This window comes from Microbacterium sp. GbtcB4 (genome assembly GCF_019091465.1).
Taxonomy (GTDB): Bacteria; Actinomycetota; Actinomycetes; order Actinomycetales; family Microbacteriaceae; genus Microbacterium; species Microbacterium paraoxydans.
Genome location: NZ_JAGXJJ010000001.1, coordinates 595,164 through 650,478 on the forward strand (window position 1 = coordinate 595,164; position 55,315 = coordinate 650,478).

The window sequence follows — 55,315 nt, forward strand, 5'->3', positions numbered from 1 at the left end:
ACAGGCCTCGGTCGGCTGGGGAGAGCGCGGAGCGGTGACCGGGATGAACGCGTTCGCGCGGTCAGCGGGAAGCGCCGTGGGTGTGGCGGTGTTCGGGGCGATCTCGAACGCGGTCATCGCGCAGGGTGCGGGACCCGACGACCCCGCGACGATCGTCCACGCGTCGGTGTGGGTTTTCGTCGCGGTCGCCGTGACCGCGGTTCTCACCCTCCTGGCGGCGTCGTTCATGCCGAAGGACAGGGTCGAGGAGCACTCCGGGGAGTCGGGCTCCTAGCTCCTCAGCGGGCGAGGCGCTCCGCGATGCCGGTGTAGGTCGCGGGGGTCAGCGCGAGGAGGCGCTGCTTGGCCGCGTCGCCGATCTCCAGGCCCTCCACGAACTCGGCGAGGTCGGCGGCACCGACACGGTGACCGCGCGTGAGCTCCTTGAGGAGCGCGTACGGGTCCTGGATGCTCGACCGGCCGGCGACGACCTCGGCGCGGATCACCGTCTGGATCGCCTCGGCCAGCACCTCCCAGTTCACATCGAGGTCGGCGAGCAGCACGTCCCGCGAGAGCGAGATCGCGTTCAGGCCGCGGCGCAGGTTGTCGAGAGCGAGCAGCGAGTGCCCGAACGCGACGCCGATGTTGCGCTGTGTGGTGGAGTCCGTGAGGTCGCGCTGCAGGCGGCTGGTGACGAGTGTCTGGCCGAGCGACGCCAGCAGGGCGCCCGAGATCTCGAGGTTGGCCTCGGCGTTCTCGAAGCGGATCGGGTTGATCTTGTGCGGCATCGTCGAGGAGCCGGTGGCCCCGGCGACCGGGATCTGCGCGAAGTAGCCGAGCGAGATGTAGGTCCAGATGTCGGTGGCCAGGTTGTGCAGGATGCCGCCGGCGTGACGCACGCGGTCGTAGAGCTCGACCTGCCAGTCGTGCGACTCGATCTGCGTCGTCAGCGGGTTGAACCCGAGACCCAGACCCTCGATGTACTCGCGGGCGATGGTCGGCCAGTCCGCATCGGGGTCGGCTGCGAGGTGGGCGGACCAGGTGCCGGTCGCCCCGGAGAACTTCGCGAGGTACTCGGAGCCGGCGATCTGGCTGCGCACGCGCTCCAGGCGCCAGGCGAAGACCGCGAGCTCCTTGCCCATGGTCGAGGGTGTCGCGGGCTGGCCGTGCGTGCGGGACAGCATGGCGGCGTCGGCGTGCTCGACCGCGAGTTCGCGCAGCTTCGCGATCACGGTGTCGAGGGCCGGGAGCCAGACCTCCTCGACTGCGCGCTTGACCGTGAGGGCGTAGGACGCGGAGTTGATGTCCTCGCTCGTGCAGGCGAAGTGCGTCAGCTCGGCGATGTGGTCGAGGCCGAGCGTGGAGAGCCGGTCGCGCACGAGGTACTCGATGGCCTTCACGTCGTGCTGCGTGACGGCCTCCTTCTCGGCGAGCCAGTCGATCTCGGCCTGCCCGAAGTCGCGGTACAGCGCGCGCAGGCGCTCCTTGTCGTCGTCCGACAGCGGGGTCGTCTCGAACAGCGAACGGTCGGTGAGGGCGATCAGCCACTCCACCTCCACCTCGACCCTGGCGCGGTTGAGTCCGGCCTCGGAGAGGAAGTCCGCGAGCCCGGTGACGGCGGCGCGGTAGCGGCCGTCGAGGGGGCTGAGGGGCTGGGGCGGGAGCGAAGGCTGGAAAGTCAGGGGAATCCTCCTGATCAGGCCCCGAAGGCTCGGGGCGTGCGGGGCAGGCGCAGGGCGGGTTCGAGCTGGCGGAACAAGCCGCGAGTCGCCGTCTCGATCATACCGAGCACCGAATCGAACATCTCCGGGCCCGCGTAGTACGGGTCGGGGACGTCATGCGTCGAGGCGTCGGGGTCGAAAGCGAGGAGGAGGGTCACCTTGCCGTCCTCATCCTCGTCCCTGGCCCATTCGCGGAGGATGCGCTCATGCGTGCGGTCCAGGGCCACGACGAGGTCGTTCTCAGCGAAGGAAGCGGCGGTGAACTGGCGGGCGCGGTGCAGCGAGCCGTCGTATCCGCGGCGGGCGAGGGCGTCGATGGTGCGGTGGTCGGCGCGCTCTCCGAGGTGCCAGTCCCCGGTGCCCGCGCTGCGCGAGACGATCTGGGCGCCGAGACCCTGCCGCTCCGCGAGGTCCCGGAACACGACCTCCGCCATGGGGGAGCGGCAGATGTTGCCGGTGCAGACGAAGATCACGCGGAAGGGATCTCGGGCTGTCACGGATCCATTCTGCCGGTCGATGCCGTTCCTGCACAGCGGGCATCGGATCGTGGTGCGGCTCGACCCTCCTGCACGGCCCTGGGGGAGAACCGGCTCTCCACTGGTCGCGGCCGTCCGAGGGGCCCTGGCCGCAACGGACACGGCCTGGGCGGGAGGCTGGGTCCATGTCGTCCTTCGCCCTCACCGCCCTCTCTCCCGGTGTCGATCCTGCGCTGCGGGCTCGGGTGCTGTCCGAGTTGGACGCCGCCCTCGCGGGGCTCGACGATCTGGCTTCCACGCTGACGGCTCTGCGTGACGCGTGCGCCTGGGAGTCCGATGGCGTCGAGGCGCTGCGCTGGGCCCTCTGGCGGCTGTCGGACGACACGGCGACGGTGCGCCGGATGCTGCAGGCGTGCCGCGGGGAGGTCGCGGGTGCATGAGCGGGCTCAACATCGACCACGGCGGCTCGATCGCGGTGGACACGGCGCAGCTCCGCGAGCTCGCGGCGCGGGTGCGGGGTGTCGTGCCGGTGTGTGCGGAGGTGCAGGACGCGGTGGGGTGTGTCGAGGCGCTGCTCGGCTCCGCAGCATGGACAGCGCTGGCGTCGGCGGCGTGGTCCCTGCGGTCCGCAGTGACGGCGCTGGAGGCGCTCGCGGCGCGTGTCCAGGAGACGGCCGCCGATCTCGACCTCATGGCCGAGGTGTACGAGGTCGTCGAGCTGCGGGCGCAGGCGGAGGCGCTGGCGCGGACGGATACGGCTGCGGCCGCTGCGGTGGAGGGGCGCCTGCGGCTGATCCTCGCCGCCGACGAGCGTCTGGCCGCGCTGGCCGACGCGCAGGAACGGATAGCGGACGACCGACGCTTCCGCGGCTTGGGCGATCAGTTCGACGCCGGAGGGCTGCTCCCGCCGATGTTCCTGGGCGGCGCCGTCGTCGGCGTGACGTCGGAGCTGGGGCGCGTGCGGCCCGGGATGGTGCTCGGTGCGACGGCGGATCCGGTGCGGGTATCGGTCACCTCGCGCTCCCGTCCGGCCGGGGCGCCGAGCGGGTTGGCGAGCGCCTTCCGCCGTATGCCGTCTGCCGGCGGCGCGCAGCTGGCGATCGAGAAGTACACGGTTCCGGGCGAATCTCCGCGCTACGTCGTCTACGTCTCGGGCAGCCGTTCGATGTCGCTGCGCGAGGGCGGGGGTCCCGAGGCCTGGGACATGAAGTCGAACATCGAGCTCTACACCGGGGGCCGGTCCGCGTCGTATCAGGCGACCCTCGACGCGCTGGCCGCGACGGGTGCGAGACCCGGGGATCGGGTGGACGTCGTCGCGCACTCGCAGGGCGGCATGATCGCAGCGCACCTGTCGATGGAGAGCGCGTTCACGGTGACGACCCAGATCACCGCCGGGAGCCCGGTCGAGCCGATGCTCCCCGCCGACCAGACGCTCGTGCAGCTCCGGCACACCGACGACGCGGTGTCCGCGCTCGCCGCAGGAGGGGCGAGGGAGGGCACGGGGTCCGCCGACAGCTTCACCGCCAGTCGGGTGGGAGATCCGGATGCCGGTCGCCAGGACCTCGCGCTCGAGACGCATTCGCTGGAGAACTACATCGAGACCGCGGCGATGGTGGACGCCTCCGCCGACCCGCGAGCGGTGGCTCTCGACGCCTACTGGGCCGACCTCGACCGCGCCGTCACCGTCGAACGCACCGAGTACCGCGCGGAGCGTGTGCTCCCCGATCCGTGAGCCGCACGCGCCGTCCGCAGACGGGTCAGTCGCGGCGGGAGCGCTTGTTCTGCGGGCGCAGGATGAAGCCGAAGATGCCGTTGATGATCGAGATGATCAGGGCGGCGAGAACGCCCCACCAGAACGATTCGACCGTCAGACCCCACCCGAAGCTGCTGGTGATCCAGGCGGTCAGCCAGAGCAGGAAGCCGTTGATGAGGAAGCCGATGAGGCCGAACGTGAGGATGTACAGCGGGAAGGCGACGATCTTCACGACCGTGCCGATGATGGTGTTCACCAGGGCGAAGAGGGCTCCGACCGCGAGCAGCGTCAGGACGAGCTGGAGCGTCTCGCCCGGCGGGAAGGCGCGCACCGTGACCTGGAGCACGGGGATGAGCGTGACGACCCAGATGGCGAACGCGTTGACGACGACCCGGATGATGAAGCGCATGATGCGTTCAGTCTCCCACGAGGGGCCCGCGGTGTCAGCCGCGGTCGTCCACCGGACGGATGTGGGCGGCGAGAACCTGGGCGATCTCCCCGAGATCCATCCGGCTCTGCGCGACATCGATGACGAACTCGAAGGCTTCGTCGTTCGTGAAGGTGATGTCGTAGCCGTTCAGCCGGATGAAGATGAAGGTGAGATAGAGCGCTGTGCGCTTGTTCCCGTCGAACAGTGCGTGATTCTGGGCGACGGAGCTCATCAGGGCCGCCGCCTTCTCCGCGAACGTCGGATACGCATCGACGCCGAACATGCCGGCGGCGGGTCGCGCCAGAGCGGAGAAGAGCAGCCCCTCGTCGCGCACATGCAGGCCGAGCTTCGCGATCAGCGCGAGGGCCTGCTCGGGCTCGATGTACTCGGTTGCCATCGATCAGGCGTCTTCGAGGCGCGTGATGGCGTCGCCGTAGCGTTCGGTCACCTCGTCCGCGAGCGCCAGAACTCGATCGGTCTTGGACTCGCTGTCCGCGAACCGGGTGGCCGCCTCGATGATCACGGCGTGCTTGGAGACGTGCCGGGCTCGTGCGATGTCTTCGAGCCGTGCATCGAGTTCCTCAGGGAGTCGCACCGTCATAGCCATACCAGAATGGTATCACCGGGCCCTCGGCCTCGAAAGGGTGGCGGGCCGCACGTCCTAGACTCGACGCGTGACCGAGCCGACCCTGCCCCGCATCCGTCCCGCCATCGCCTCCCTCGCGCCGTACCGCCAGGGCAAGCAGGCCGGTCCCGAGGCCTTCAAGCTCTCCAGCAACGAGAATCCGTTCGACCCGCTGCCCTCGGTCCTCGACGCGCTGCAGCACACGACGCCGATGAACCGGTATCCCGATGCCACCGCCGGCCGCCTGCGTGCGCGGCTCGGGGCCCGCTACGGGGTCGAGCCCGAGCAGGTCCATGTCGCCTCCGGCAGTGTCGCGATCCTGCATCAGCTCGTCCTCGCCACTGCCTCGGTCGGCGACGAGGTCGTCTACGCCTGGCGGTCATTCGAGGCGTACCCGAGCCTGCCGCTGGTCGCGGGCGCGACAGGGGTGCAGGTGCCGCTGACGGCCGACTCCCGCCACGACCTCGACGCGATGGCCGACGCCGTGACCGACCGCACGCGCGCGATCATCGTCTGCACCCCGAACAACCCGACCGGACCCGTCGTCACCTCTGCCGAGTTCGCGGCGTTCGTGGACCGTGTGCCGTCCGACGTGCTCATCATCCTCGACGAGGCCTACGCCGAGTTCGTCATCGCCCCCGATGCCGTCGACGGCCTGGCCGAGCGCGTGTTCGAGACGCACCCGAACGTGGTCGTCCTCCGCACGTTCTCCAAGGCCTATGGTCTGGCGGGCCTCCGGGTCGGCTACGCGATCGGCCACGAGAAGGTGCTCGACGCGGCACGGACGACCGGCATCCCGCTGTCGGTCACGTCCGCGGCCGAGAACGCCGCCATCGCGAGCCTCGACGCCGAAGCCGAACTCCTGGAGCGCGTCGCCGTGATCGTCGAACGTCGCGCCCGTCTCGTCGAGGGGCTCCGAGCGCAGGGCTGGGAGGTGCCGGACGCCCAGGGCAACTTCGTCTGGCTGCCGACCGGCGCGCGCACCGACGAGGTCGCGGCGGCGTTCGTCGACGCCGACCTGATCGTGCGTCCGTTCTCCGGCGACGGCATCCGGATCTCCGTCGGCGAGGAGGCGGCCGTCGCCCGCGTGCTCGAGGTCGCGGCGACCCTCCGCTGAGCGCGGCACCGCCCTGCGAACCGCGGAATCTCGGGGTTCCGGGGAGATACGAGGGCGTCCTAGGTATGCGTGACCCGGCATGCCGACGCGGGTAGCGTGGGGACCGTGAGCACCTCTGAGACCCCCCTCGTGCGCGTTCTGGACGAGACCGGAAAGGTCGCCCCGACGCCCGCCGCGGAGCAGTACCTGCCGCTCATCGAGGCCATCCCCGACGCCGAGCTCGCGCAGCTCTACCGCGACATGGTGGGCATCCGCGCGATCGACACCCAGGCCACCAACCTGCAGCGCCAGGGCCAGCTCGCCCTGTGGCCGCCGAGCCGCGGACAGGAGGCGGCGCAGGTCGGCTCCGGTCGGGCCGCCCGCGCGCAGGACACGATCTTCCCCTCGTACCGCGAGCACGCGGTCACCCGGATCCGCGGCGTGGACCCGGTGGACATCATCAAGCTCATGCGCGGCGTCTCCCACGGCGGCTGGGACCCGACCGACCCGAAGAACGGCAACACCCGGCTCTACACGCTCGTCCTCGGCTCGCAGGTGCTGCACGCCGCCGGCTATGCGATGGGCCTCACGTTCGACGGGCGCACCGGCACCGGCGACCCTGAGCGCGACGAGGCGGTCGTCGTCTACTACGGCGACGGCGCCTCCAGCCAGGGCGACGTGCACGAGGCCATGGTGTTCGCGGCGAGCTACCAGGCCCCGACACTGTTCTTCCTGCAGAACAACCACTGGGCGATCTCGGTCCCCGTCACCACGCAGTCGCGCGTGCCGCTCGTGCAGCGCAGCGCCGGGTACGGCATCCCGAGCGTCCGCGTGGACGGCAACGACGTGCTCGCCAGCTACGCGGTGTCCCGGGTGGCCCTCGACGAGGCGCGCGCCGGCGGCGGACCCCGCGCCATCGAGGCCGTGACCTACCGGCTCGGCGCGCACACGACCAGCGACGATCCCACGAAGTACCGCGGCGACGACGAGGAGCTCGCGTGGGCCGGGCGGGACCCGATCGTCCGGATGCGCGCGTTCCTGGAGAACCGCGGCGCCGAGGAGAGCTTCTTCGCCGAGGTCGACGCCGAGGCCGCCGATGCCGCGGAAGACCTCCGCGCCCGCACCGTGCAGCTCGGCCCGCCCCGCGCCGACCTCATGTTCGACCACGTGTACAGCGAGCCGCATCCGCTGATCGAGGAGCAGAAAGCCTGGCGCGCCCGCTACGAGGCGTCGTTCGAAGGAGAAGGCCAGTGACCCGGGAGACCATGCCGCTGGGCAAGGCGCTGAACGCCGGTATGCGCAAGGCGATGGAGGACGACCCGAAGGTCATCCTCATGGGCGAGGACATCGGCAAGCTCGGCGGCGTGTTCCGCATCACCGAGCACCTGCAGCGCGACTTCGGCGAGCAGCGCGTGCTGGACACCCCGCTCGCGGAGTCGGCCCTGGTCGGCACCGCGATCGGCCTCGCGATGGCCGGATTCCGTCCCGTCGTCGAGATCCAGTTCGACGGCTTCGTCTTCCCCGCGTTCGACCAGATCACCACCCAGCTCGCCAAGCTCACCAACCGGCACGAGGGGTCGCTGCGGCTGCCCGTCGTGATCCGCATTCCGTACGGCGGGCACATCGGGGCGGTCGAGCACCACCAGGAGAGCCCGGAGGCCTACTTCACGCACACCCCCGGTCTGCGCGTGGTGTCGCCGTCCACCGCGAACGACGCCTACTGGATGATCCAGGAGGCCATCGCCTCGGACGACCCGGTGATCTTCCTGGAGCCGAAGAGCCGGTACTGGCCGAAGGGCGAGGTCGAGCTCGACGCCTCCGCCGTCCGGCTGCACTCCTCGCGGGTGGTGCGGACCGGAACCGACGTCACGCTCGTCGGACACGGAGCCATGGTGACGACGCTGCTCCAGGCCGCCGCGCTCGCCGAGGCCGAGGGCACGAGCTGCGAGGTCGTCGACGTGCGCTCGCTGTCGCCGGTGGACTACGAGCCGATCCTCGGGTCGGTGCGCAAGACCGGACGCATGGTCTACGCGCAGGAGGCTCCGGGATTCACGAGCCTCGGCAGCGAGATCGCCGCGACCGTCATGGAGCGCGCGTTCTACGCCCTCGAGGCTCCGGTGCTGCGGGTCTCGGGGTACGACACCCCGTTCCCGCCCGCGAAGCTCGAGGGCGCCTACCTGCCGGATGCCGACCGCATCCTCGAAGCCGTCGACCGCTCCCTGGCCTACTGACACCGACGTTCCATGTTCACAACTCAGGACAACCGCCCCCTTCACCCGTCCAGCGCGGGCGCAGGGGCGCGCACCGGTTCGAGTCTCCTGAGTTGTGAACGCGGCCCACGAAAGGACCCGTCATGAGCACGCAGAACTTCCCCCTTCCGGACGTCGGCGAAGGGCTGACCGAGGCCGAGATCGTCGCGTGGAAGGTGGCCCCGGGCGACCGGGTGGCCATCAACGACGTCATCTGCGAGATCGAGACCGCGAAGTCCCTGGTCGAGCTGCCCTCCCCGCACGCGGGTGTGGTCGGCGAGCTGCTCGTCGACGAGGGGGCGACGGTCGAGGTCGGTACCCCGATCATCACCTTCGTGACCGACCCTGCGGCCGGCTCGGGGACCGGTTCGGTCGCCCCCGGCACCGTCGCCACGGCCGAGGCGCCCGCGCCCGAGGAGGGCGGCGGGTCGGTGCTCGTCGGCTACGGCTCCGGCAGCGGCGCGACCTCGCGACGCAAGCGCCCGGCCGAGCGCCCCGTCCGGTCGTCGGTCGGCGTGATCGCGAAGCCGCCGATCCGCAAGCTCGCCCGCGACCTCGGCGTCGACCTCACGAGCGTGACACCCACGGGTGCCGACGGCGAGGTCACCCGGGACGACGTCATGAAGCACGCCTCCCAGGCCAGCGTCTTCCGCAACATCGAGACCCCGGAGTGGGGGAGCGTGCGGGAGGAGACGGTGCCCGCGCCGCAGGCCCCGTCCGGCCTGGCGCGTGGCCTCGCGCCCGTGCGCCCGTCGGCGGCCGGCGACGACCGCACCGAGTCCATCCCCGTGAAGGGCGTGCGCAAGGCGACGTCGTCGGCGATGGTGCAGAGCGCGTACTCCGCCCCGCATGTGACGGTGTGGAAGGAGATTGACGCCACCCGCACGATGGAGCTCGTCAAGCGCCTCAAGGCCTCGCCCGACTACGCCGACATCAAGGTCTCGCCGCTGCTCATCATGGCCCGCGCGGTGATCTGGGCGGTCCGCCGGACGCCGATGGTCAACGCGGCCTGGATCGACACCGAAGCCGGGGCCGAGATCGCCGTGCGCCACTACGTGAACCTCGGCATCGCCGCCGCCACGCCCCGCGGTCTGCTCGTGCCGAACATCAAGGACGCGCAGGACCTCAGCATGAAGGACCTCGCCCGCGCCCTGAACCGGCTCACGCTCACGGCACGCGAGGGCAAGACCCCGCCGGCCGACCAGCAGAACGGCACCATCACCATCACGAACATCGGCGTGTTCGGGATGGACGCGGGCACGCCGATCATCAACCCGGGGGAGGCGGGCATCGTCGCCATGGGCACGATCAGCCAGAAGCCCTGGGTCGTCGACGGCGAGGTGCGCCCGCGCTGGGTGACCACGGTCGCCGGCTCGTTCGACCACCGCGTGATCGACGGCGACGGCATGAGCCGCTTCATCGCCGACGTCGCCTCCATCCTCGAGGAGCCCGCGCTCCTGGTGGACTGAGTATGAGACGTCACTGAAGGTGCGATTTCTCCAATCGAAGTTGAACCAACTCGGCGAAGTCGATCCAGAAGGACGTAGCTGATCCCGGTGTTTACAGGGATCCAAGATCGGAAGGCTGTGGGATGGCACGTAAGGAAGCCCGAGCGACACCTGCCATGCTCTCTCCGAAGTGGCCTGACCAACCATCTGCAGATCCATCGGGTGAGGCGGCTCGCCGTTTCGCATTGAATTTGCGGACCGCTATGGGGGAAAGGTCGGTCCGTGCGGTCGCCCGTGACTCTGGACTCGATGAAGGCACGATCAGGAAGATTCTGCTGGGTGAGTCCTGGCCGGACCTCCGCACGATCTGGAGGTTGGAGTCCGCGCTCGAAGTTCACCTCTACACCTGGGGCTAGCTAATTCTGTGAGGAGTGCACGCTCCTCCGCGCTTCAGGGTAGCCACAGCGGGCGACGTCTCGGGCTCGGTGTAGATCTGGTGTGCAACTGAAGTCGTCGTTCACGCCGAGCGTCCTTGCAGTCACGATGTTGACGTCAGCGGGGATAATTCGTTTCTTGAAGGTCGCCGTATCCGGCCGACGAGTCTGGGGTCGAAGAGAGTGTCGAACGCGTCGAAACTCCTGCACGATGCTCGCCTCTAGTTGCAGCAAGTGCCGAACCAACAGGAGAGCAATGTCACGCAGGGCGGTTATCTGCCCAGCCTCCCTCTCCGGCGGGAGCGCTGACCATTGCTTCAGCAAGCGCTGAAGTACCAGTGCGTCGCTCCCGCTCTGCCAGGGTGCGCTCCTGCTCTGCCAGGATGAATGTATGGTCACCCTGGACGACGTCGCTCGCGGGCTGGCAGCAGATATCGACCCCGATGATGCCGAGCCGGAGTACCTGGCTTTGTACTCAGCCGAGGTGCCACCATTGGATGGCATCTTCGCGGTCCTGCACGAGAGGCTCAACGGCCACTTCCGGTTCATGAACACGAAGATGACCATGGGGCGTCACTTCAATGCGGGCGACAGTCGCGACCTCATGGACCTGATACAGCTGATCAGCGACATGAGGAAATCGCTCAAGCGTGCTGGTGTGACTTTCGAGGTGCGCGAGGACTACAGAAAGCTCATTGAAGAGTGCAAGTCGTTTCTGGTGTACTCGGGAGGAAGCCCGGTACCGGACGCAGTCGAACGCATAGAGATCGAGCGCTACGAGCCGGTGATGTTCACGTCGGCGCCAGCACCGCAACGTAAGAGCGATGCCCCGCCAGTTCTGACGCTCGTCGGGGAAGGCTCCTACGCGCTGGTCCACAAGTACGACGATGCGCTGTACAACGAAACGTTCGCGGTGAAGCGAGCAAAGGCGAACATCTCTGAGCGTGATCTCGCCCGATTCCGCGCGGAGTTCGACCTGCTACGTACGATTCGTTTCCCGTACATCGTCGAGGCCTATAACTACGACTCGAACCGCAACTCCTTCACCATGGAGTACTGCGATGAGGCCCTGGGAGAGTACATACGCAAGGGAAACTCGACGATTACCTGGTCAACACGCAAGCGCGTGACCCTCCAGTTCTTGTATGGGCTCAACTACCTCCACCTACGCGGCACGCTCCATAGGGACATCAGCCGCAACAACATCCTCATCAAGAAGTACGACATGGGGGCCGTGCTCGTGAAGCTCTCGGACTTCGGCCTGTACAAGCATCGGGACTCTGACTTCACGCGGACGGAGACGGAGATGAAGGGGTCGATCCTTGACCCGCTTCTCGAATCCTTTAAAGGTTTCAAGCCCACGAATGACATCTACGCTGCCGGGGTCATCATCTCGTTCATCTTCACTGGCAAGACCCGATTGGGTGTCGCCAGAGGCGCGGTCGGCGACATCGTGAACCGCGCGACCAGTCTCGACGAATCCGCGCGGTTCGGCTCCATCGCCGACATGATCTCAGCCGTCGAGGCCCTGGAAGCGCCTGCCGCTGCGTCCGCGGAAGCCAGGGTTTAGCGTCGCCCGCCAGCAGTGCGGTGGGCATTCGGGAGGCGATCTCTGCCAGCTCGGCCAACACTATGACATCGACTCGCGCGTCCGCTTCCCCTTCGTGAAGCGGTTGGAGCAACGCACCGATGCTCGTGTGTTCAGGCCGCCAGGGCGAGTGCTCGCACCGGCTGAGAGTCCGTCACCCGGAACGACCGCGACGCCCCTAACTTGCCATCCTGTCGACTCGGTGACGCCTCCATGGTTCGCCTGTCGTTCCGCTGATCCGCGGATCGCTCTCGGTGTTGTGGGCCTGCGATGAGGGGAGCCCGGTCGGCGACCCTTTGGGCTCGAACGCTATCCCGAGGCAGCTTCTTGGATCGCCGCCGCGAGTTCGTCGTAGCGTACGACCGCGGTGGCGAGCTGCTGTGCTCGCACCCAAGTGAGGGTTGACTGACCAGTTGCCTCAAGCGCAGCGCGCGAGACTACGGCGAACTGCCACTTCGTGATGTCGAGTTGATTGAACTGCTCTCGCCCGGCAAGGTTTACGGCGAGAACGTAGACGTCGGCGTTGTAGGTCGACTCGGCGGCGTATGTGTTCGTCACAGGGTCCAGGAGTTTTCCGCGAAGACCTGAGAACGCGAGCGCGGAGGGTTGGCGCTGCGGCCACCGCTGCAGAAGAGCGCTGGACTTTACCTCGATGCGGACGTCGCCCCAGAGCACATCGAACGCGTCCCATTCGATGCGCACCGGCCTTTCGACCCCGGCGGCACGCCAGACGAGGTACTCGGCCAGCCACCCACGAACGTTGTTCGTCGTGACGTCTGGCAGTGCGAACCGCCAGAAGTCGGAGATCGATGCGTCGACTCCAAGTAGCCGCTCTTCACCAGTCAGTGGATCAAGAGGAGGCGGCTCGACCATCGTCATGCCGTGAGCTTATCGGTCGTCGTTTCACTGGTGAATCGATGCTCGGTGGTTGCTGGCGATCAGTATGATCGCGAAGAAGAAACTGATCAGCCCTGGGGGAGCTCTGCGATGTGGGGACGTAAGGCGAAGAGAACATCGGTCGGGTTCGGGGACCCAAACCTCGGGTTTGTGCTCACCCTCAGCAGCGAGGGAACCCTCAGTTCGAGGATGGACGCGGCGTTCGAAGAACCCGGCGCACTCAGTCTCGAGGACGGGTCGCGCGGCGTCCAACTCGGCGATGGTTCTGCGACTGGGCACCACATCAATATGAGTTTGATCACTCGGGACACCGTCGTGATCATGCTCGGCGCCAAGCGCGGCGAGCTCGGTGGTGTGATTCTCGCATATGCCACGCCGTCATCTCCCTACTGGGAACAGGTGGTTCAGGTGATGAACGAAGCCGGGACGCCGTCGGTGGTGGGGATCCCCGGCATCGCTCGCATCAACTCGGACGGCGCTGTAGACATCTACGTCATCACCGGGCTGGGCGAGGAAACCCGTGGTCAGGCACGGACCATGGATCTGACAGGAACCACGTCAACCCAGATCGGTGAGGTGCTCGACCGCGCGAACATCGCCTGGAATTACGACGAGGACGGCGACATCAAGGTCCGCTTCCGCTCCTCTCAGGAACCATGGACTGACCTCGTGTTCTTTGAGTTCGATACCAGTAAGGCTGACTGGTCCGTACGCGGATACTTCCTGGGAGCTCAGCCTACGCCGCTAGGTGACGGCACTGAGCGGTGGGATGCCCCACGCGACAGCGTGACGCCGACTGCTCTCGCGCAGAAGGTGGTCGATGTGTATCTCATTCCTAAGCCGGAGGGTGTGGGCATACAGATTCACGCGGCGGTTGCGCCTCTTAGGCAGCCGCATCCCATGCACATCACCCTGGTGCCTGGCAGCCAGCGGGTCCGCTCGATTGAACGGTCCTACCCTCGGTACGTAGGCATGCACAGTGAAGAGGGCTTTTGGTTCTCCGGCGGCGCGACAGGATCGAGCGTAGCTGAGGCGCACTTCATCGAGATGCTCCTCGAAGCTTCCGCCATTGGTCTGAAGATGTTCGAACACCAATTCTCGGGCTGGTTCGTTTCGACTGACGTCTAGCCGTGAAGCGTATCGTTCGCGACCGTCTTGATGATTGTCGTCATCATCGTGAACGGAGTAGCAGGTTCCCCTGGAGTAGCTCAGCGCCGGCCACCCGTCGAACGGCACGGCTGCCCCAGGGGGAACCCGCGAAGGCTCATCCGCTCATGCTGGTCGCAGGAAAATTCAGGCGCAGCGATAGCAAAGTGAGGAAGACACTGGGCGCTGATCGGCGCAGTGAGTAGTTGAGCCAACAACTCAAGCCCATGCGGACAATATAGTCAGCCGTCCAGGTCACTCAGGAAGGATTGCGTCAGCGCGCCCATGCCAGGCACAACGAGGCCGAGCTGAAGCCAGTCGCTGTCCCTCGCGTGCGTCCGAGAGGACATTGTGGACGCCGCAGCCGAGCGGTGTAGTTCATCAGATGGACGCATCGACGGTGACAGTCTGCGCGCCGCTTACGTTGAGAGATGCGCACTGTTGCTCCACGCGCGGCCCTCGATACGGTGACGTCGAAGTTAGGACGTTCGCCGCCTCCTCTTCCGCGCGCAGTCCGGGCACCCCCCGCCTACTGAGCGGTCCGCCCCCTGAGCGGGCCAGCGGTGGCCGCAGTCATTGCATTTCCAGGCGATGTGCTTGTTCGTGCCTGCGACGACATCATGCGGGGTGAGGTCGCCGTTCGCATCCCAGTCCCACTCGGCGACGAGGTGAGGGTGCGTGGTCGCCATGTCGTTCCATCCGGGCCACACGGCGGAGTTCGCGCAGTAGCGGCAGCCCGTTCCTTTGCCTCCTCGCATCTGGCCGGTCGCGGGCCAGTCGTGACCGTTCTCACACAACCAGTGGATGGTCTTCGTCGTGGTCGCGAGGACGTTGTCTGGGCTCAGTGAGCCGTTCATGGTCGGGTGGAACTGCTGTGCCAGGTCGGGCCGGGTGGTGCGCATGCAGTTCTGTTCGTCGACGACGCGGCCGGTGCAGATGTTGCATTCGTTCCCCCGGCTCTGGACGTGGACCCGGGACGAGTAGTGGTGGTTCTTCTCCTTACATAGCCACCAGACCTCCTTACCGGAGCCGGAGAGCACATCGAACGGGGTGAGCGAACCGTTCCTCGTGGGGTGCCAGCGCGAGGCCGTGTCCGGATGGGTCACGGCCAAACAGTTCTTCGGGTGGACCTTGCTGCGCCCGCAATATGTGCACCCGTGTCCGAGCACGACATGGTTGGCGATTCTCATCTCGTATGCGTCGTGCTCAGGGCAGGTCCACCACGCGAAATCACTGGACCCCGCGACGACCTGCTCCGGGGTGCGCTCCCCGTTGCGCTCCGGGTGCCACTCCGCAGCGGCTGCGGGGTGTGTGAAGGAGAGAGCGTTGATACTCGGGTCGACCAGACGATTGGCGCAGTAGCCGCATCCCACTCCTTTCTTCCTCTTGCTGAGACTCGTCTCATAGGTGTGGTTCAACTCACAGAGCCAGAACACCTCGTCGGGGGAACCCGCGATGACGTCATGCGGGCGAAGGTCGCCGTTCTTGGTCGGGTGCCACTCCGACGCGAGGTGGGGGTGAGTGTCGGCGAGCGAGTTGAATCCACGCAGCAGCGTTCTGTTGGCGCAGACACCACAGCCGACGGTCGTCTTCGTGGCCTTCAACGTCCGCAGTCGCTGCTCGAAGACATGTCCGCGAGCACAGGCGTAGAGGTACTTCTTGCCTCCCAGAGCGATACGCTCGAAACGGGTGCCGACGGACGTCGATGACACATACTGCGTGAGGTGCAGGTGATGCCATCGCGGGTACGCGGACGTGCGCAGCTGCTCCAGCTCTCCACGCTCGTCCTGGTTCTCGCGCTTTCGGGTGCAGACGAAGGAGTGCGGGTCGGACTGGTCCTGGTGTCCCGTAGCCCGCACGAGGAGCCAGAGGTCGTCGATGAGCGGGATGCACGCCTCATCTCCGACGATTCCCACCACGACAGCCGAGAGGGCCGCGTAGCGGTCGGCGGCATCGACGTCCCGAGACATGTATGTGTCCAGTGCGCCCGGACGGAAGATGGTGGAGGCCAGGGCCACTGCGACGACGAAGCGCTCGGGCGGAGGCACAAGTCTGTCCTCGGCCGTTGCCCACATTTCAATGGAGGCCTCAATCTCGGCGAGGCGGTGGGCATCCAGCAGCTTCTTCCGGCGAAGTCGGCGATACCGGCGGTCGGCCCGCAGCGCGTCCACGGCGACCTGCCGTTGAGACTCAGGGGCGACGCCGGGTCCGACCCACATCATGTGACGACGACAGACGCGTGGACCATCGTGGGCTCTCTGCTCGACACGCTCACCCAGAGTGCAGCGCACGCATCCGAAGCGGGCGTCGAGACCGGTCACGCACTTCTCACACGTGGAACCGTCGGCGTGGGTTGGTGTCGATGGGTGGGCGAAGTGTCCGGGACGCAGCCCGCCGACGCGCTCGGCGAGTGCCGGGAGCAGGTCAACACGAGATATCCCGGTCTTGCGCATGGTCGATTTCAGCCAGGCCCGCCAGGTGACATCAGTGACGAGGTTTGCGGTTCGCAGGCGTCGCAGATAGCTGTCCACGGTCTCGAACGAGCCCGGACGGACGTGGAAGGGCCACGTGCGGTCAGGCAGCATGGCTGGCCCCCTCCGCAACAGCATTGGCCTCGGAGAGTAGTCGCTCGCTGGTCAGGTCGAGAGGGACGGAGTCGAGCAGCTTCTTCGTGATGATTTCGGCGTCGGGGTCGCCGTCTTCAATGAGGTCGAGTGCTGCGGTCGTCAGCAGCCGCGAAAGTGCTGCGATGGAGCCACGCGTTCGTGTCCACAAGTAGACGGCGTGCTCGAGCAGCGACTGCGGGGGGTGCGCCAGCAACCCCAGCTGCTTCTCGAACGCCATGATGACCCCACCCCACACCTGCCGTCCGTCGCTGGTGGAGATATCAAGCTTGCCGAGGTGTACCGAGGGACAACGCCCTGCGAACTGCGCCCCGAGCTCATCGTTCGTGAACTGCGACGAGGCGAGATTGAACCCGACATACAACGGGACCGCCTTGACCGCGTTCATGAGGTTCTTGATGGCCTGTGCGCTCTCGAAGCGGCCCGCGATGCTCGACTGTGCGAGATTCTGAATCTCGTCGAACACGACGAGGGATGTGTGCGACTTGGCGAACAGGTCAGTGACGAGTCGCGTGCGTTCTTCCAGTGTCATCCGGGGAATGACCGGCTCACCGAAGAAGTTGAGGATGCGGCCCATCAGCATCTTCCCCGTGCACTTCGGTGGAATCTCGAGGTATACCACCGGGACGTGCCCGTCCTCCTTCCATCGAGGGTGACGGTCGATGTGGCCCGCATGTGCTTGGCCCATGACCCAGAGTGCGGCGGTGGTCTTGCCGGTGGTCGGGTCGCCGTCCAAGATGATGCCGGTCCTGCCCACGGGCCGGTGGGCGACGCGGGCGGCTCGTCGGTATGCCAGTTTCAGCTGCTGGAGGGCGGGAGTGATGATGACGATGGAGTCGGCGATTCGGCGACTACGCTCCATGTCGAATGCCCGCCGCTGAGCGCGAGGCCAGCTCTTGTAGTCGTCGAGGGTGACGGGTGTGACGGCAGCCTCTGCCCTGGTGCCGAGGAGTTCTTGCAGTTGCTCGCGCTGGTCGAAGTGCCCAATGGGAGTGGTAAACATAGTCTTGTCTTTCTGTGAGGCTTCAGCCGATGTCGAAGTTCGCAAAGTTCACGAAGTCGTTGTGGCTGTCGGTGTCAGGTGTGAGGATGTCGCCGAGGGTTTCATTGGCCCTCTTCTCCTTGTCCTTCTTCTTCTTCTCGAGTGCGGCCTGTTTCACGCTGTCGACAGATTCGGTCACCGCGCGGTCGCGGAAGCGGACCATCATGACATCGGCCTCCGCGTCACTGAGGGTGAGGGTCTCGAGTGTCTGGCGGTGCGCTTCGAGGGCGATGGCGTCGGCCAGGGGTCGGGACCTGCCTCGCTCTTTGACCCAGTAGCAGGTGACCCACCCGGTGTCGTCGGAGGAGCGAAGCCAGATGCGGTGCTCGTCGCTCGGGTCATACTGGATGGTGACCTTGGGGGTGGTGTTGTCGGTCCGCCTGCGGTTGCGCAAGGGCGCGAGATGGGGGCTGTCGTACATGCGCCCGTTCATCTCGATGCCGTCGGACTGGACGGTGCGCTCGTCTGAGGGGAGCAGGGCGATGAAGTCTTCTTCCTTGTACGCGAGGACGAAGTGACCAGTCAGTTCCACGCAGGCGGCGTACATCGAGTTAGGGGAGTGGTTCCAGTTCGCCCGGTAGTCGTCTTCGAGACCGTCGTGGCGCCGGTTCTGCCAGACAATGGCGACCCACTTGTCGAGGAGTTCGGCGAGTTCCGACAGAGTCAGTAGCGGTCCATCGAGGGCGTTCTTGCCGAGGTTTAGAACATTGCCACCGCTATACCCGGGAACGTACTGACAGAACTTGGTCTTTACGGTGTGGAAGAACCGCTCGACGATGGCCTTCGCCGTCGGGTCGTGAACGGGTGCCTGCGTCAACGAGATGCCGTACCTTTCGCACCCGGCGCCGAAAACCTCTCCGCGGAAGTCGGGGCCGTTGTCGATAAGGATGCGGCTCGGGAAAATGTAGGGCCGGTAGGCGTCGAAGGTCGCAGCTTGTTCCTTCGTCAGGTGCCTAGCCCAGGGCATCTGGGGGAGACCGAGCGCCTCGTAGTCCTTTGCCCAGGACCGGAGCTTGCGCGGGACGAGGGCGTTGGCGAGAAGCACGGCGTGGTCGATGCCTCTCGGCGCTGCTTCCGTGAGATTGAGTCCGACGACGCTGCGCGTGCGCTTGTCGACGAGGGCGGTGAGGTGAGGGCGCGCGATGTCCCCGCTGGGCATGCGGACGAATATGTCGAGCGTTGTGGCATCCATCTGGCATTCGTCTCCTGGGCCGAAGACGTGACGCGGTCGGTGCATGTGCTGGGGTGACAGCGACCTTGTCTCCCGCTTCTTGGCCGGGAGGGCGGGGTTATGGTCGCCGGACATCTGCTTGACGAGCCGTTCGACGGTTGAGGGCGACGGTGTCCTCGGGCGCGTGGATGGGTCCGGGAATCGGTCCATCAGCATCACCGCGAGTTCGGCGCGGATAGCGGAGTAGGTGACGGTGGACTTGCCTTCATAGCGAACGATGGGTTCGGCCAACGCGGTCTGCACGGCCTCGGGAACGCGAGCGAAGGCCTTCTCCGTGCGGCCTTCGCGTCGGTCGAGCAGGCCGGCGACCCCCTTCTTCTCGAAGTTGCTAAGGCGCCGCTTCAGTGTGCCCAGGGGCACGTCGTAGCCCGCCTTCGCCAAGTCGTTGACCGTGTAATTGAGGCGCTTCGTCTTCGACACCGTGGCGGCGTACTCCGGACGTGGGTCGCCGCCATCGACCGGGGTGCCGTCGATGAGTTGCTGCAGGAAGGGGATGAGCGCGCGCTTGGTCTCGTCAAGCCCGTCGAGCACCTGGTCGATGGGCATTAGGTCGACGGAGTCAGCGGTCTCGAGCTCTTCACCGGGCGATAGCTGCTGGGCGAGCTCGAGGTGGTGCATGACGACGTACTCGCCGGTGAGGTCGTCTCGCAGGCGGTAGCTACCGTTGGCGAAGCTGACGAGGACAAAGTCGCCGGATTCGAGGTGGACTGTCTGGCCGAGAGCGATGGTGCGTCGAGGAATCATAATTGTCTCCGAGGTGTTTAGGCCGCGACCAGCTGCGTGTGCTCAGTGAAGGCTCGGGTGAGGTCGAACGAGAGTTCTCGACGCCACATGAGATGGAAGAGCGCAGGCATGAGCTCGCCGGGCTTGTCGGTGATTAGCGCGCGGTGCAACGCACCGAAGCTCTCACTCGACCGTGCAGTGCGGAGGATGCGCTCTTCGACGTCAGGGCTGGGGGTGTACCGGTGGTGCCTGTATCGCCCCATCATTTCTAGGTTCATCCGGACAACGTCGCTTAGCTGGTCGATGAGTGTGTATCGCCATCCGATGACCTCACAGACCCGCGCGGTGTTCGCGAAGGCGGCCCTGTTCGCCGTCTTCATGAGAGTCTTTGGGTGGACATCGATGAGATGACGAGCGCCAGTGGCCTCGACGGCGAGGTAGTCCGGGTAGTGGTACGTGCCGTCGGCGAACGTCATCAGCAGGGGCTGGGCGTCGACCCCGACGATGTCGTAGAGGTGGTCGATGAGCATCATGCCGGCGTACTCGGCCATGGACTCGTGAAAGACGCTCTTTCGAGCACCTGCGCACCAGTAGTGGCCCTGGTAGGGCTTCTGGCCCTTCCACTTGCCGGGCTTGCGTGTGCGTTCCCCTGGAGCGACCGTGAGCGCGGTTACGGGGTCGTTCGCTCGAATGGTGTGCGTATTCAGCTTCTTGTCGAACCACTGGATGCGGTCGAAGCCATCGCCCGCTGTCTTCTTGAGAGTCTGGTACTTGGTCATGTCGTCCCCTGTGCGCGGGAGGAAGCGAGTTCGAGACCGAAGGCGTCTGTTATTGGGTCTTTTCGCTCTTCCTAGGTCTTTTAGATAGGCTCCCGGGATGTCGGACCCCAGATACGTGCCCCGTGACTTCCTGGTCGAACCTCGCGACTTCGGGCGGCGGCCTAGGGCCGTTTGGCGCCTGATCGAAGACGACTGGACCCTGGAAAGACGGGCGCAACTCGATGCGTCGATCTCGCAGCACAACATCTCGCGCGGAGTTCGTGAGTTGTACCTGATCGAGAAGAGAAAGAAGGTTACAGATCTCGCTCAGGAGATCGAGGTCGAGTACCACCGCCTCCAGAAGATGCTGGCGGGACGAATCGTCATGCAGATGGTCGATCTCGCTCGTCTGCGTCTCCTGGTCGGCGCGCGCCTGGACTACTGGATGATGCGAGGTGATTCCGCGGAGTACATCCGTGCGGTGGAGCGGGACCTCAATCGCAAGAAGGAGCGCCAGGCACAGGCGCAACGCGCCAGCGCTCCCTACGCCGGCATCCACGCCGTCCTCCGACGCGCCGAATAAGCCATGTGCGGAATACTTTCCGCATTCTTGCTAAGATGCAACCACTTCTTCGAGGAGGGGTCATGAAAGCGCTCGAGTACGCGTCGGACATCACGTTGCCCGACCAGCGCGTGGCGGTGTGCGGGGACTGGCACGGCAACGTCGGCTGGGCACGAACGCTGGCTCGTGCCATACCCACACTCGCATCGGACGTGACGACGATCTTGCAGTTGGGTGATTGGTGGATTGACCCGGAGGTGGTCGATGAGGTGTTCGCTGGCACGAGTATCAGCCGCATTCTCGTCACGCTCGGCAACCACGAACCATGGGACCGGGTCACTCCCCTCTTGGAAGCGCACCCTGGCTCCGCGGTGCGCGTATCAGAGGTCACCTGGCTCCTGCCGCGACCGGCCAGACTCACTATCGGCGGACGCACGGTCCTGTCGCTCGGAGGCGCCGCCTCCGTTGACCGACTCTGGCGTATTGACGGCGCTGACTGGTGGCGTGACGAAACCATCACTGACGTCCACGTTGCCGAAGCCAGCGCCGGCGGCCCCGCGGACCTCATGCTCACACACGAGTCACCTGCCAACAGCCCAGTCCGCGCCGTGCGCGAGGTGCTGCGCGTGAACCCCATGGGGTTTCCCGACGAAACGCTTGCGGAGTCGAAGGAGTCGCGCGGCCGGGTGAGGCAGGTGTGGGACGCGGTGCACCCGGAGTTGTTGATGCACGGTCACATGCATGTTGCGGGCGGCGGCGTGACTCGTGACGGGCGCCGAGTCGCCAGCTTCGGCCGCGACTCGCAAGAAGGAAGCCTCGCGTTCTTGGACCTGCGGACGCTCCGATTGGACACACCGAGCATCCGCCAAATACGCGAGAGGGCAGTCCCTGATGCATGAGGGTCCGTCAGACCGTTCCCGGGACGAGAGACTCCGCGGCGTCCTAGAAGCGTTTCAGTCTTGCCGGCTCGATGGACTTAAGCCGACGCGCGCTGCGGTCCGTGACGGCTGGGACTACATCGAGGGGCGGCGCACCTTGGACGAGATCATAGAAGACGTCATTCGACGACACACCCGCGAGCAACCATGACCAATTAGGGCCCCTAGTCCAAGAACGCCAGTCCCTGCTACTGGGTGTCCAGCACGGCGAGCACGCTTGGGTGGACGGAGGGTGAGGTTATCGGCACGGAGACTCGTTTCGGTCAATTTCGGCGCTGTCAGGGCCGTCCACTGAACATGACGCACCCTGGGAGGTGGAAGAATGGCGCACGCTGAAGGACTGCCACGCTTCACTATGGAGTTTGGATCAACGAGCACTGGCCCCGGCGCGAGGCCAAGGCCTCCTGCTACGGTCGCGGCCGCTCGGCAGCTCTCAGGCTTGCTTCGACCGGGGATGTGTTCTCCGCGACTCTCTCTCACCCCTTACCCTGCGGCACATCGATGCGACATCGCCAGGTCCGCGCGGAAGTGGATCGAGTCCAAGGTGGTCGACTGGCGTGCCAAGCGCGCAAGGGCACGCGATCCCAGTCGGGAGTAGGTAAGTCGCTCGCTCTGCCAAGGTTGGCAAGTGCGAACCATAGTTCTATAGAGGATTTGAAAGAGAAGTTGCCTCGATCTCTACTACTTCACTTTTTCTCTTCATGAGAACTACCTACTACTTGGCAACCTTGCCAACCCCCTCCGATCCCAACCGAGAGTAGGCAGAACTCCAGCCAAGGTGCCCTTGGCAACACATGGCTTTTTCGGGGGATGGGGGCTTCCTGTGCACTCGACGCCGTCAGGAATGTTCCATCCGCACACCCGTGTGGTTCAGCTGCGTGGGTGCTAACGCGGAGGCCGATTCCCGCCAGAGTCGAATGGGCGAACCTGAAAGCCTTGATGGATGAGCTTCAGCATGGAGTCCGTGCCGTGACAGTGGCCAGCGTTGTCGCGCTGTTGGTGTTCCTGTTTCTCCTGGCCTTCAGTCCGGGGCCGGGCAACGCGTTCTTCGCAGGGATCGGCACCGCCCGGGGTCCCAGAGCGGCCGTTCCGGCCCTGGCGGGCTACCACGTTGCGACGCTTGTCGTGACGGTGGCAATCGGCCTAGGGATGGGCGCCACGGTTCTTCGACACCCTGCGGTCCCGACGATCCTGGCCGCTCTCGGGAGCGTCTACGTTCTCTGGTTGGCTTGGCAGTTCTTCCGTTCGGCCAGGGACGTGCAGACGTCTGGCCCGGCGCGGGCCGTCCGTAACGGACCCCGATGATGCGGCGCCTCCGACGAACTTCGAATGGGCGGAGGCGATCTGGTCCCCTCGAAGCAGCCTCGCATTCGACTCCGTCAGACAACTCAGCTTGAGGTCACCAACACCGCGGTCGAACTGACCCGTTGGGCTCTCACCAAACGAGTGGAAGGGACGGATTCGTTACCGCCCGGCGCCACTTTCGCCTTCGACTGGTGGCCGACGACGTCCCCCAGTCGCGCGTTGAAATCGAACCAGGAGCGACCATCTACTCGCCCTACTTCGCAGTCGGAACCGACCTCGAAGTCCGGGAAGCGACACCTCCCGCTGTGCCGGGCATCACCTGGTCGGCACCACAGTGGAGCGTCGACGGAGAAGTCCTCACACCCGACGAGGACGGCCGGGTCGCGCTCCCCACCACCGTCTCCCTCGACCTCGGGGTGGCAGAACTCCTCCTCACCAACTCCGCCACTAACGGCGGTGGCGGCGGAACCTCCGACGGGCGACTGCCGTCCACCGGTGGGGAGCCGTTCTCGCCCTTCGTCATCCTTGGAGCTCTGGCCGCCGTAATGCTCGGCACATACCTCGCCATCCGCCGACGGGGCCGGGTCTGACGATCTATCGCGGCACAGGCGGACGCACGAGCACGTCGTTCGAACCCCAGCGACTTACCAAGCAGCGACGACGTTGGTCGTGTGCTTCGGTCGGACGGCGAACACGGGAAAAGGCTGCATCCACGTGATGAGGGACCGCCCGCTATTGGCGCACATCAGTACTCGCGTCCGCTATCAATGAGCGTTGGTACGTAGCTGAGCCGTGCGTCGCGAGCAAGACATGAGCGGGTCGATGCGCGGACTCGATAAGCCCTGGCTAGAGTCCCGGGAACAGGCTGTGCAAATCATGCGTGCTCCGGTCTCGCTTCAAGTGGATGGCCGGTCCTCCTCTTCCCCCGAAGTGGAGGACCGGGTGAAGGTCACAAGTCCGATGCTCGTACGTGTGCCCCGCACGTTTTGCGCCCCAGCGCAGCACCAGAAAGGACCTCCGCGAGCGGAAAGCTCGCGCTTAAACTCTAGGCTAACGAGAAATCGTCCGTCGGCCCTTTACGGATAGTAAAAACGCTGCTAGACGGATGCCCGACCGACTAAGAGTGGCTTGGACGCGGTCCATCATCGCTACCCCGGTCGGGTATGTTTATCTCATGGGAACAATCCAGTACGGCGGTGGAAGCGAGATCCACATCGACGACCGCGCACTCGCGCACCTCAAGGTCGCCATCTCCACCAAGCTCCGCCGGAACGAGAGCTTCACGCTGTCGTGGAAGCACCCGGAGGGAGACGCGGCTGGCCGCTCCACCATCTGGCTCCACCCCTCTATTCCGCTACGGTTCGTCTTTGACGACGCGGAAACCCCGCAGCTTAATGCCAAGTGGGTTCAGACGCTCATGATCGAGGCGAGCTCCTCGAGCGGAATCTCGCTCGTCGACGAGGTCCTCGATGGGCCCGTCGAGGCCGATGTTGCCGCGACAGTGGGCGCGCGCTGAACCCCCGCATGCCACATCACTGAAGTCGGTCACTCCCAGACGGATCTCTCCCGCTCCGCGAACTCGCGAAACGTCGTCGCGCGCCTGCCAGTGAGCTTTCGAACCTGACGGTTAGGGAACGCCGAGATGTTCAGCCGGACGACGCGGTAGATCATGCGCTGAACGTCGATGTAGTCCTCCGGATAACCGCGCTCAGCCAGCGTGGCGAGGTAGTCCTTTTCGCTGGGACGCGCATATCGAATGGGTCTGCCGAGGACGTTTGAGAGAATTCGTGCTACGTGTCGGTAAGTGAGGGTTTGCTCGCCGCTGAGAGTGTACTTCTTTCGCAGGTGCCCGGGACTCGTAAGCACGGCGGCAGCAACCGCTCCAATATCGTCCGCATCGATGAATGCTGTGAAGGCGTGGCCGGCCGGTAGGTAGATCTCGTCACCCTCGCGGATTCCCTCGCGGTATGTGGTGGAGAGGTTCTGCATAAAGAAGTTGGGGCGCAGGAAAGTGTATGGCGCTTCGATCTGCTCCAGATACTTTTCGACCCGATAGTGAGGCACAGCCTTGTTGTGCTGCACCCCCTGCAGCGAGAGAAAAACGATCTGGCGGATTCCGCGCTCCATCGCCGCATCGATCATGGGGAACAGATAGCGCTCGACATCCTCGACGGGAGGCGGCCGCATCAAGAACAACCGGTCGCACCCTTCCAGGGCACGTTTCATCGTGTCGGCATCTCCGGAGAACGCGAACGGGCGCTTCGCGACCCCCGCGGCAAAGTCAACGGCAGAATCGTTCCGCACTGCCGCAACGACCTGCTGCCGCTTGCTCGCCAAGTGAGCGACGACGGCTGATCCGACGGAGCCGGTCGCCCCGGTGACGAAGACGCTGGGCCCATCCATCTCGTTCATGCATGTATCATACAACTATGCTCGACGAACTCGGAATGATCGATGGTGCGTTGGTGTCGATGCGACGCCTCTGGGCGCCGACGACGTCTGGTCGCACGGCTCAGGACGCGGAACCCGCGGTGGACCTATCCACCATCCTTCTCGTGCAGGTCGTGAGTGAATCGGGGGGGAAGCTCGCCGTGTCCGAGGCGGCTGCTCTGATCGGCGTCGCCCCCGCTACCGCCAGCCGCCTCTGTGACCGCGCGGTCGAGCGTGGATACCTAGAAAAGAACTTCTCGGCGACCGACGGGCGCCGCAGGAGCCTCACGCTCACTCCGGAAGGACGGAAGCTGCAGCGGGAGTCCGAGGCTTTTCGCCGCGAGTACCTCCGGCGGATCCTCGAGGGCTGGGACTCCCGCGAGGTGAGCACGTTCGCTGCACTGCTGGAGCGCTTCTCGGGCGCGGTCAGTGAGACCCCCCCATCCCGCAGAATGGCTGAAGGAGTATCCGTATGAAGGTTGCTGTGTTCGGTGGCACTGGGCGCACCGGTGCGCTTGTGGTTCAAGAGCTGTTGAACGACGGGCACGAGGTCACAATGCTCGTTCGCAACGCGGCAAAGGCATCTGCGTTCGCCGGTCAGGTATCGGTCGTTACCGGCGATGTCCGCGATACCGATGCGGTGCGTCGAGCTCTCGAGGGGACGCAGGCAGTCGCTTCTGCTCTCGGTCCGGTCGTCAAGGACGCGACGCTGCTGAGAGACGCCGCGCGCATCGTTATCGCCGAGATGGCCAGGGCCCACATCAGCCGCTACGTCGGAATCAGTGTCGCCGGCCTCACTCTCCCCGGGGACAGCAAGCGATTCCGGGACAAGATCATCTCCTGGCTCCTGAACAGACTCGGCGGAGAGCTCGCCAAAGACAAGATCGCCGAATATGAGGCGTGGAACCGGAGCGGGTTCGACTGGACGCTGGTGCGGGTGCCGCGGCTCACGGATGGACCGATGGGGGATGTCGATGTCGATACCCATGTGTCTGGGCGGCGCACCACACTCAGTCGAGCGAGCTTGGCGCGCTTCATAGCAGCCGCCATCGGCGACGACAGCTTCACGCGAACGGCGCCCTTCGTCAGCGACCGCTGAGGGCCGCCTGCAGAGGGCGACAGAGACCGGTCACATGTCCCAGTCGAAGAAGGGCGTCTTGCTCTCTTCTGGGACCCAGCTGTCGTTCACGCGTTCCATGTAGACCAAGACGCGCGAGCTTGCTGTGATCAGCACGCTGACAAGTCGAGAAGTCGTCGCGATGTCGATGAAGGTGGGCTCCGAGCGGGCCGCTGCCTCGATCCGATGCATCAGGTCGATGATGTCGTGCTCGTCGGACACCACGAAATCGTGCCCGTCGATCTCGAAGTGCGCCCGCATCGTCTCCAGACCGCCCCGACTCATCCCTCCATCCTATGCATGTCCATGGACTCGGAATGAGGGTTGCTTACAGGCGCCGGTAGGGCCACCATGCGCTCCCGGGGCGAGCTAGGCCGTCTCGGTCGCTCCGCTTTCCTCCGTGGACGCGAGGAAGTTCGGCTCCGGCACGAGATAGAGCCCGCTCGGTGCGTTCGCCGTGAAGGCGAGGGCTTCGACCCACTCACGGTTCACAGAAGGCTGCCGGCTGCCGTGGTATTTGAACACGAGGGAGCTCCCAGCGTGCACCCAAACCGTGGTGCGGCCACCCCCGATGCTCTGGTCTTCCTTCCAGGTGAAGCCGAACGGCTCCCCGCGGCGGAGCTTCGCTGTGATCACGAGCTGGAGGTGTGTGAGAGCGCGGTCCTCGATCTCCGTCTTGACCGAGCCTTCATAGATGAACTTACCCACCGCTGTCTTCCTTACATGCATGGATCCGTCGCCGAAAGAGCCTTCACTTGATGATCCCACACGCGTAGACCTCGTAGGCGCCGTAGTTCCCGTGTAAAACCCGCTCTACTTCGCCCCCGGGCTTGGAGACGGATAGGGTGCACCCATGGGTGTCATCCTTTATGGGTCGTCCAGCGATCCGATTTACATCGAGGACCGAGCTCTTGCGCATCTGAAAGTCGCCATCGCGACAAAGCTCCGCCGCAACGAGAGCTTCACGTTGTCGTGGAAGCACGCTGATGGGGATGCCGAGGGGCGCTCGACCATCTGGCTCCATCCGTCAGTCCCGCTTCGCTTCACGTTCGACGAACCGGAGCCACCGCAGCTGAACGCGTCGTGGGTGCAGCAATTGATGATGTCTGCGAGCTCCTCGGGTGGGATCACTCTTGTCGACGAGGTGATGGACCCATCTGAAACTGCTTAAGTGGCACAAGCCGCTCGGAACGGTCTGAGGCACTGGGTGACTTAGAATTCCTGGGTGGGGAAACTTGAATACAACAGCTCTCGCCCTCCCATCGAGGTCGAAGACGCGACGCTCGCGCACCTGAAGATCGTCATTGGCACGAAGCTTCGCCGTCAGGAAAGCTTCATGATGACCTGGCCCTCCGAGAAGAGCCGCCCCGGTCGCTTCACCGTTTGGATGCATCCCAGCATCCCGCTCATCTTCGAGTTCGACAGCGCGACCCCCGTCGTCATCGACCCGAAGCGCGTGGAGATCATGATGGGAAGACTCAATGCGCGAGGAGAACTGGTCCTCGACCAACTCGACTGAAATCGTCTGTGCCCGAGAAGCCTGGCTGCTGCCGCCGGACCTTCCTGCTCCCTAGAGGCTCACGGCCGGATAGTTTCCGACGCTCGCCGCAGGGAGATCATCGCGGAACTAACTTCCCGCCCCGATCTGCTCGTTCAAACGGCAACAACGAGAGCGGGCGATTCGGCCGCCAACCATCCTCAAGGTGGGCTAGGCCCACGTGGTCAGCGGCCAGTCCATCCTCGGAGCTTTCAGCGCGGACACGCTTTTGAGCCCACGCCGCTACAGCTAGGTATCGCCGGTCAGTAGACTGCCGAAGAAATCCTGGAAGGGCGCTACTGTGGCGCAAACTTATACATCAGCGAAGTATAAGCAAGCGCCACTGGGGCTGCGTAGGTTGCGGCGCGATCTCTTCCCCGTACGAAGGCGGGCGAAACGTCGAGACGAGAGCTCTGTTCCTCGCTACGCCATTATTCGCAGGCGACTCCATCCCCGTCGCGGTCCAGTTTCCGGCTGTATCCGGGTGATCCCGCGTACAGGGGGGAAGCGCCCGCGGCTCGCACTGCGTCGCAGTTCGCGTAGAACGTGTTCGAAGGCGAGGCGGGTGCCGGCTCCTCGGGGACCGGCGCAGGCGCCGGGGCGGGTGCTGGAACTGGCTGCGGCGCGGGTGCGGCGAAGCCAGAGCTGGGGGCCAGCTCAGTTGGGCATGTTTCGAGCACCCGATGCATCGCGTCGCGCTCGGCTTGTGTCACCCACAGACCGTAGGTGGCTTTCACCGCCACTTGGCGTGCGACGTACGTGCAGCGGAAGTCCCGGTTCGCGGGTAGCCAAGTCGCCGCGTCCCCGTCGCCTTTCTGCGCGTTCGCAGTACCATCGACCGCAAGGAGGTTCAGCGGGTCGTTGGCGAAGGTTGCGCGCTGATCCGCCGTGAGCTGCTGAGCGCCCTTCTGCCATGCGTCGGACAGCGACACGACGTGGTCGATCTGAACCAGCTCCGAGGTTCCCTGTCCGCGGACGAACACCATCTCCGTGCCCGTGAACGGGTCGAGCAGTGAACCGGATGTCACCTGGCACGGCCCCGACCGGACGATGTCCGCGAGGTCGCGGGCCAGGATGTCGTTCCGTGTGTCGCAGCCGTTGCGGTCGACGTCGAGCCAGCGCTGACCAAACTCGTCGCGGTCGTACCCTGTCTTCGGGGCGCGGCCTTTCACCTCCAGTGTCGCGAGGACGGCAAGAGCAGACTGGTCCGCCGTCGCGGACGTGTCCTTCGCCGTCCCCGCTTCGCCAGTGAAAGCGACGGGTGCCGCTTCGTCGTCTGCAAACGGGGTCGGGTTGGGCGTAGGTGTCGGGGTGGCGGCAGTCGTCGCGACGGCTGCCGGCTCGTCACCTGCCGAGCTGTCGTCCGTCGGATACACCGCGGTGCTGATGCTCCCCGCGACGAAGAAGACGACGGCGGAAGCGACGGTCCAGATCACGGCGCGCTTGCGTGATGTGAAGCGCAGCCAGGTGGGGGTATTGCGAGCCAGTGCGACGATCCCAGTGATCGCCACGACAAGCGCGATCAACGCGACCAGAGGCGAGAGGAACACCGTCGCGAGGACTGCGACCAAGCCGCCGGTAATCCAGAGCCAGGTGGGGATCTTTCGCGCCACCGTCGCGACCGGAGCTCTTTCCGCGGGTGGGGGAAGCAAGCCGGTTGGTGGCGGCGGTGGGGCGGTCTGCGCCGTCCATTGCTGTCCATCCCACCAGCGCGTCTGCTTCGGGTTCTCGGGGTCGGGGAACCAGCCAGCGGCAGGGGCGGTCACGAGGTCACAGCGGCGAGCATGTCGGTGAGCCCGGGGTAGGCGGCGTTGTCCGCGAGAACCCGCTCGTAGTCTTTACGTGCCATTGCCTTCTTGCCCTCAGCAAGGTATGTGTGACCCCTCGCGATGAGCGCAAGGTGACGCAGTTCGACGGGGCGCGAGCGCACGCGAAGTGCTTCCTTCAGGGCTTCGCGGGCGGCCTCATAGTACCCCTGTTCGCGCAGAGCGGTGCCTCGTTGGATGAGGAGGAATGTCGCTGCCACATCCTCATTGGCAAGGCCATTGGTCATGTCGACGATGTCGGCCCATCGTTCCTGCTCGGCATAAAGCTCGGCGAGGGACACAGCCGCGACGGTTGTGGGTTCGAGCTCTTCAACGATGGCTACGGCTCGACCGGAATCTCCTGCTGCTTGCTCCAGTTCGGCAGCCAGCAGCCCGAGAGCCTGCCAGTCCCACCGCATCGCAGCGGTGACTCCCGTGGCGATTGGGATGCTGATCTCCGAGGTCTCCACATACTTGGTGATGAACGGATCAGACTCGGGGTCGTACCCGGTATCGAAGAGCCATCCGAGGAGGACGCGAGCGCGCGCGTCATCGCGGTTGGGCGCCGCCACTCGGAGCACCTCGACCATCGCGGCGGTCGGTGCGGCCGAGGGGGTCTGCTGGCCAACCGCGTGGATGGCGGCCGCATCTGGCTGTCCGCTGAGCTGCTTGAACAGCTGCTTCTCCCACGCCGGAGCGGTCAGCCCAAGCTTGACCTTTTTCGGCTTGGGTGGGGCCACCGGTTGCGGCTGCTGGCGCGGTCGGGGTGCAGGGCGCTTCGCGTTCGCGCTCGACGACTTCGTGTGGGAGATCCCCGTTCCTGGGATGCTGACAGTCCGCGTGACGCGACCGTTGGTGTTCACGCTGACGCGAGCCCCGCGGACGCCTGCAGACACCCCGATGTTCTTGCTCGACACGTTCAATCTCACGCCGGGTGCGATCTTAATAGACTTTCGGACCTTGAACCCCATAGTTCAGCCTCTCTACGACAACCCCAAATGATTCTATTCAGGCGCAAGCACCTTGGTGGGAGAATCTGCTGCACAACTGGCTCGAGCACCTCGTGACGGACGTGGGCCCGGCGGTGGGAGGCCCAGACCGGTGGTCCGAGCCTCGGCTTCGTCCGCGTGGTGGACGCAGCAAGGTCGAAGGCTCGCGCCCCCGTCGCCCGACAGCACACGACTCGAGCCGCCGCAAACTGAGAGGGCTGGCGTCCGCGGGAGGCGCGCGCGCCGCGGTGACGCGGCAGCCGACGTCGATGGGGTCGCCCGACTTCAGGTCTCCATCGTCATATCTAGGGACGCCGGGACACGCGCGAGGCCAGCATCAGCGAACTGTCGACGATAGCCGCAGCGGCGATCAAGCCGACGCTTCCGGGAAGGCCTTGCGTGACGGCCGGAAGCGTCGGGCCGAGGCTGCCGCCGAGGAACGTGAATGCTCCGTACCAACCCACTGCGGCGCCTGTCTCCTCGGACGGAGCGGTGGAGACGATGCATTCGATGACGGCGGGCGCTGTCAGCGCGATTGCTGCGACGAAAACGATCACGGCCCCGCCGAGTATGAGGGGGGTCGGAGCCAGCGCATTGGGGGCCGGGATCCAATCACCGAGATCACTCGATACCTGTCAGTGCACCGGTCCTCGGAGGAAAACGTGCTTCGTACCCTCTCAGCCTTCGACGGTGTGAACTTCGCAAAGCGCAGTACCGCGCCCACGCTCTTCTCTGTCTGGCTCATGGACCCAACCTGTCCGCCGTCCACTGTTTACGCGGCTTTCAATCACCACGCCGCGGCGAGCAAGCGGATGGTCGTGTACCCATACAACGGGCACGAGGGTGGAGGCCATCTGCAGCGAATCCGACAGGCTGAGTGGCTGAACATGGTCCTCGCTGACGCCTCCGTTGGTGATCGCTCGTTCTGAGGCTGCCTTCCGTTGACGGCGAGTGGCGAGCGAACTCACCGCCCGCTGTCCATTGTGGCTTGCTTACTGCACGCTCGGTCGGAGGGCGAGCGTGCAGTCTCGGCATCTCATCAGTGCGCTGCTACGCGGAGGCGCGCGAACGCTAGGTCAAGGTCGAGGGACGTAGAAGCAGTCACAATGGCCGGGGGAAGCGACGGGAAGCTCGCAGCCCGAGAAGGGCTCAACGCAGTTCGTTTTGTCCATTAGGGAGCCGAAGCGACTGATCCCATTGCGCATCGCGCAGCATCTTCCACTGCGCGAAACGAGATCCGACCTTCGGAAGCCCGATGCGCTGAAGCTCCCTCGCCGATGAGTATCTGCCGAGGTTCGACTGGTTGTGTGCTTCATTAGATGCCGCGCACTTCTATGCATCTGACGAGCTCCTCGGGCCCGGTGGCACGGCGTGGGCGGATCGCGATGCTAGCCGCCAACCGCTCGCAAACGCCTCGCGGCTCGATGGACAACCTGGTCGTGCAGTTCTTGCCTCGCGGATGGTTACCCACGAGGCGATGGCGCATCGACGATGCTCGCAAGGCCATCTAGGAGGGGCTCGGCTGACTCATCAGCACGGCCCCTCCCGGCGTAACTACTGAATGGCGACAAAAATCTTGTCCGCCATCATCCCGGGGCGGATCGCGAGTACGCCATCGGCGGGCGTCGGAACTTGCATGGCCTGGTTGCCAGTTACAGAAGCTCCTTCGTACAGCGGAGAGAGGCTGTCGATCTCGTCGGGCCCGATGACCATCTTGTCGAGAGTGTTGACGGTGTTACCGCTCGCCGTGACGTACTCGACGGTGGCGAACGCTGGCACGCCGCCTTCAGGATCGGAGCCGGTGTACTGAACTGTGTAGTTGATGAGGATGTACTCCGTGCCTTCGTCTGGCGCGTCGTTGAACTGGTTGGCCGCGAGGATCTGATCTTGAGCGTTCAGCGTTACCGAGTTGATCGTGACGGTCCACTCGGTGGAGGAAACGGGGGTTCCGAGCGGCACGGGGTTCTCTCTCGTGCCGGTCTCGGGGGCGGCTGGTTCCTCCGTTGCCGGACCGGCTTCCTCGGTGACTGTCGCCGGCGAGCCTACTTCGACCTCGGAACCCCCGAAGGCGTCATCGAACGCCGTCGCGACGACAGCGGTGAAGACGATGACGCCCACTACGGTGCCAACGACTGAAACGATGATGGCGGTGACGCCCTGCCATTTCGCCTTTCCTTTTAGGAAGAGTGATACAACGCCGAGGATAAAGCCGATGGGCAGCAGCACCCACCCGACGATGAGAGCTCCGGGAACACACGCGAAGATGAAGCCGACGATGGCGACGATCATTGCGATCAGCCCAGCGACGTTTCGCTGCGCCTTCCGACCAACGGGAGCATTGGGGGCCTGTGCGTAGGGAGAGTCGGGCGCCGATGAAGGGCTGCCGAAGGGTGCGGAAGCCGGCTGAGCATCGGGAGCCGGGGGCGGGGGATTAGTCATGGTTCTCCAGATCGGGTGCCTAAGCGGGGGCGCGCGACAAAGCCGCGGGAAACTGTGGTCCCTGAATACCCCCAAGCGTCCGGATGGACAGACCCAATCTAGCGGCGCGCCCAGGCACCTCACAGCTAGACGATGTAACGAATTCACTCCTTTTGGAAGCGAGCGAGCGAACGAGCACGGCGGGGCATCGCGCTGCTCTAAGTGCAATCAACCGCAACTAACGACCGAGAAGCGACCAGTCGATGTGTTCGTCTTGCGTAGTTCCCCGTTGACGTAAATGTTGCAGGTCACCGTCGAACCGTTGAGGATCTGGGCGTTGAAGTTTCGGTAGTCAGCTTGGGTCTCGAAGGTCATACGCCAGGGAAGGCGCGCGTCGGTTGCCTGGCTGATGTCGTAAGTACCAGGGGCGATCCAGGTGATGGCCGCACTTGACCCGTCCCCGGTCACCTCGTACACCACCGTTGGAGGAGCCAGGGTCAGCTGCACTCCCTTACTAGGGTCAGCGACAGCGCCTGCCTTAGGGGTCTGATTTGTGACCAAGTCAGATCCGTACGAGGACCCATCAGCCTCAAACCCGGCCTCACGCAAGGTCGATAAGGCTGTCCCTTCCGACATCCCGACGACGTCCGGCACTTTGAATCCCCATTGGAGGGTGACCTCGGTTCCGATGGGAAGCTGGCCACCATTCGGCGTGGGGTCCGTTGAACGGACGAAGAGCCTGTCGTTCGCGGCGGCACCGGGAAGCGACGAGTACGTTCCGGCTATGCCGACAGCGGCGAGCTCATCCATCGCCTCCTGGAAAGGCATGCCGACGACGTCGGGAAGGTCGACGAGCGGCGCGTCGAGCGAAAGCGTCACGATAGTCTCTGCCTCGACGACATCGTTTGCCGGCCGTGATTGCTCGGTCACTGTCCAGCTACCGTGCTCCGCGACGCTCGATATCACCTCGTTCTCGGGCTTCACGCGGATATGAAGTTCCTGTGCCAGGCTGACCGCTTCGTCGAAGCTAACGCCGGTGAAATCTGGAAGCGACACTTCCTTTACCTTTAGCACTATTGTCACCGTAGTTCCGCGTCGAACCCGGTCCAGGGGCTCAAGGGACTGGCCCGTCACTTCGCAGTAGTCCGAAAGTGGAGGGTCGGTCGTGCACACCGCATCCGACAGCTCGCCGTCCGGCTCGTACACCAGCTCGGCATCTTTGACAGCCGAGACCGCCTCAGCTCGCGCGACACCCACCAGGTCAGGCACGGCAGTGCGCGAGAGCTGATCTATGAGGATGACGGCCGCGACCGCCATCCCCACCAGTGCAAGGAGCCCCGCAGTCACGAGTAGAGGTGTGCGCCGCGGTGGCCAGAGTCGGTCGGCGAATTGGCTTCGGTTCGAGCGGTCGGAGTCCGTCACGTCGTGCCTCCCCAGTGGCTTCTCGGAACAATAAGGGCAGCGCATGGTGGCAGGCGCCTAAGGGTGAGCATAACGACGCCAGGCACCGCGTCGCGTAGGGGTTCTAATTGCGTGCGCCTCGAGGCTGTCACCTCTCGCCTTGGTCGTGTCGTGATCGTACTTGGTGCGCTGTGAGCGCCGATCCGTCCAGGACGGTCGCCGGCGTGGATGGTCACGGCCTTCGAAGCTGTGGCGCCGATTTATACACCGTCGAAGTATGAGAACGCGCCGCGCCGCCCGCGGTACGCGCCGCATGTCTCACGTCGAGCGGACTCGGCCGGCTCGGGTGCCGGCCAATGATGTTGGGCACGGGGGTCGTAGTCACCCATGTTTAGTCGAGACGACGGCCGAAGCGCCCGCCAGGCAGCAAGGACGGAATGGAGCTAAGACATCGAACGGGCGGATCGAAATTCGGAGGACTGACCGGCTGGAGCACGTCTCGTTGGCATTTGACGGTGGGTTTCACGAATTTGCTTGCTCTGAGAGTTCGTAGGCCATTGGGGGGCATGATTTGATGAGCGCATGAGTGACTCAACCGCCATGCCTCCAGCTAGCTGGGATGCCGATCCCATTGTTGTTCCCGAACAGCGGCTGCGGGATGCTGCGCCGTCCACGGAACGGACGGCGGCCGGGGTCGGAGAGAAGAAGTCTCTCGGTAAGGCGTATCTCTGGTGGTTCCCCTTGGGGATCTTCGGCGCACACCACTTCTACATCGGGCGGAAGGTATGGGGGTGGATAACCGCACTGACCTTGAACTTTCTGCTTCTCGGATGGATCCTCGACGGCATCCTCATGCCTTACTGGCTGTCCAACATGAAGAAGGAGCGCGCCGCTCGGGAAGAGATGAAGCAAATCTGGGCTAGGACCGCCTCGGAGATTAGGGAAACGTGGTCGGAGGGGGCGGCGGGCCGGGAGGTTGCGGGGCAAGAGTTGCGCGCTCTCGGAGTCATGGCGGCTAAGGGAGTCGGCCCGGCGACCGCAGCAGCATCCTCCTGGATCTCCCAGGCAGTCCGTCTTGGTGGCCTCGCGCTCAGCCGAGATAGGAGGCAGCTGTCCTACGGTGCTCAAGCGATTTCTTCGTCCGAGGTGCGAGTGAACGTGACCTCGGGAGTAGCGACAAGCCGGGTAAGTAGCTCCAATTTGATCGGCGGCGCCGTTCTGGGAGGACTCCTTGGTCACGCCGGTGCTGGGGCAATAGTCGGGGCGACTGCGCGAACGAACACCACCAGGATCTACATCGTCGTGGACTTTCCCGGTGGGCAGTGGGTCGCAGAAACGTCGCACAAGAACGAGCGTTACGCCCGCCGCTTCGCGGCGAAGGTCAACAGCCTGTAACTCTGTTCGCGGGCCGAGAGGACTGGCGTGTCGCCGAGACTGCGCTCACGGTCATCGGCGGGCGGCAAGCGCCGCCCAGGTTCCTGTAGCTCGCCGTGGAGCCGCCCGGTGGCCAGGCAGCACCTGCGGTCGGCGTAACCGATCTCGACTCTTCGAAGCGCGTCGTCTGCTGAGTAGCCGAACAGCGCTGGGCAGCCGCGCGCGCTAACAGCCGGTGGAGCAGGGGATCTACGCAGTCGTCTATGGTCGTCGTCCACGACCGAGAGGCAGTCTTCTTTGACAGATGGGCTGCTCGGCCAGCCTCGTGTATCTGGTCGGCAACCCAGAAGGGTTGGGCGCGCTAGAGCGAATTGTCGCTACTCAATAGAATTCGAAGCATCTGAGCAAATCATCTGGGGGAGCCGTGACAGAGTACGCATCGAAGTGGTCGGACCGTAAGCGGGCGGCAAAGGCCGCCGAGGTCGCTCGACATCTGCTTCCAGGCGAACGTGTGATCTACCAAGGGCTCGGTGGTACGTGGCGTCCACTGACTAACGACTTTGTGGTCACTGACAGGCGAGTATTCACCTATGCAATCGACAAGATTGGTGTCAACGTCCACCTCAGTCACATAGCAAAAGTAGAGAGCGGCGCGACCAAGATCACGATGACCGACTGTCAGGGCCGAACCTGGGCCGTGACTTCTGTGCCGCCGGCTGAACTCGAGCGTGCCACAACAATGGTGCGGAACGCTGTCGCCGCGCAACCGCACCCACCGCAACTCGCGCAGCCGGGGTCGCATACGCTTCCCGCAGGACTCGTTTCAGCTGCAGATGCTCCTGCAGCGTCCTCGCCGCCATCCCCAACTGCTGCCGTCCCGGCAGACCTCTCCTTGCCAGCGTCCACGTCAAATGCCTCCATGCCGTCGCCCCAGGGGCCAGAGCCAACGCTGCTTGGGGCGACGGTTCGGGGCGGAACGGTCACGAAGAAGGCGCAGGCGGCGATTGCCCGGCTCTGCTACCCCGGCGAGCGGCCATGGCTTGTCCTCTGCCCGGGCGGTGCGGAGGGCGTCATGGTGGTCTTCAACGACCGTCTGGCAATCGTTAAGACGGGGGCATTGACGAGCTTCATGGCGGGCTCCCTCGGCGGCGAGCGGAGCACGACCTTCTACTTCCGCGATATCAACGCCCTCGAGTACAACTCCGGCATGCTCTCCGGCGTTCTGGAAGTACTTACGGCGAGCTATCAAGGAAGTGCCAACAAGGACTACTGGCGAGGTACCACCAAGTCACGGAACGCGAATAGCGATGACCCGTGGACGCTGAGTAACACCCTCCCCATGGCGAAGGCCCTCTACAACCAGTGGACCCCAGACATCCAGAAGATCCGGTCCATGATCTCCGAGTCGAAGAATCCGGCCCCGCAGGGCGTGCCGCCAGGCCCTGCCCCAAAGTCGCTTGCTGAGCAGATACGTGACCTGGCTGCCCTTCGCGACGCCGGGCTGTTGACGGAGGAGGAGTTCGTTCGGGCGAAAGGGCAGTTGCTCGCCTGAACCTCCCGCTGGAGTGCCCGAAGAGAGGATCGATGGGGCACCTTGCTCGCACTCGGTGCGCAAGGGTGTTATCGAACGCATCAAGAGCGGACTATCGAATGTGGATGCTCGCTCGTGGACACTACGCCGGGAGACCGGCGCGAGGCCGGCGTAGCTCAAAGTCGTGAACGACCCGATGATCATTCCCCGGTCACGATGGAGCCCGCGTTCGACAGGGCGACGAGTTCACACATGAGCCAGCTCGGCATCTGGTCGCGATGAGGAGATCGGTGCAACCGTGGCGCCGAGTATGCTGTGTACAAAATTTGGGGTAAGGGACCGGGATGGACGACAGCGCAGGACCGGGTGGCGAGGAGCTTTCCGCTCGCAAGTTCGCCAGCTTCAAGAAGTTGGCGAACAAGAACTTCGGGCGATTCGCCATGCAGGTGCAGCACATGAGCGAGGATGTTCAGAAGAAGCTCATCGAACAGCTGCCCGAGTTCCGGCAGCTCGCTGAAGACGCCCTCAAGTCGCTGGACGAGAGCTTCCAGGCTTTCCTGGTCTCTGCGGGCGAGGGAGACCAGCAGGTCCACGACGCATACCGAGAGCAGCGTGCACACCTTGCCGACATGCTGAAGCAACCCGACCTCTCACTCGATAACAAGCTCCGTATCAATGCCGAGATCGGGAGAACGGTCGAAGGGCAGCACCGCCTTAATTCGGAATCCCGAGCAGCGAAGGCCGGAGCTTACGCGAAGACAGTTCTCGGTGGGGCAGCGATCATCGGGGTGGTCGTCATCGCCATCACGGGTGGCAAGTTCGGTCTGGACCAGGGCAACTCGAACACATAGCCGCGACTCTCGGGGACGCCCCGCGTTGCATGCTCAGGGTTGCGGGCGCATCGTGAGGGCGCGCCGAACGGCTTCAGTCCTTCGGGGGACTCGTGGTTGATGCCGCGGAGCAGTGTAGACCCGCCTTTGAGTCTGGCGGCGTGAGCGATATGCAGGATTGGCTCGTAGTGGAATCCACGGTTTCGCAGACGTCTCAGGCGTTCGAGGGCTACCCCGACACCATACGCGTCGTGCACCGCTGCAGGGATGCCAGAGGGGAACCGCGAAGGCCAGCTCATGGTGAACGCAGGAGCTATTCGGGGAAGGCGTTGCTCAGCCGGTGCAGTCAAAGGGTTCTCGCGCGCGGAGAATCGCTTCCGTTCTGCGAGCGCGCGGAGGGAGCGTCTGGGGGAAGCGATAGATGAGCTGGCCGAACTCCAACTGGGCAGCTCGGTCGTCTAGGGTCACCGGGATACCGTGGCGGAGATGGTAGGCGGGGCGGCGCAACATTGCGTGTTCCCCCGTATGCGGCACCGAGTCGGCCTTCTCCGCCAGCTTCCTGAGCGGCTTGGCCGCGTCGTGCAGCCAATCGTCACTGCGGCCCTGCCTGAACACGAGAACAGCACCACGAACCGCTGCATGAAGATGTTCTCCAGCCGCGCGACGAACGCAGACGGGTTGGGCACCCGGAACGCGGGACCCAGACGTCTTCACCCAGACTGAAGGCGGTCGTCACAGCGCGAGAGATCTGAACTGCATCCACGTTCAGACGACGCCTGGGCGCGTGTGCAGGCATCACCCTCGAAGAACCGAAACTCGGTCAGGCCCGGGGTCGCCCGCATCACTGTGCGGCCGTCCTTGCCGCGCATAGTTGTAGTACTGGAAGAAGGCAAGTTCATGAGAATCCATGAATCAGTTCATGAAGTGCGGGTTCGGCGGTTGCCTCGGTGAAAATCGGGGCAGCCGCCGCTTGATTTTCCGGGCTCGATGCAGCCCCTGGTCCCGTATCCGCGCTCGCCGCAGTTCGCCCCACGACGAATAGCCCCTGAGGGGCGGGCGGTCTTGCTATTCGGTTGCGAGCGATTCGTCCTGACTATGCGGGCGGGGCAAGCGCTCCGACTGTCGCTGGACGGGCGTTCGGTACGTCCGCGATGGTGAACTTCTTGGTCGACTTGCGCTTCTTCTTCTCTGCCGGCGTGCATTCCTCGCGGATGGCTCGCACCAGGACACGGATGTTGTAGGCGACAGCCATCAGCGCTGTGGCGATGGAGTGATAAGCCTCGCCTCGTCCGGGGCGCTTCGCGGCCGACTCCAGGTCCGTGAATCGAGTGTGCTTGATGGACTTGTTGACCGACTCGACCTGGTTGCGTTGACCGTATACAGCCTTCCACTCTGCGGTTCCCCACGGGTAGCGCTGCAGGTGACGTACGACTTCGGGGTAGGGGTGAATGGTGACCGAGCCGCGGAGGGCGTTCTTGGATGGCCTCATCGGCTTGTTGGTAGCGGGGTCGAAGGCCCTGTACGTCCGAGGGTCGGGGTAGGTGAACCGCTGGTCGCCGCGGTTGTGCTCCTTGTTGGAGATGTCTCCGTGGCGCTTCATGGCGTAGGGCTTGCGGGCTTCGATAGTCCGCTCGACGTCAGCCCAGGTGACGGGCAGACCCGTGACTTGGTTGACCTTCTTGTATTTCGTGTCGTGGAACCACATGGTCATGTACTTGAGTTCCGCGGGCATGTATTCGACGTACAGCGCTCCATCGACGACGATGATGGGGAGTCCCGGCACGGTTGCCTGGATACCGAACTGCTTCTTGCCGTAGTCGTACGCGAACTCGAATCCGTCGACGCGGCATGCCTGTGAGAAGTTCTCCGACATCATCCCGTTGAAGGCGCGGTCGGCGGCCGCGATGCCGCGCTGTTCGAAGCTGCGGGAATGCTGAAACATTGCCTCGCGGGGCTCGTCGGTGATGTTCCCCGGACGATGAAAGCCGATGCCGGTGATGATGCGGGCGAAGGCGGGGTGATGGTCGTAGCACTTCGTGTCCATCATCGTGACGATATCCATCTCGAACGCGGGCCGGGGAGGCTCGTTCCCCTTGTCTTCTCGGTGGGAGCGGTCATAGGTGCCGGCGGAGAAGTCGACGTTTGTCAGGAGGCCGCCTGAGCGCAGGGACTTGCTGGCCTCGCGCACATCTGGGTGGTCGAGAGGGAGGCCGTTTCTCACCAACGTTGTGGCCCTGCTGTGGGCCTGCCCGCCGATGGGCACCTCGGTCGAGTCAATAGCGACATCGCCCGAGTACCGCTCGCGGTAGCGCTGGGGGAGTTTGCAGACAGACGCATCAAGGAGTGACTGTCGCATCCACCGAAGCCGGTCGGCGCGCTGTTCGTCGCGGGCGGCGTCTGCGATGACCTGCTCTGCGATGGAGAGCCCACGACGCTTCTGCGTCCGGTAGTACGGGTCGACCAGCTTCGTGAGACGGTTCTTCGCACGCCAGTGCCGGTGCAGGCACCTGTTTCCGTCGACGTCCTCCCACTCGATGCCGAGCGCTTCGTTCGAGAGCAGCCCATTCCTCAAGCTGCTGCGGGACGCCGGACTTTGTCGATGATGTTCACGTAGTTGTTGAACATGGCCATCGGCATCGGGCCCGTGACGGCCATTGCGCGCTGGTACTCGAAGTTGCCGACACCGACGATGTCCCGCAGCTCTACGTCGAGGTCTAGGTTCGCGGTCACAGCTCGACCTCCCCGCGCAGGAAGTCGATGTAGTCGTCATCGGGGACATCCGCGACGTAGTGCAGGAGTCGGCCCAGGTGCTCGAACTTCTCGAACCCCCCAGCGATGAAGAGGGACTTGATGTCGGCGATGGCGCGCAGATGAGTGACCAGCCAGGTTGCACGCAGCCGCGCACCAGTGGGTGCATCGCCGTCAGTGAGCTGGGTGAACGCCGAGAGCACGGCCGTGGGCCGAGTGCGGTTCGGGGTCCCCCACAGTGTCTCGTGTCCGGCCGGAATCTGCTCGAGGATGGCGGTCATCCATTCGTCCCATTCGCGCAGGAGTGGGACGCTGCGTTTCAGGTCTCCGAGGACCCGGATGACGAAGCCCCCATCGTTCGTAGCCTCGACGTCCTGCGCTCGGACACTGACGAGCTCTCCTGGGCGTACGCCTGCGCCGGCGCACAGAGTGAGCATGAGCATGCACCGGTACACCTTGAGGGGGGTGCGCTGCGCGACGGCCCAGTGACGGAACTCCGCCATCTCAGCGGCGGTGTACGGGGCCGCCGTGGTCTTCCGGCTCAGGGCTGTCATCTTCTCGCCATGCTCTTCCGGAAGGAGAATCTCGGAGATGCGCATGAGGTAGCCGCGGTAGTTGCGGCGTGTGCCGTCGGCGAGGCGGAGCCGCTTGTCATTGACGTATAGGTCAATGGACTGCCGAGCCCAGATGGTCTCCGCGTCCAGCGGCCAGCCTTGGCGCAAGCACCAGGAAACGAAATGCGATGCCGCCCGGATGAGGACTTCCGCGGAATAGGGAGTCATTGGTGCGGCGACGGACACGGCATCGCGGACGAACGGGCCGATGCGCTCCCAGACGGCCTTGTCGATGTTTGGTACGTACTCCGTCATGAACGCGACCACCGTGACGGCGAGGATGGTCCACGACGCACGCCGGAGCGCTTCCTCGATGCTGGACTCGATATCAATGAGTTCGCGGAGGGAACCGACGTTCTCGCGAAGCACGCGGCCGTGACGTCGCGCCCATGAGGTGTCGTCGAAGTGGAGTTGCTTGGACTGTCGGATGAGGTTCTTCTGAGTGATTGACACAGGGGCCTATGCAGCCCGTGCGTCCGGTGCGCACGGCCGAGTGTGCAGTGTCGCTGTGTATATTGGTCAAAGCGGGAGTGAAGAACAGCAGACTCTGTAAATTGAGACGATCCGCAGTGCATTTTCAGCAGAAGGGTCGTGCCATGGTGCGTCCAATTGACGGACAGGGATTCGCTTTCGTCCCCAGAACGCTCGTGGCGCAACCAAAAGCGTTTGGCCAAGTCTTGGGTCTTCTGGGCCCCGCTCATGACGTCGCCGAAACAGGGGAACGGTATCGAGCTGCGATGGTGCAGCACCTCATGGCAGCTGCCGTGCGCGGCGAGCTCCTCGCCACTGAGGGAATCTCGCCCAGTGCATTCGCCGGTCGGTTCGCATCTCGGGGAATGGGTGCCGACCGGATTCGCCGGGTTTTCCGGGGTGAGACCATGGCGCAGCTAACGGATCTTGTGTTCTGGTCAACCCAGTTCCCCGCCGTAGGAGCTGTCCTTGTGGAGCACACATCGGGCTGGACCCTCGCTGAGTCCTCCGAAGAGGAGGTGCTCGAGGGGAGTCCGTCAATGGACGTGAAGCCTACGTCGCCGGCCACTCCTGTTCTCGGGGAGCATCTGCGCGCCTAGACATTCCGCGAACAACTCGAGGCGCAACGAAGAGAGCCTGCCGCGCCAGGGCTGCGGCACACTCCACAAAACCCGTACTCATCGACTCCTCGTCGCATTCGATGATCCTTGAACAGATCACAGCAGGATAGGCCCACTCCGCGGGGTCCGACAAATAAGGCCTGGTTTGTAGGGTGTATTACTCGGGGCCTTATCATTCAGAATCGGAATGGTGTGGGGTTCTGAGGACGCGGTACGGTTCGGCAAGGCGCTGAAGTCGCTGAGGACGGCGAACCACTTCACGCAGGAACAACTTGCACATGCGGCCGGTCTCACTAAGAACCAGATCCAGCTGTTTGAAGCGGGTCGAGGGTCCGGAAAGGCTGGAAGCACCAATCCGGCAAACCCCACGATGGCGACTATCGCTGGACTCGCGTCAGCATTCGACATGACAGTCTCGGAGCTATTCGCAGCGCTCGACATGTGAGGCGTCCATGCCACTGCGGTGCACCGCGCATGGCATGGGCGTGGCGAATTACTGGACTCCTACCGCGATCCTCCTGCTTCGACCGGATAATGCTCTGACTGCGGACGAGCGCGCCTCGGTCGAGACGTACCTCGCGTTCATCGACGAGATGGACGGGATCGGACGATCCACACCGCTGGGGCGCTGGTGCGCGGCCGCATGGCGCATCGAGCGGCCAGCTCGTGCCTTGGGCCGCATCGCCGGTCCGGGTGAAGGAGCGACTCAGAAGGACCTCGACTGGATTGAAGAGCAGAGGTGTGAGGAGCTGAACTCCTTCCAGCGCGCCCGCCTCGAGGCGATCCCGGGATGGACATGCTGACGTGATCTGACGGGTGCGAGCGATGCCGATGTTCTCAGCAGCGCCGGGGCGTTGTGGCGCGACGGACGTCTGCCGGGCTACGGACTCGTCGTGTGATCTGCGCCCACGAATATGGCAGGTCATCACCCGTCGTGGCGCTTCTCGGTTCCTTACACGTGAGGAGTGCGCGCGGGAGTCGTCGATCCCCGGGCGTCTGACCTTTCACAACGTGACGCGTTCAAAGCCATCCCGGGGCGAACCTGGTGATGTCCAAGCCTTCTCGTATGCTGGTGGTGTCGATGCACCTTGGCTGAAGGGCCACCTTTCCCGCTCGTCGACTGGGATCGGCGGGGGTTCGCGACCTTGCCATCGACTTGGCAGAGCTTGGTTTCAAGAAATTCTTCGTGATGCCGCCCGAAACCCGTCGAATGTGCCGCAGGGTATGGGGCGTAAGAGAGTCGCGGAGAGCACATCCCCGGTCGAAGCAAGCCTGTGAGCTGTCGAGCGGCCGCGACCGTAGCAGGAGGCGTCGTCCTCGCGCCGGGGCCAGTGCTCAACCCCTGACAACTCCACAGAGACAACACCACCGTGAACATCGGACTCCTCCGATCCCACACCGCATCGGTCCGGACCGACGAATCAGGATCGGTTAGGCGAGTCCGGTCTCGTCGAGGTCGACCGTAGTTCGGGATCTGAACAGCTTCCAGCGCGGAAGACGAACTCCAGTAGGCGGGCGAACCTCAATCAGTCAGGAGGTTTAGGCCAGCGTGAGAAACAACTTCTCGAGTTCCTCAGCGGTGGGACCGTCGGATCCTTCGGGGGCGGAAAGGCACTCCTCCAGCGCTGTTGCAACGACGACGAATCCCGCCCGGTTGAGGGCGTGGGTGACGGCAGCCAGTTGCGTGACGATGTCGCGGCACGGTGCCTCGTCTTCGACGGCGGCGATCACGGCGTCGAGCTGCCCGCGCGCGCGCCGCAGTCGGTTCAGTACGCGCCGCTGCGCGGCTTCACTATCGAGGGTCATGGCTGCTGCTCCTTCGTGCGAATGCGAGTTGCGATGTCGGCGATGTCGCGTGCATCGGTCAGTGAGAGTGATTCAGTGGGGCTGCCGTCGCGTTCCGATTTCGGTCGCATCAGCGATGCCGGACACCAGCCGGTCACCGTCATGAATGCAACCGCCCCCGAAGCCAGCGTTGCGAAGACGCCGACGACCGGGTCGGTGGGCATCGTGGTCCACCCCACTGACGCAAGGATCAACGCGACGACCCCGCGAAGGACGCGTTCGGTCGGACTTGGCGAGCACGAGATGTGCGAGCTAGCCATGCACGAGCTCCGGGATCGCCAGAATGCTGTCGGTTCGTTCGCCGAGAAGCGCACGCAGTGTCGTCATTCCGCCAGACAACGAGGCGGAGTCGAATCCGTGCTGTACCAGGATCCGGTGAGCGATGGCGGAGCGGACGCCTGAGGCGCACATCACCCGGACCGGACGCCCGTCCGCTGCAGCGCGCACCTCGTCGAGTCGTTCCCGCAACTGCGTATGAGGGATATGGAGAGCCCCGGGAACCATACCCGTCGCGACTTCTTCGTCTGTTCGAACGTCGAGGATCAGTGATGTGGAGCGCACCTCGCCGAGGTCGCGCGCATTCCACAGCTTGAGCACGCCGTCCATGACGTTCGCACCGAGCATGCCTGCCAGGTTCACGGGATCCTTCGCTTGGCCGTAGGGCGGGGCGTAGGCGAGATCAAGGTCAATGAGATCGGCCACGACCATCCCGTTTCTAATGGCGGTGGCAAGGACGTCGATCCTCTTATCAACGCCGTCCAGACCCGTCGCTTGCGCACCAAGAATCAAACCGTCGTCCAGTCGGACGTGGATGCTGAGGTGGACTGGTGTAGCCCCTGGAAAGTATCCTGCATGCTGATTGGGCTGCAGGTGAAGGGTCTCGAACGCGACTCCCGCCTGCTCGAGCGCTTTCCGATTCGCGCCGGTGGTCGCCGCGGTCAGCTCCCCGACGCGGATGATGGCAGTGCCGAGCGGCGCAGGTATCGCGCGAGCCTGTTCGGGGCGCAGGATGTGGTCGGCGACAAGTCTGCCGGCCCGGTTCGCCGGTCCCGCCAGCGCGACGGGGCGACGCGCGCCCGTGATCGGATCCGTGCTCGCCGTAGCGTCTCCGACTGCCCACACACCGGGGAGTGAGGTGCGTCCGCGGTCGTCGGTGATGATGGCGGAGCGGTCGCAGGCCACGCCCGCGGCTTCGAAGACGGCGGTGTCGGGGCGAACGCCCGCCGCGAGAACGATGAGGTCCGCGACGACGCTTGTGCCGTCCGACAACTGAACGGTGTCGCTGATGGCGCCGGGCACGATCCGTCCGGCCTCGACATCGGTGCGCACATCGACACCCAGGCGGCGCAGCTCCTGGGTGACGGACCACGCGTGTTCCTCATCGAATGGCGCCAGGACGTGAGGTGCAAGACCGACGATTGTCGTGGTGAGACCGCTGAGGGAGAGGGCTTCGGCGGCCTCCACACCGATGAACCCAGCGCCGAGGACGACAGCATGCCGAGCCCCCGACTCGACGCGGTCTCGAAGGGCCCGTGCGTCCTCGACTGTACGTAGAGTCCTCACTCGCGAGCTGTTCAAGCCGTCGATGGGAGGACGTACCGCGGAGGCGCCGGGTGAGAGCACGAGGGCGTCGTACGAGATCCGCTCCTCACCTGCTTCCGTCTGGACGGTGACCTCGTGCGCGTCTGCATCGAGGCCTACGACTTCGTGGCGGGTACGAACGTCGAGGTTGAGGCTCGCGCGTAGCCGTTCGGGCGTCTGTACGAGAAGGGCGTCCGGGTCGGTGATCTCGCCGCCCACGAAGTAAGGCAGGCCGCAGTTAGCGAATGAGACATGCTCACCGCGTTCGAGGACGATGATCTCGGCTGTCTCGTCAAGTCGACGTGCGCGGGCGGCGAAGCTCATCCCGCCGGCGACACCGCCGACGACGACGATCCTCACCGCGAGTCACTTTCTTCACGCTCTGCGATCTTCGCCCGTACGTCGTCCATGTCAAGGTCCTGTACCGCGTCGAGAACTTGGTCGAGCCCAGAGGCGGGCAGGGCACCGGGCTGGCTGAAAACGAGGATCCCGTCACGGAACGCCATCAGCGTCGGGATCGATGTGATCTGGAATCCGGCGGCGAGCTCGCGCTGCGCCTCCGTATCGACCTTGCCGAACACGACGTCCGGGCGTGCTTCTGACGCCGCCTCGAAGATGGGGCCGAACATGCGACACGGGCCGCACCATTCCGCCCAGAAATCCAGCAACACGACGCCGCCGGCGTCGATGGTCTTCTCGAGGTTGTCCTTGGTGATCTCCACAGTTGCCATGCTCCTAGCATATACCCCCGGGGTATACGGGGTGGTCGCAGGTCACGCTCGAAAGTGCTTCTCAGCCGCGTCCCGGTGACGGGCCGAACCGAACCTCTCACGGATGAGAGCCATCGGATGAGCCGACTGAGCCAGGAGGGGGAGCGCAGCCTCCCCCTCCCTTTCACTCAGCGGTGCAGGTTGCACCTCTAGGTCCCAAGCCGACAGATCGAGGATCATCGGCGCGGGAAGATCAAACGTCTGCGGCGGTGAGCGTGCCCGCAGGGGACGTCGTGTCCCTCGCGAGGGGAATGCGAATAGTCATCGGAGCCATGACCTCATGCAGCGCGTACGTTCCCGCGAACAGCTCGGAGCCGGCGGCGGTCAACGTCACAGGTGCGTCCAACCACATGAGGACGTCGTCGTCATGGGTCTGCGGGGGCAGGTTCATTTCGCACAGCTCGTCCCGTCCGCCCTCGACGCCATTGATGAGTGTCGCCGTGGTTCGCGTAACGCGGATGATTGGGGATTCGAGGGTGACGGCGAGCAGTCCGCGGTGAGCGAGGAACCGGACTTCTCCGCCGAACTGAAGGTCCAAGCCCTCTGTTGTCCGAGTCACCGATGTCAGTGGGAAGTAGAACTGGCCGTCGCTGGTGACGGACGCGCCGTCGCCCCAGTGGATAGCGCCGTCCGGCATGCTGCGGATGTACCGGAGAAAGGAGTCCTTGACACTCCAAGCGAAACCCAGGTCGGCGCGGGTGTCGAAACGCGGTGTGTTCATGACTACCTCCTTCGTTAGTGTTGCGGGGGCTCGGTGCCCCCGCAACAACAGGGATCAGGCCGCGAGGACCCGTTCGACGGCGGCGCTTTCGATTCCGAGAGCTTCGCCAACGGCCGCGTTCGTGAGCACGCCCTCATGAGTGCTGAGTCCGCGAGCCAGCGACGCATCGGCGGCCAGCGCCGCCCGCCATCCCTTATCGGCAATGGCCAGCGCGTAGGGCAGGGTCGCGTTCGTCAGAGAAATCGTCGACGTACGGGGCACAGCGCCCGGCATGTTCGCCACGCAGTAGTAGATAGCGTCGTGAACAGGGAAGGTGGGATCATCGTGAGTCGTAGGGCGGGAGCCTTCGAAGCATCCGCCCTGGTCGATAGCGATGTCCACGAGGACGGATCCGGGGCGCATGCGCGCCACCATCTCGTCGGTGACGAGCTTGGGAGCGCTGGCCCCGGGAATGAGGACGGAGCCGATGACGAGGTCCGCATCCTCCACCGCAGCGGCGATGGTGTACGGGCTTGAGCGCAGGGTGGTGACACGGCCGTCAAAGCGTGCTTCGAGCGCGCGCAGACGGGGGAGGTTTACATCGAGCAGCGTAACCTCCGCTCCGAGCCCCAGCGCCATCGTGGCCGCGTGTTCGCCTGCGACGCCACCGCCGATGATAACGACCTTGCCTTTCGGTGCGCCCGGGACGCCGCCGAGGAGAAGCCCGCGTCCGCCCTGCGACCGCATCAGCTGGTTCGCGCCCACCTGGGTGGAGAGCCTGCCCGCGACCTCCGACATCGGTGAAAGCAACGGAAGGCTGCGGTCCGGAAGCTGCACCGTCTCGTAGGCGATGGCGGTCGTGCCGCTGTCGAGCAGGGCCTGCGTCAGCGGGGCATCCGCGGCGAGGTGCAGGTACGTGAAAAGGACCTGGTCCTTGCGCATGAGGGAGTACTCGCTGCTGACAGGCTCCTTGACCTTCAAGATCATGTCGGCTGCTGCCCAGACCGATTCCGCGTCAGGAAGGAGCTCGGCGCAGGCGTCGGCATACTCGTCGTCCGAGAATGCGCTGCCGACACCAGCCCCAGCCTGGACGAGCACGCGATGCCCGTGCGCGGCAAGTTCGGCGACACCGGCAGGTGTCGCTGCGACACGGTTCTCATTGTTCTTCACTTCCGTGGGAACACCGATGATCATGTGATTCTGCTTTCTCTTGCGGATGATGTGAATGGACGGTCTAGATGGGCAGGGAGGGGTCGTCGACGCCCACGACCCGACGCCCCTGGTAGAAGGCGACGCCTTGAGCGGGGCCGTGACCTCCCACCCCGGACGTGCCCCAGAAGGTCTGTTGTGATTCCCCCGCCAGGTCGGCCATTTTGGTGCCGTTCACCCTGACCTCTCCGGCGAGAAGACGGCCGCCGACCTGGATCGCTTCGTCCTCGTCTGCGCCGAATACGAACGCGTCCAGCCCGCCGCCGGCGGCGTTCGCGTCGGAGATGGCATCCGCGACGTCGTCGTAGGGATGCACAGTCACTGCCGGGCCGAACAGTTCCTCCGATGCTGCAGCAGCAGGAAGCCCCGTGATCACAGTCGGGGCGAAGAACCAACCATCCGCCGCCGGCTTCGTTCCGATGCGGCGGACCTGCGCCCCTCGAGCTTCGTGTCCAGCGACGGAGGCCTCGAGGCGGTCGCGATGTGCTTCGTAGGCGAGAGGCCCGAGGTCACAGTCGGGTTCGAGTGAGTGCATGATCCGAATGCGCCCCGCTTCGGCCACGAGCGCGTCCGTGAGCGTGTCGTGCATGGACCTCGGGACGAGGATCTTCCCGGGCGCTTCGCACCACTGTCCGTTCAGGCGTGTCATACCCGCGATGAGGTCAGATGCGGTCCTTTCCACATCTGCGCCTTCGAGGACGACGGCGGGATTGTTCGACCCGAGCTCGAGCTGCACGTTCGCAAGGGACTCGGCGGCGGCGCGGGCGACCGCTCGGCCAGCGGCGAGACCCCCTGTGAAGGTGATGACACGAACCCGAGGATCCGAGGTCAGCGCACTGCCGACGCTCGCGCCACCGTGAACGAGCTGCACGGATGCGGCGGGGAGGGCGCGGGCATCCAACACCTGAACGAACAACTCGAACGCAATCTGCGCGCCCGCCGGCGTCCATTCGGACGGCTTCAGAATCGAGGGCGAGCCCGCACCGAAGGCCGCGGCGAGCTTGGAGACAGCGACGAAGGTCGGCGCGTTCCACGGCGCGAGGATCAGAGTCGGACCCAGGGAACGATTGAGCAGCCGGACGGTGCGGCCCGATGCAGGCAGTTCCTTACCGTCTCCGAGGTTCAGGACTTCTGCGGCCAGGGAACGCACCCGCGCGCCGAGTGAGCCCGCCAGCATGCACGTGGTGGAGAGCGGGTTGCCTGTGGACAGCGAATCCTGCAGTGCGATGTCCTCGGCTGCGTCATCGAGAAGGGCCGCCCATTCTCCGAGGGCGGCAGCGCGGGATGCCGGGCCCAGATCGTCGAGGATCTGCGCCGTGAACAAGCGGTCCGCCGCGGCGATGGCATCCGCTACCGATTCGGTGGAGTTCTCACGCTGAGGGCCACGCCGTGCCCCGGTGTTCGGGTCGTGAAGCGAACCGATTTCGTGGTCCGGGACGGCCCAACGGCCATCGATCCAGGATCGCGTCTCGACAACCGGTACTGACACCGTCACATCGTTTCCTCTCATTCGAACGACACCACCGTGCGGATGGTTTCGGGGGAGCGCATCGCTTGCAGCCCTGCGTTGATGTCGGAGAACGGGATGACGGACGTCACCATCGCCCGCAGGTCGAGGACGCCGCGCTCGTACTGATCGACGAGCATCGGAACGTCGGCGAGGAACTGATTGGCTCCCATGTAGGCGCCCTGGATGCGGCGGTCGCCTTCGATGAGAGCGCCGGCGTCGACGCTGATGCGCTTACCTGCCGGCATGAGTCCCAGGATCGTGGCGATGCCGCGCGGTGCTAGCAGATCGAACGCGAGTTCGGCGGTTTCTGGTCGCCCAACCGCTTCGAACGAACGCGTCACGCCGTTCGGGACGATCTCCCGCACGGCGTCGATGACCTCCGACATCGGTCCGGATACGACGACATCCGTCGCCCCCATCTCGGTGGCGAGCATCAGCTTCTCTGGGTGCAGGTCGATGGCGATGACTCGCAGTGCTCCGCACATGCGAGCGGCTTGAATCGCGGCCATGCCGACACCGCCACACCCGATGACGGCAACGGTGTCATCGGGGCTCACCTGTGCGCCGTGCGTGACCGCGCCGACGCCGGTGCTGATGCAACAGCCGAGGAGACAGGCGACATCCAGACCAACAGTGTCAGGCAGCACCGCGAGCGAGGCTTCATCGAGGACGAACGCTTCAGCGAATGTGCCCATCCCGCCCAGCATTGACACGGGCGTACCGTCTTCGGTCTCCAGTTTCGGACGATCCCGGTGGCGGCGCTGCGATGTGCGCTCACAGAGCGTCGCATTGCCTGACACACACTTCGGACACGCGCCGCAGCTGGGGGTGACGGTGGCAACAACCCGGTCGCCGACCTTCACTCGATTTACGCCTGGTCCGACACGTTCGACGACGCCGGCGACCTCGTGACCGAGGACAGCTGGCACATCCATGGGGAGCGTGCCATCGGCGTAGTGGAGGTCGCTGTGACACAGCCCGATGGCGCCAGAGCGCACCAGCACCTCACCGTGGAGCGGCTCATCCAGGAGCAGCGTGCGATGGTCCAGCGGTGCACCCGCGGTGTGCAGCACCGCGGCGCGGATCGGCAGTCGTGCCATTGCCACGTCCTCCTTGGAGCTCTTCGATGGGCTTCCAGGGAATAGTCATCCGCGGATCCCGTTCGGAGCGGTGCGCCCGGCACGGTGTTCGTGTCGGTGGTGTGCGCCGGGCACATGCCCGTCCAGTTCTCTTGTGATGGAGTGTGTGCTGGCCCTATCCCTGCGCTTGAAGGAGCACCATGACAGACACCTCGGCATCCCACCGCCCCACTTTGCTTGTGATCCAGCCTGATGCGATTGGCGATCTGGATCGGCTCGGCGAGTGGATCGCCGAGGAGGGGGTCGATGTCAGTGTGGTGCGACCATATGACGGGGATGAGATTCCCGGTCTCGGCGACGTAGATGGGCTCGTGGTGCTCGGCGGCGGCATGGGGGCGATGGACGTGGAGGATTTCCCGTGGCTTGAAGACATCAAGGAGCGCCTGCGTGAAGCCGTGGCCACGGAGTTGCCGACGCTGGGCATCTGTCTTGGTGCGCAACTGCTCGCCGACGCCACAGGTGGACACGTTCGCCGCGGTGATGCGGGTCTGGAAAGCGGGGTCGTCGCCGTGAATTGGCAGCAGGAGGCCGAAAACGATCCTCTTGTCGCCGGCCTTCCCCGCCCGCTGCTGGCGGGCGCAATGCACTTCGACGGCATCGTGAGCTTGCCCGAGGATGCGGTGCTGCTGGGGACGGGCGAGAAGTACCGCCACCAGGTGTTCCGTCTGTCCTGCGCCTGGGGAGTGCAGTTTCATCCAGAACTCTCGCCGGCGCGATTCGAAAGCTGGCGTCCGCTGATCCCGGAGGAGCACCGGTGCACCTATGACGTCCAGGCCGAGGAGTTCAAGTCGTCCGACGCCGCTGTGAAGGAAGGGACGAAGGCCCTCGCCGAGCGCTTCGCGAACATCGTTCGCGCCCGAGCACAAGGGTAACGACGCTTTGCCCGCAGGCTCCGGAGTCTGAATCATAGGCGCGGCGCACATATCGCCCCGCTGACATGGTCGCAGGAGACATTCCACGCCGCGACGAGCGCCATTAGTTTTCCGCACATCCCGATTGAGTGAACGACGGCGTTCACAAGCGTTCAGGTCTCTTGAACGGGAGTATCCACTTATCAGGCAACGTGCACTGAGAGGCATACCCGAATGGCGACAAACTCAACACGGCGGGCGACCGCGGAAGTCTCAACCGACCTGCTGAAAGGCTCGATCCGGTTCTTCACCATCGTCCTCATGGTGACCGCGGCGGCGGCGCCCCTGGTGGTGGTATCCACCTACATCCCGATCTCGTTCGCGAACGGAGCGGGAATGTCCACAGCGCTGACGTACGTCGCCGCCACACTCATCCTGCTGGTGTTCGCGGTCGGGTTCGCCCAGATGGCGAAGCGGATCACCGCTGCCGGGGCGTTCTACAACTACACGACACAGGGACTGGGCCGACCGATTGGACTGGGTGCCGGCTGGACGGTCATGCTTGCTTACAGCATGATCGTTCCGGCTATCAGCGGCGGGTTCGGCTACTTCACCTCAGCGATGCTGGAGAACTACTTCGGGTGGGCCGTCCCGTGGTGGGTGTGCAGTGTCGCAGGAGTGATCATCATGTTCGTGATCTCGTACTTCAAGGTCACGCTCACCGGCAAGATTCTCGGTATCGCGCTCGGGCTTGAGGTCCTCGTCGTCTTCTTCGTCGCAACCGCCGTGATTGTTCAAGGCGGAGCTCAGGGGCAGATGCCCGAGGCATTCAACCCGGCAGGATGGTTGGCCGCGCCGGCAATCGGTATTGGCTTCTTCTTCGCGTTCTGGTCCTGGATCGGCTTCGAGACGACGGCCATCTACGGCGAGGAGACAACGGACCCGAAGCAGTCCGTTCCCCGGGCCACCTACATCGCCGTCATCACCCTCGGCGTGTTCTACAGCTTCGCCGCCTACGCCGGCATCGTCGGGTTCGGGGACCAGACCATGGAGCAGGCTGGCACTCTTGTCGGCGACTACTACTTCGTCCTCGCCGACATGTACACCTGGCATTTCATGCGCGTTCTGATGGATTTCCTCGTGATCACCGGGTTCTTCGCCTGTGCGTTCGCTTTCCACAACAACGCCTCGCGGTACTTCTTCTCCATGGGGCGTGACCGCATCTTGCCTGCAGCTCTCGGGCGCACGCACGACAAGCACAAGTCGCCATACGTCGCGAACGGCGTCCAGGCAGCCATCGCGATCATCGTCATCCTCCTGTTCGCTCTCGGCGGCGCGGACCCGCTTCTGCAGTTGGGTGGATGGTTGCCGATCTTCTGCACCGCTGGTGTTGTCTTCGTGCAGCTGCTGGTCTCCCTCGCGGTGATCTTCTACTTCAACCGTGTGGGCCGCTCCGGTCCCGGCGCGACCTGGAAGACGCTGGTCGCTCCGGCCATCGGGGTCATCGCACAGGCCATCGTGCTGGTCCTACTGGTCGTCTACATCCCGTTCCTCGCCGGCGCGGATGTGGTGGTCGTCAACCTGATCCCGCTCTATGTTCTGCTCATCGCCCTCGCAGGCGTGGTCTACGCCTTGTATCTCCGCAAGCGCCGACCTGCGGAGTATGCCCGGATCGGGAAGATCTACGACGAGGAGGAGCTGCCCGACGCACTCGATGCGACAATCGCGGGCGAAGCGCCCGCGCGCTCCTGAGCACCGCTACTGATATCGCCCGAGCGTGGCTTTCGCCACGCTCGGGCGTTGTCGTTCAGCGGTCAGGGCCGACCCGTACGTCGTGCACCGCGAAACTGGGAACGATGTGCGCGGCGCACATAAGGCGGTGTGTGCGGCACGGATAGCCTCGCTGCACGCTCTTCATACTCACCATCAATGCAAGCTGGAAGGCAGGGCACATGAACAATGAGGTTCTGATCGAAGATCCGAAGCGCTACGTCGAAGAGTTCGTCGCCGAGCACGGGATCAAGGTCATCAAGATCGGTGCACCCGACATCGACGGCCTCTGGCGTGGCAAGCGCCTTTCGGCGAAGTACTTCGTGGAGTCCGCGTACAAAGCCGGAACGAACATCTGCAACATCCTCTTCGGCTGGGACATTGAAGACGCCAGTATCCCGAACCTCACGTTCACCGGCTGGCACACCGGCTACCCGGACGTGAACCTGCGGCCCGACCTCACGACACTGAGGCTGGTTCCGGGTGAGCCGGGTGTGGCCTCCGTCATCTGCGACCTCTACAACCCCGATGGCACACCGTTGGAGCAGTCGCCTCGCGGCGTCCTGCGTCGTATCGTCGACCGAGCTGCAGCCCTCGGATACACCCCGGTCTGCGCATACGAATTCGAGTTCTACCTGTTCGAGGGAACTCCGCGCGAACTCGCGCGCCGCAACTGGCGTGACCTGGAGCCGATCACCAACGGCAACCACACGTACAGCGTCTACCGCGACTCGGGCACCGAGCACGTGATCGGACTCATCCGTGACCAGCTCGCAGAGCAGGGCGTGTTCATTGAGGCCAGCAACAGCGAGCACGGCGCTGGCCAGTTCGAAGTCAACATCCATTACGGTGACGCCATCCAGGCAGCGGACAGCGCCCTGCTCCTCAAGCACACCGTCAAGGAGATCGCCGCAGCCCACGGGCTCACTGCATCGTTCATGGCCAAGATCAACCCCGGGCAGGCGGGTTCGTCCGGACACGTGCACCAGAGCCTGATCAGCGCCGAGGACGAGGACGCCCTGTTCGCGAA

Annotated in this window: 58 protein-coding genes and 1 pseudogene (2 of these 59 only partly in view); 29 read left to right on the forward strand and 30 right to left on the reverse strand. The window is 64.7% G+C overall.

What is annotated here, in order from left to right; genetic code table 11:
* Positions 1-274, forward strand: the final stretch of a protein-coding gene (locus KVS71_RS02785) for an MFS transporter (protein WP_217583656.1). It extends 1,160 nt beyond the left edge of the window; the window shows 274 of its 1,434 coding nt (coding positions 1,161-1,434); its start codon lies off the left edge, out of view; it ends in the stop codon at positions 272-274.
* A 4-nt stretch (positions 275-278) separates the two neighbouring features.
* Here KVS71_RS02785 and purB read toward each other — a convergent pair whose 3' ends face one another.
* On the reverse strand, positions 279-1,661 hold the full coding sequence (gene purB / locus KVS71_RS02790; RefSeq protein ID WP_060922576.1) for an adenylosuccinate lyase: 1,383 nt from the start codon (positions 1,659-1,661) through the stop codon (positions 279-281).
* Between the two features lie 14 nt (positions 1,662-1,675).
* Entirely contained in the window at positions 1,676-2,197 is a 522-nt protein-coding gene (locus KVS71_RS02795; RefSeq protein ID WP_199787671.1) for a low molecular weight protein-tyrosine-phosphatase, read from the reverse strand.
* Between the two features lie 164 nt (positions 2,198-2,361).
* Here KVS71_RS02795 and KVS71_RS02800 point away from each other — a divergent pair, with 164 nt between their 5' ends.
* Together KVS71_RS02800 and KVS71_RS02805 are read left to right on the forward strand one after the other, a co-directional pair.
* Complete coding sequence (locus KVS71_RS02800) at positions 2,362-2,616, forward strand: hypothetical protein (RefSeq protein ID WP_060922578.1); 255 nt, start codon at positions 2,362-2,364, stop codon at positions 2,614-2,616.
* A complete protein-coding gene (locus tag KVS71_RS02805) occupies positions 2,613-3,908 on the forward strand; it encodes a hypothetical protein (protein WP_217583658.1) in 1,296 nt (431 codons plus the stop codon). Before KVS71_RS02800 ends, KVS71_RS02805 begins: the two co-directional genes overlap by 4 nt.
* A 25-nt stretch (positions 3,909-3,933) precedes the next feature.
* Here the strand turns inward: KVS71_RS02805 and KVS71_RS02810 are convergent, their stop codons facing one another.
* The 3 genes from KVS71_RS02810 to KVS71_RS02820 are packed head-to-tail and all read right to left on the reverse strand — an operon-like array spanning position 3,934 to position 4,966.
* A complete protein-coding gene (locus KVS71_RS02810) occupies positions 3,934-4,338 on the reverse strand; it encodes a phage holin family protein (protein WP_060922580.1) in 405 nt (134 codons plus the stop codon).
* A gap of 34 nt (positions 4,339-4,372) precedes the next feature.
* Complete coding sequence (locus tag KVS71_RS02815; RefSeq protein WP_082750084.1) at positions 4,373-4,756, reverse strand: type II toxin-antitoxin system death-on-curing family toxin; 384 nt, start codon at positions 4,754-4,756, stop codon at positions 4,373-4,375.
* Between the two features lie 3 nt (positions 4,757-4,759).
* The gene (locus KVS71_RS02820; RefSeq protein WP_060922581.1) at positions 4,760-4,966 is read right to left on the reverse strand and encodes a ribbon-helix-helix protein, CopG family; all 207 of its coding nucleotides are present in this window, start codon (positions 4,964-4,966) and stop codon (positions 4,760-4,762) included.
* Positions 4,967-5,033: 67 nt separating this feature from the next.
* Between KVS71_RS02820 and KVS71_RS02825 the strand changes: the two genes are divergently transcribed.
* The 6 genes from KVS71_RS02825 to KVS71_RS02850 all read left to right on the forward strand — a co-directional run bounded on the left by KVS71_RS02825 (position 5,034) and on the right by KVS71_RS02850 (position 11,781).
* Complete coding sequence (locus KVS71_RS02825) at positions 5,034-6,101, forward strand: histidinol-phosphate transaminase (protein WP_060922582.1); 1,068 nt, start codon at positions 5,034-5,036, stop codon at positions 6,099-6,101.
* A gap of 105 nt (positions 6,102-6,206) precedes the next feature.
* Complete coding sequence (locus KVS71_RS02830; RefSeq protein WP_368874537.1) at positions 6,207-7,334, forward strand: thiamine pyrophosphate-dependent dehydrogenase E1 component subunit alpha; 1,128 nt, start codon at positions 6,207-6,209, stop codon at positions 7,332-7,334.
* Positions 7,335-7,345: 11 nt separating this feature from the next.
* On the forward strand, positions 7,346-8,311 hold the full coding sequence (locus KVS71_RS02835) for a transketolase C-terminal domain-containing protein (protein WP_217583910.1): 966 nt from the start codon (positions 7,346-7,348) through the stop codon (positions 8,309-8,311).
* Between the two features lie 122 nt (positions 8,312-8,433).
* The gene (locus KVS71_RS02840) at positions 8,434-9,798 is read left to right on the forward strand and encodes a dihydrolipoamide acetyltransferase family protein (RefSeq protein ID WP_025102745.1); all 1,365 of its coding nucleotides are present in this window, start codon (positions 8,434-8,436) and stop codon (positions 9,796-9,798) included.
* A 242-nt stretch (positions 9,799-10,040) separates the two neighbouring features.
* Positions 10,041-10,193, forward strand: a complete 153-nt coding sequence (locus KVS71_RS20385; RefSeq protein ID WP_217583660.1) for a helix-turn-helix transcriptional regulator — start codon at positions 10,041-10,043, stop codon at positions 10,191-10,193.
* 409 nt (positions 10,194-10,602) lie between these two features.
* Positions 10,603-11,781, forward strand: a complete 1,179-nt coding sequence (locus KVS71_RS02850; RefSeq protein WP_217583668.1) for a protein kinase family protein — start codon at positions 10,603-10,605, stop codon at positions 11,779-11,781.
* A gap of 327 nt (positions 11,782-12,108) precedes the next feature.
* Here the strand turns inward: KVS71_RS02850 and KVS71_RS02855 are convergent, their stop codons facing one another.
* Positions 12,109-12,678 carry a hypothetical protein gene (locus tag KVS71_RS02855; protein WP_217583670.1) on the reverse strand — a complete coding sequence of 190 codons (570 nt, stop codon included), beginning with the start codon at positions 12,676-12,678 and terminating at the stop codon, positions 12,109-12,111.
* A 3-nt stretch (positions 12,679-12,681) separates the two neighbouring features.
* Between KVS71_RS02855 and KVS71_RS02860 the strand changes: the two genes are divergently transcribed.
* Positions 12,682-13,824, forward strand: coding sequence for a hypothetical protein (locus tag KVS71_RS02860; protein WP_217583672.1), 1,143 nt, complete (start codon positions 12,682-12,684; stop codon positions 13,822-13,824).
* Between the two features lie 497 nt (positions 13,825-14,321).
* Here KVS71_RS02860 and KVS71_RS02865 read toward each other — a convergent pair whose 3' ends face one another.
* The 4 genes from KVS71_RS02865 to KVS71_RS02880 form a co-directional block, all read right to left on the reverse strand.
* Positions 14,322-16,064 (reverse strand): zinc-ribbon domain-containing protein, encoded by a 1,743-nt coding sequence (locus KVS71_RS02865; protein WP_217583674.1) that lies wholly within the window; start codon positions 16,062-16,064, stop codon positions 14,322-14,324.
* 352 nt (positions 16,065-16,416) lie between these two features.
* The gene (locus KVS71_RS02870; RefSeq protein ID WP_217583676.1) at positions 16,417-17,469 is read right to left on the reverse strand and encodes a TniB family NTP-binding protein; all 1,053 of its coding nucleotides are present in this window, start codon (positions 17,467-17,469) and stop codon (positions 16,417-16,419) included.
* A gap of 22 nt (positions 17,470-17,491) precedes the next feature.
* Positions 17,492-19,483 (reverse strand): Mu transposase C-terminal domain-containing protein, encoded by a 1,992-nt coding sequence (locus KVS71_RS02875; protein ID WP_217583679.1) that lies wholly within the window; start codon positions 19,481-19,483, stop codon positions 17,492-17,494.
* Between the two features lie 17 nt (positions 19,484-19,500).
* Positions 19,501-20,241: a TnsA-like heteromeric transposase endonuclease subunit gene (locus KVS71_RS02880; protein WP_217583681.1), complete on the reverse strand. Its 741-nt coding sequence runs from the start codon at positions 20,239-20,241 to the stop codon at positions 19,501-19,503.
* 97 nt (positions 20,242-20,338) lie between these two features.
* On the opposite strand from KVS71_RS02880, the gene KVS71_RS02885 reads away from it, so the two are divergent.
* The 6 genes from KVS71_RS02885 to KVS71_RS02910 all read left to right on the forward strand — a co-directional run bounded on the left by KVS71_RS02885 (position 20,339) and on the right by KVS71_RS02910 (position 24,541).
* Complete coding sequence (locus KVS71_RS02885) at positions 20,339-20,803, forward strand: hypothetical protein (protein WP_217583683.1); 465 nt, start codon at positions 20,339-20,341, stop codon at positions 20,801-20,803.
* A gap of 62 nt (positions 20,804-20,865) precedes the next feature.
* Positions 20,866-21,681 (forward strand): metallophosphoesterase, encoded by an 816-nt coding sequence (locus tag KVS71_RS02890; RefSeq protein WP_217583685.1) that lies wholly within the window; start codon positions 20,866-20,868, stop codon positions 21,679-21,681.
* The gene (locus tag KVS71_RS20390; protein ID WP_217583687.1) at positions 21,674-21,871 is read left to right on the forward strand and encodes an antitoxin VbhA family protein; all 198 of its coding nucleotides are present in this window, start codon (positions 21,674-21,676) and stop codon (positions 21,869-21,871) included. The genes KVS71_RS02890 and KVS71_RS20390 overlap by 8 nt, the downstream gene beginning before the upstream one ends.
* A gap of 788 nt (positions 21,872-22,659) precedes the next feature.
* Positions 22,660-23,025, forward strand: coding sequence for a LysE family translocator (locus KVS71_RS20395; RefSeq protein ID WP_368874538.1), 366 nt, complete (start codon positions 22,660-22,662; stop codon positions 23,023-23,025).
* 191 nt (positions 23,026-23,216) lie between these two features.
* Complete coding sequence (locus KVS71_RS02905) at positions 23,217-23,615, forward strand: LPXTG cell wall anchor domain-containing protein (protein WP_217583690.1); 399 nt, start codon at positions 23,217-23,219, stop codon at positions 23,613-23,615.
* A gap of 584 nt (positions 23,616-24,199) precedes the next feature.
* On the forward strand, positions 24,200-24,541 hold the full coding sequence (locus tag KVS71_RS02910) for a hypothetical protein (RefSeq protein WP_217583692.1): 342 nt from the start codon (positions 24,200-24,202) through the stop codon (positions 24,539-24,541).
* 29 nt (positions 24,542-24,570) lie between these two features.
* Here the strand turns inward: KVS71_RS02910 and KVS71_RS02915 are convergent, their stop codons facing one another.
* Positions 24,571-25,437: an SDR family oxidoreductase gene (locus KVS71_RS02915; protein ID WP_217583694.1), complete on the reverse strand. Its 867-nt coding sequence runs from the start codon at positions 25,435-25,437 to the stop codon at positions 24,571-24,573.
* 17 nt (positions 25,438-25,454) lie between these two features.
* Between KVS71_RS02915 and KVS71_RS02920 the strand changes: the two genes are divergently transcribed.
* The gene (locus KVS71_RS02920) at positions 25,455-25,931 is read left to right on the forward strand and encodes a MarR family winged helix-turn-helix transcriptional regulator (protein WP_217583695.1); all 477 of its coding nucleotides are present in this window, start codon (positions 25,455-25,457) and stop codon (positions 25,929-25,931) included.
* A complete protein-coding gene (locus KVS71_RS02925; RefSeq protein WP_217583697.1) occupies positions 25,928-26,554 on the forward strand; it encodes an NAD(P)H-binding protein in 627 nt (208 codons plus the stop codon). Before KVS71_RS02920 ends, KVS71_RS02925 begins: the two co-directional genes overlap by 4 nt.
* A gap of 30 nt (positions 26,555-26,584) precedes the next feature.
* Here the strand turns inward: KVS71_RS02925 and KVS71_RS02930 are convergent, their stop codons facing one another.
* The gene (locus KVS71_RS02930) at positions 26,585-26,857 is read right to left on the reverse strand and encodes a hypothetical protein (protein ID WP_217583699.1); all 273 of its coding nucleotides are present in this window, start codon (positions 26,855-26,857) and stop codon (positions 26,585-26,587) included.
* Between the two features lie 84 nt (positions 26,858-26,941).
* Positions 26,942-27,280, reverse strand: coding sequence for an ATP-dependent DNA ligase (locus KVS71_RS02935; RefSeq protein ID WP_217583701.1), 339 nt, complete (start codon positions 27,278-27,280; stop codon positions 26,942-26,944).
* A gap of 145 nt (positions 27,281-27,425) precedes the next feature.
* Between KVS71_RS02935 and KVS71_RS02940 the strand changes: the two genes are divergently transcribed.
* Positions 27,426-27,743, forward strand: coding sequence for a hypothetical protein (locus tag KVS71_RS02940; protein WP_217583704.1), 318 nt, complete (start codon positions 27,426-27,428; stop codon positions 27,741-27,743).
* A gap of 54 nt (positions 27,744-27,797) precedes the next feature.
* Complete coding sequence (locus tag KVS71_RS02945; protein ID WP_217583706.1) at positions 27,798-28,091, forward strand: hypothetical protein; 294 nt, start codon at positions 27,798-27,800, stop codon at positions 28,089-28,091.
* Between the two features lie 449 nt (positions 28,092-28,540).
* Here the strand turns inward: KVS71_RS02945 and KVS71_RS02950 are convergent, their stop codons facing one another.
* The 4 genes and pseudogenes from KVS71_RS02950 to KVS71_RS20405 form a co-directional block, all read right to left on the reverse strand.
* On the reverse strand, positions 28,541-29,722 hold the full coding sequence (locus KVS71_RS02950; protein ID WP_368874549.1) for a DUF1524 domain-containing protein: 1,182 nt from the start codon (positions 29,720-29,722) through the stop codon (positions 28,541-28,543).
* Positions 29,723-29,776: 54 nt separating this feature from the next.
* Positions 29,777-29,875: pseudogene (locus KVS71_RS20400) on the reverse strand (DUF2510 domain-containing protein); the annotation flags it as partial.
* Positions 29,872-30,885, reverse strand: coding sequence for a DUF4236 domain-containing protein (locus KVS71_RS02955; RefSeq protein WP_217583710.1), 1,014 nt, complete (start codon positions 30,883-30,885; stop codon positions 29,872-29,874). The gene KVS71_RS02955 and the pseudogene KVS71_RS20400, both read right to left, overlap by 4 nt.
* A gap of 323 nt (positions 30,886-31,208) precedes the next feature.
* Entirely contained in the window at positions 31,209-31,460 is a 252-nt protein-coding gene (locus KVS71_RS20405; protein ID WP_368874551.1) for a hypothetical protein, read from the reverse strand.
* 36 nt (positions 31,461-31,496) lie between these two features.
* On the opposite strand from KVS71_RS20405, the gene KVS71_RS20410 reads away from it, so the two are divergent.
* Entirely contained in the window at positions 31,497-31,832 is a 336-nt protein-coding gene (locus tag KVS71_RS20410) for an acetylxylan esterase (protein WP_368874550.1), read from the forward strand.
* Between the two features lie 625 nt (positions 31,833-32,457).
* On the opposite strand, the gene KVS71_RS02965 is transcribed toward KVS71_RS20410, so the two are convergent.
* Positions 32,458-33,192, reverse strand: coding sequence for a hypothetical protein (locus KVS71_RS02965; protein ID WP_254635355.1), 735 nt, complete (start codon positions 33,190-33,192; stop codon positions 32,458-32,460).
* Positions 33,193-33,549: 357 nt separating this feature from the next.
* Positions 33,550-34,668, reverse strand: a complete 1,119-nt coding sequence (locus KVS71_RS02970) for an MmpS family transport accessory protein (RefSeq protein ID WP_217583714.1) — start codon at positions 34,666-34,668, stop codon at positions 33,550-33,552.
* A 636-nt stretch (positions 34,669-35,304) separates the two neighbouring features.
* Here KVS71_RS02970 and KVS71_RS02975 point away from each other — a divergent pair.
* The 3 genes from KVS71_RS02975 to KVS71_RS02985 all read left to right on the forward strand — a co-directional run bounded on the left by KVS71_RS02975 (position 35,305) and on the right by KVS71_RS02985 (position 38,478).
* Entirely contained in the window at positions 35,305-36,117 is an 813-nt protein-coding gene (locus tag KVS71_RS02975; protein ID WP_217583716.1) for a TM2 domain-containing protein, read from the forward strand.
* Between the two features lie 898 nt (positions 36,118-37,015).
* A complete protein-coding gene (locus KVS71_RS02980) occupies positions 37,016-37,648 on the forward strand; it encodes an SHOCT domain-containing protein (protein ID WP_217583718.1) in 633 nt (210 codons plus the stop codon).
* A gap of 323 nt (positions 37,649-37,971) precedes the next feature.
* On the forward strand, positions 37,972-38,478 hold the full coding sequence (locus tag KVS71_RS02985; RefSeq protein WP_217583720.1) for a hypothetical protein: 507 nt from the start codon (positions 37,972-37,974) through the stop codon (positions 38,476-38,478).
* A gap of 1,072 nt (positions 38,479-39,550) precedes the next feature.
* Here KVS71_RS02985 and KVS71_RS02990 read toward each other — a convergent pair.
* Genes KVS71_RS02990 through KVS71_RS03000 form a run of 3 tightly spaced genes read right to left on the reverse strand, consistent with a single transcriptional unit; the run spans position 39,551 to position 42,272 of the window.
* A complete protein-coding gene (locus KVS71_RS02990) occupies positions 39,551-41,029 on the reverse strand; it encodes a hypothetical protein (protein WP_217583722.1) in 1,479 nt (492 codons plus the stop codon).
* Complete coding sequence (locus tag KVS71_RS02995) at positions 41,026-41,187, reverse strand: hypothetical protein (RefSeq protein WP_217583724.1); 162 nt, start codon at positions 41,185-41,187, stop codon at positions 41,026-41,028. The genes KVS71_RS02990 and KVS71_RS02995 overlap by 4 nt, the downstream gene beginning before the upstream one ends.
* Complete coding sequence (locus tag KVS71_RS03000) at positions 41,184-42,272, reverse strand: hypothetical protein (RefSeq protein WP_217583726.1); 1,089 nt, start codon at positions 42,270-42,272, stop codon at positions 41,184-41,186. Before KVS71_RS03000 ends, KVS71_RS02995 begins: the two co-directional genes overlap by 4 nt.
* A gap of 825 nt (positions 42,273-43,097) precedes the next feature.
* Between KVS71_RS03000 and KVS71_RS20415 the strand changes: the two genes are divergently transcribed.
* Together KVS71_RS20415 and KVS71_RS03010 are read left to right on the forward strand one after the other, a co-directional pair.
* Positions 43,098-43,355: a helix-turn-helix domain-containing protein gene (locus KVS71_RS20415; RefSeq protein ID WP_217583728.1), complete on the forward strand. Its 258-nt coding sequence runs from the start codon at positions 43,098-43,100 to the stop codon at positions 43,353-43,355.
* Between the two features lie 40 nt (positions 43,356-43,395).
* Positions 43,396-43,713 (forward strand): hypothetical protein, encoded by a 318-nt coding sequence (locus KVS71_RS03010; protein WP_217583731.1) that lies wholly within the window; start codon positions 43,396-43,398, stop codon positions 43,711-43,713.
* Positions 43,714-44,449: 736 nt separating this feature from the next.
* Here KVS71_RS03010 and KVS71_RS03015 read toward each other — a convergent pair.
* From KVS71_RS03015 to KVS71_RS03050, 8 genes are all read right to left on the reverse strand, one after another.
* Positions 44,450-44,716, reverse strand: coding sequence for a metal-sensitive transcriptional regulator (locus KVS71_RS03015; protein WP_193599348.1), 267 nt, complete (start codon positions 44,714-44,716; stop codon positions 44,450-44,452).
* Positions 44,713-45,015 carry a DUF2892 domain-containing protein gene (locus tag KVS71_RS03020; protein ID WP_193599347.1) on the reverse strand — a complete coding sequence of 101 codons (303 nt, stop codon included), beginning with the start codon at positions 45,013-45,015 and terminating at the stop codon, positions 44,713-44,715. The genes KVS71_RS03015 and KVS71_RS03020 overlap by 4 nt, the downstream gene beginning before the upstream one ends.
* Entirely contained in the window at positions 45,008-46,696 is a 1,689-nt protein-coding gene (locus KVS71_RS03025; RefSeq protein WP_193599346.1) for an FAD-dependent oxidoreductase, read from the reverse strand. Before KVS71_RS03025 ends, KVS71_RS03020 begins: the two co-directional genes overlap by 8 nt.
* A complete protein-coding gene (gene trxA, locus KVS71_RS03030; RefSeq protein ID WP_193599345.1) occupies positions 46,693-47,067 on the reverse strand; it encodes a thioredoxin in 375 nt (124 codons plus the stop codon). Before trxA ends, KVS71_RS03025 begins: the two co-directional genes overlap by 4 nt.
* Positions 47,068-47,299: 232 nt before the next feature.
* A complete protein-coding gene (locus KVS71_RS03035; protein ID WP_193599344.1) occupies positions 47,300-47,827 on the reverse strand; it encodes an HtaA domain-containing protein in 528 nt (175 codons plus the stop codon).
* 54 nt (positions 47,828-47,881) lie between these two features.
* Positions 47,882-49,000 (reverse strand): alanine dehydrogenase, encoded by a 1,119-nt coding sequence (gene ald / locus KVS71_RS03040; RefSeq protein ID WP_193599343.1) that lies wholly within the window; start codon positions 48,998-49,000, stop codon positions 47,882-47,884.
* A gap of 40 nt (positions 49,001-49,040) precedes the next feature.
* Positions 49,041-50,525 (reverse strand): aldehyde dehydrogenase, encoded by a 1,485-nt coding sequence (locus KVS71_RS03045; protein ID WP_193599342.1) that lies wholly within the window; start codon positions 50,523-50,525, stop codon positions 49,041-49,043.
* Positions 50,522-51,625 carry an alcohol dehydrogenase catalytic domain-containing protein gene (locus KVS71_RS03050; RefSeq protein ID WP_193599341.1) on the reverse strand — a complete coding sequence of 368 codons (1,104 nt, stop codon included), beginning with the start codon at positions 51,623-51,625 and terminating at the stop codon, positions 50,522-50,524. The genes KVS71_RS03045 and KVS71_RS03050 overlap by 4 nt, the downstream gene beginning before the upstream one ends.
* A gap of 179 nt (positions 51,626-51,804) precedes the next feature.
* Between KVS71_RS03050 and KVS71_RS03055 the strand changes: the two genes are divergently transcribed.
* The 3 genes from KVS71_RS03055 to KVS71_RS03065 form a co-directional block, all read left to right on the forward strand.
* A complete protein-coding gene (locus tag KVS71_RS03055; RefSeq protein ID WP_193599340.1) occupies positions 51,805-52,536 on the forward strand; it encodes a type 1 glutamine amidotransferase in 732 nt (243 codons plus the stop codon).
* Positions 52,537-52,749: 213 nt separating this feature from the next.
* A complete protein-coding gene (locus KVS71_RS03060; protein ID WP_193599339.1) occupies positions 52,750-54,267 on the forward strand; it encodes an APC family permease in 1,518 nt (505 codons plus the stop codon).
* Between the two features lie 200 nt (positions 54,268-54,467).
* A protein-coding gene (locus KVS71_RS03065) for a glutamine synthetase family protein (protein WP_217583733.1) crosses the window boundary here: on the forward strand, positions 54,468-55,315 show its 5' portion. The gene runs 541 nt beyond the window's last position; 848 of the gene's 1,389 nt are visible here — the first part of the coding sequence; the start codon lies at positions 54,468-54,470; its stop codon lies beyond the right edge, outside the window.

Bases quoted from the DNA above. Each gene is read 5' to 3' on its own strand.
- KVS71_RS20415 (WP_217583728.1), top strand. From the start codon at position 43,098: ATGGTGTGGGGTTCTGAGGACGCGGTACGGTTCGGCAAGGCGCTGAAG.
- KVS71_RS02910 (WP_217583692.1), top strand. From the start codon at position 24,200: ATGGGAACAATCCAGTACGGCGGTGGAAGCGAGATCCACATCGACGAC.
- KVS71_RS03035 (WP_193599344.1), bottom strand. From the start codon at position 47,827: ATGAACACACCGCGTTTCGACACCCGCGCCGACCTGGGTTTCGCTTGG.
- KVS71_RS02930 (WP_217583699.1), bottom strand. From the start codon at position 26,857: ATGAGTCGGGGCGGTCTGGAGACGATGCGGGCGCACTTCGAGATCGAC.
- KVS71_RS02805 (WP_217583658.1), top strand. From the start codon at position 2,613: ATGAGCGGGCTCAACATCGACCACGGCGGCTCGATCGCGGTGGACACG.
- KVS71_RS02820 (WP_060922581.1), bottom strand. From the start codon at position 4,966: ATGGCTATGACGGTGCGACTCCCTGAGGAACTCGATGCACGGCTCGAA.
- KVS71_RS02810 (WP_060922580.1), bottom strand. From the start codon at position 4,338: ATGCGCTTCATCATCCGGGTCGTCGTCAACGCGTTCGCCATCTGGGTC.
- KVS71_RS02885 (WP_217583683.1), top strand. From the start codon at position 20,339: ATGTCGGACCCCAGATACGTGCCCCGTGACTTCCTGGTCGAACCTCGC.
- KVS71_RS02985 (WP_217583720.1), top strand. From the start codon at position 37,972: ATGGACGACAGCGCAGGACCGGGTGGCGAGGAGCTTTCCGCTCGCAAG.
- KVS71_RS03055 (WP_193599340.1), top strand. From the start codon at position 51,805: ATGACAGACACCTCGGCATCCCACCGCCCCACTTTGCTTGTGATCCAG.
- KVS71_RS03020 (WP_193599347.1), bottom strand. From the start codon at position 45,015: ATGGCTAGCTCGCACATCTCGTGCTCGCCAAGTCCGACCGAACGCGTC.
- KVS71_RS03050 (WP_193599341.1), bottom strand. From the start codon at position 51,625: ATGGCACGACTGCCGATCCGCGCCGCGGTGCTGCACACCGCGGGTGCA.
- KVS71_RS03015 (WP_193599348.1), bottom strand. From the start codon at position 44,716: ATGACCCTCGATAGTGAAGCCGCGCAGCGGCGCGTACTGAACCGACTG.
- KVS71_RS02870 (WP_217583676.1), bottom strand. From the start codon at position 17,469: ATGTTTACCACTCCCATTGGGCACTTCGACCAGCGCGAGCAACTGCAA.
- trxA (WP_193599345.1), bottom strand. From the start codon at position 47,067: ATGGCAACTGTGGAGATCACCAAGGACAACCTCGAGAAGACCATCGAC.
- KVS71_RS02850 (WP_217583668.1), top strand. From the start codon at position 10,603: ATGGTCACCCTGGACGACGTCGCTCGCGGGCTGGCAGCAGATATCGAC.
- KVS71_RS02915 (WP_217583694.1), bottom strand. From the start codon at position 25,437: ATGAACGAGATGGATGGGCCCAGCGTCTTCGTCACCGGGGCGACCGGC.
- KVS71_RS02955 (WP_217583710.1), bottom strand. From the start codon at position 30,885: ATGGGGTTCAAGGTCCGAAAGTCTATTAAGATCGCACCCGGCGTGAGA.
- KVS71_RS02875 (WP_217583679.1), bottom strand. From the start codon at position 19,483: ATGATTCCTCGACGCACCATCGCTCTCGGCCAGACAGTCCACCTCGAA.
- KVS71_RS20395 (WP_368874538.1), top strand. From the start codon at position 22,660: ATGGATGAGCTTCAGCATGGAGTCCGTGCCGTGACAGTGGCCAGCGTT.
- KVS71_RS02890 (WP_217583685.1), top strand. From the start codon at position 20,866: ATGAAAGCGCTCGAGTACGCGTCGGACATCACGTTGCCCGACCAGCGC.
- KVS71_RS02840 (WP_025102745.1), top strand. From the start codon at position 8,434: ATGAGCACGCAGAACTTCCCCCTTCCGGACGTCGGCGAAGGGCTGACC.
- KVS71_RS02965 (WP_254635355.1), bottom strand. From the start codon at position 33,192: ATGATCGTCGCCATCGTCGGCTTCATCTTCGCGTGTGTTCCCGGAGCT.
- KVS71_RS02815 (WP_082750084.1), bottom strand. From the start codon at position 4,756: ATGGCAACCGAGTACATCGAGCCCGAGCAGGCCCTCGCGCTGATCGCG.
- KVS71_RS03060 (WP_193599339.1), top strand. From the start codon at position 52,750: ATGGCGACAAACTCAACACGGCGGGCGACCGCGGAAGTCTCAACCGAC.
- KVS71_RS02920 (WP_217583695.1), top strand. From the start codon at position 25,455: ATGCTCGACGAACTCGGAATGATCGATGGTGCGTTGGTGTCGATGCGA.
- KVS71_RS02855 (WP_217583670.1), bottom strand. From the start codon at position 12,678: ATGACGATGGTCGAGCCGCCTCCTCTTGATCCACTGACTGGTGAAGAG.
- KVS71_RS03045 (WP_193599342.1), bottom strand. From the start codon at position 50,525: ATGAGAGGAAACGATGTGACGGTGTCAGTACCGGTTGTCGAGACGCGA.
- KVS71_RS02800 (WP_060922578.1), top strand. From the start codon at position 2,362: ATGTCGTCCTTCGCCCTCACCGCCCTCTCTCCCGGTGTCGATCCTGCG.
- KVS71_RS02835 (WP_217583910.1), top strand. From the start codon at position 7,346: ATGCCGCTGGGCAAGGCGCTGAACGCCGGTATGCGCAAGGCGATGGAG.
- KVS71_RS02880 (WP_217583681.1), bottom strand. From the start codon at position 20,241: ATGACCAAGTACCAGACTCTCAAGAAGACAGCGGGCGATGGCTTCGAC.
- KVS71_RS20385 (WP_217583660.1), top strand. From the start codon at position 10,041: ATGGGGGAAAGGTCGGTCCGTGCGGTCGCCCGTGACTCTGGACTCGAT.
- ald (WP_193599343.1), bottom strand. From the start codon at position 49,000: ATGATCATCGGTGTTCCCACGGAAGTGAAGAACAATGAGAACCGTGTC.
- KVS71_RS20390 (WP_217583687.1), top strand. From the start codon at position 21,674: ATGCATGAGGGTCCGTCAGACCGTTCCCGGGACGAGAGACTCCGCGGC.
- KVS71_RS02975 (WP_217583716.1), top strand. From the start codon at position 35,305: ATGAGTGACTCAACCGCCATGCCTCCAGCTAGCTGGGATGCCGATCCC.
- KVS71_RS02940 (WP_217583704.1), top strand. From the start codon at position 27,426: ATGGGTGTCATCCTTTATGGGTCGTCCAGCGATCCGATTTACATCGAG.
- KVS71_RS02925 (WP_217583697.1), top strand. From the start codon at position 25,928: ATGAAGGTTGCTGTGTTCGGTGGCACTGGGCGCACCGGTGCGCTTGTG.
- KVS71_RS02980 (WP_217583718.1), top strand. From the start codon at position 37,016: ATGCCGTCGCCCCAGGGGCCAGAGCCAACGCTGCTTGGGGCGACGGTT.
- KVS71_RS02865 (WP_217583674.1), bottom strand. From the start codon at position 16,064: ATGATGTGGGTCGGACCCGGCGTCGCCCCTGAGTCTCAACGGCAGGTC.